Origin of the sequence: Streptomyces sp. NPDC058284 (genome assembly GCF_042881135.1) — a bacterium.
In the GTDB taxonomy this organism is placed as follows: Bacteria; Actinomycetota; Actinomycetes; order Streptomycetales; family Streptomycetaceae; genus Streptomyces.
In genome coordinates, this window is record NZ_JBHVYE010000026.1 from 1 (window position 1) to 56785 (window position 56785).

At 70.5% G+C, this 56785-nt stretch carries 52 protein-coding genes and 2 tRNA genes (1 of these 54 cut by a window edge); 8 read left to right on the forward strand and 46 right to left on the reverse strand.

Annotation, left to right across the window (positions count from 1 at the left end; translation table 11 throughout):
* Positions 1 to 138: 138 nt before the first annotated feature.
* From nusB to ACFVYR_RS29240, 18 genes are all read right to left on the reverse strand, one after another.
* On the reverse strand, positions 139 to 573 hold the full coding sequence (gene nusB, locus ACFVYR_RS29155; RefSeq protein WP_384263661.1) for a transcription antitermination factor NusB: 435 nt from the start codon (positions 571 to 573) through the stop codon (positions 139 to 141).
* Between the two features lie 2 nt (positions 574 to 575).
* A complete protein-coding gene (gene efp, locus ACFVYR_RS29160; protein ID WP_365577681.1) occupies positions 576 to 1142 on the reverse strand; it encodes an elongation factor P in 567 nt (188 codons plus the stop codon).
* Positions 1143 to 1201: 59 nt separating this feature from the next.
* Positions 1202 to 2308, reverse strand: coding sequence for an aminopeptidase P family protein (locus ACFVYR_RS29165; protein WP_384263663.1), 1107 nt, complete (start codon positions 2306 to 2308; stop codon positions 1202 to 1204).
* Between the two features lie 102 nt (positions 2309 to 2410).
* Positions 2411 to 3331: a Pro-rich N-terminal domain-containing protein gene (locus ACFVYR_RS29170; RefSeq protein WP_384263666.1), complete on the reverse strand. Its 921-nt coding sequence runs from the start codon at positions 3329 to 3331 to the stop codon at positions 2411 to 2413.
* A gap of 163 nt (positions 3332 to 3494) precedes the next feature.
* A complete protein-coding gene (gene aroB, locus ACFVYR_RS29175; protein ID WP_384263668.1) occupies positions 3495 to 4592 on the reverse strand; it encodes a 3-dehydroquinate synthase in 1098 nt (365 codons plus the stop codon).
* Positions 4589 to 5104, reverse strand: a complete 516-nt coding sequence (locus tag ACFVYR_RS29180; RefSeq protein WP_384263670.1) for a shikimate kinase — start codon at positions 5102 to 5104, stop codon at positions 4589 to 4591. The genes aroB and ACFVYR_RS29180 overlap by 4 nt, the downstream gene beginning before the upstream one ends.
* A complete protein-coding gene (gene aroC / locus ACFVYR_RS29185) occupies positions 5101 to 6285 on the reverse strand; it encodes a chorismate synthase (protein ID WP_384263673.1) in 1185 nt (394 codons plus the stop codon). Before aroC ends, ACFVYR_RS29180 begins: the two co-directional genes overlap by 4 nt.
* Positions 6286 to 6464: 179 nt before the next feature.
* Positions 6465 to 7295, reverse strand: a complete 831-nt coding sequence (locus tag ACFVYR_RS29190) for a shikimate dehydrogenase (RefSeq protein WP_384263675.1) — start codon at positions 7293 to 7295, stop codon at positions 6465 to 6467.
* Positions 7292 to 9055 (reverse strand): endolytic transglycosylase MltG, encoded by a 1764-nt coding sequence (mltG, locus tag ACFVYR_RS29195; protein WP_384263677.1) that lies wholly within the window; start codon positions 9053 to 9055, stop codon positions 7292 to 7294. Before mltG ends, ACFVYR_RS29190 begins: the two co-directional genes overlap by 4 nt.
* Positions 9056 to 9179: 124 nt before the next feature.
* A complete protein-coding gene (ruvX, locus tag ACFVYR_RS29200; RefSeq protein WP_384263691.1) occupies positions 9180 to 9644 on the reverse strand; it encodes a Holliday junction resolvase RuvX in 465 nt (154 codons plus the stop codon).
* 20 nt (positions 9645 to 9664) lie between these two features.
* Positions 9665 to 12334: an alanine--tRNA ligase gene (gene alaS, locus ACFVYR_RS29205; RefSeq protein ID WP_384263680.1), complete on the reverse strand. Its 2670-nt coding sequence runs from the start codon at positions 12332 to 12334 to the stop codon at positions 9665 to 9667.
* Positions 12334 to 12666, reverse strand: a complete 333-nt coding sequence (locus tag ACFVYR_RS29210) for a DUF6167 family protein (protein WP_384263682.1) — start codon at positions 12664 to 12666, stop codon at positions 12334 to 12336. Before ACFVYR_RS29210 ends, alaS begins: the two co-directional genes overlap by 1 nt.
* A gap of 7 nt (positions 12667 to 12673) precedes the next feature.
* Positions 12674 to 13132: a DUF948 domain-containing protein gene (locus ACFVYR_RS29215; RefSeq protein WP_384263685.1), complete on the reverse strand. Its 459-nt coding sequence runs from the start codon at positions 13130 to 13132 to the stop codon at positions 12674 to 12676.
* Positions 13133 to 13545: 413 nt separating this feature from the next.
* Positions 13546 to 14160: a 30S ribosomal protein S4 gene (rpsD, locus tag ACFVYR_RS29220; RefSeq protein WP_055563995.1), complete on the reverse strand. Its 615-nt coding sequence runs from the start codon at positions 14158 to 14160 to the stop codon at positions 13546 to 13548.
* Between the two features lie 374 nt (positions 14161 to 14534).
* Positions 14535 to 15896 (reverse strand): replication-associated recombination protein A, encoded by a 1362-nt coding sequence (locus tag ACFVYR_RS29225; RefSeq protein ID WP_389613086.1) that lies wholly within the window; start codon positions 15894 to 15896, stop codon positions 14535 to 14537.
* Between the two features lie 47 nt (positions 15897 to 15943).
* Complete coding sequence (locus tag ACFVYR_RS29230; protein ID WP_384262135.1) at positions 15944 to 16573, reverse strand: vitamin K epoxide reductase family protein; 630 nt, start codon at positions 16571 to 16573, stop codon at positions 15944 to 15946.
* Positions 16574 to 16727: 154 nt separating this feature from the next.
* Positions 16728 to 17990, reverse strand: coding sequence for a histidine--tRNA ligase (gene hisS / locus ACFVYR_RS29235; RefSeq protein WP_384262136.1), 1263 nt, complete (start codon positions 17988 to 17990; stop codon positions 16728 to 16730).
* Between the two features lie 11 nt (positions 17991 to 18001).
* Complete coding sequence (locus tag ACFVYR_RS29240) at positions 18002 to 18724, reverse strand: MBL fold metallo-hydrolase (RefSeq protein WP_384262139.1); 723 nt, start codon at positions 18722 to 18724, stop codon at positions 18002 to 18004.
* A 166-nt stretch (positions 18725 to 18890) separates the two neighbouring features.
* Here ACFVYR_RS29240 and ACFVYR_RS29245 point away from each other — a divergent pair, with 166 nt between their 5' ends.
* Both ACFVYR_RS29245 and ACFVYR_RS29250 read left to right on the forward strand, forming a co-directional pair.
* Positions 18891 to 19715, forward strand: coding sequence for a peptidylprolyl isomerase (locus tag ACFVYR_RS29245; protein WP_384262142.1), 825 nt, complete (start codon positions 18891 to 18893; stop codon positions 19713 to 19715).
* Positions 19716 to 19849: 134 nt separating this feature from the next.
* Positions 19850 to 21082 (forward strand): DUF349 domain-containing protein, encoded by a 1233-nt coding sequence (locus ACFVYR_RS29250; protein ID WP_384262146.1) that lies wholly within the window; start codon positions 19850 to 19852, stop codon positions 21080 to 21082.
* A 76-nt stretch (positions 21083 to 21158) separates the two neighbouring features.
* Here the strand turns inward: ACFVYR_RS29250 and ACFVYR_RS29255 are convergent, their stop codons facing one another.
* From ACFVYR_RS29255 to pgsA, 15 genes are all read right to left on the reverse strand, one after another.
* Positions 21159 to 23699 carry a RelA/SpoT family protein gene (locus ACFVYR_RS29255; protein ID WP_384262149.1) on the reverse strand — a complete coding sequence of 847 codons (2541 nt, stop codon included), beginning with the start codon at positions 23697 to 23699 and terminating at the stop codon, positions 21159 to 21161.
* Between the two features lie 295 nt (positions 23700 to 23994).
* Entirely contained in the window at positions 23995 to 24543 is a 549-nt protein-coding gene (locus tag ACFVYR_RS29260) for an adenine phosphoribosyltransferase (RefSeq protein ID WP_384262152.1), read from the reverse strand.
* Positions 24540 to 25664 (reverse strand): protein translocase subunit SecF, encoded by a 1125-nt coding sequence (secF, locus tag ACFVYR_RS29265; RefSeq protein ID WP_384262155.1) that lies wholly within the window; start codon positions 25662 to 25664, stop codon positions 24540 to 24542. The genes ACFVYR_RS29260 and secF overlap by 4 nt, the downstream gene beginning before the upstream one ends.
* A gap of 1 nt (position 25665) precedes the next feature.
* A complete protein-coding gene (gene secD, locus ACFVYR_RS29270) occupies positions 25666 to 27447 on the reverse strand; it encodes a protein translocase subunit SecD (protein ID WP_384262158.1) in 1782 nt (593 codons plus the stop codon).
* 164 nt (positions 27448 to 27611) lie between these two features.
* A complete protein-coding gene (gene yajC, locus ACFVYR_RS29275; RefSeq protein WP_384262161.1) occupies positions 27612 to 28073 on the reverse strand; it encodes a preprotein translocase subunit YajC in 462 nt (153 codons plus the stop codon).
* A 198-nt stretch (positions 28074 to 28271) separates the two neighbouring features.
* Positions 28272 to 29369: a Holliday junction branch migration DNA helicase RuvB gene (gene ruvB / locus ACFVYR_RS29280; RefSeq protein WP_384262163.1), complete on the reverse strand. Its 1098-nt coding sequence runs from the start codon at positions 29367 to 29369 to the stop codon at positions 28272 to 28274.
* Positions 29370 to 29430: 61 nt separating this feature from the next.
* Positions 29431 to 30042, reverse strand: coding sequence for a Holliday junction branch migration protein RuvA (ruvA, locus tag ACFVYR_RS29285; RefSeq protein ID WP_384262165.1), 612 nt, complete (start codon positions 30040 to 30042; stop codon positions 29431 to 29433).
* Entirely contained in the window at positions 30039 to 30614 is a 576-nt protein-coding gene (gene ruvC, locus ACFVYR_RS29290; RefSeq protein WP_384262167.1) for a crossover junction endodeoxyribonuclease RuvC, read from the reverse strand. The genes ruvA and ruvC overlap by 4 nt, the downstream gene beginning before the upstream one ends.
* A gap of 122 nt (positions 30615 to 30736) precedes the next feature.
* Complete coding sequence (locus ACFVYR_RS29295; protein WP_384262170.1) at positions 30737 to 31489, reverse strand: YebC/PmpR family DNA-binding transcriptional regulator; 753 nt, start codon at positions 31487 to 31489, stop codon at positions 30737 to 30739.
* Between the two features lie 83 nt (positions 31490 to 31572).
* Complete coding sequence (pdxT, locus tag ACFVYR_RS29300) at positions 31573 to 32175, reverse strand: pyridoxal 5'-phosphate synthase glutaminase subunit PdxT (RefSeq protein WP_384262173.1); 603 nt, start codon at positions 32173 to 32175, stop codon at positions 31573 to 31575.
* The gene (pdxS, locus tag ACFVYR_RS29305; RefSeq protein ID WP_384262175.1) at positions 32175 to 33089 is read right to left on the reverse strand and encodes a pyridoxal 5'-phosphate synthase lyase subunit PdxS; all 915 of its coding nucleotides are present in this window, start codon (positions 33087 to 33089) and stop codon (positions 32175 to 32177) included. Before pdxS ends, pdxT begins: the two co-directional genes overlap by 1 nt.
* A gap of 145 nt (positions 33090 to 33234) precedes the next feature.
* Positions 33235 to 33780, reverse strand: a complete 546-nt coding sequence (locus ACFVYR_RS29310) for a hypothetical protein (RefSeq protein ID WP_384262176.1) — start codon at positions 33778 to 33780, stop codon at positions 33235 to 33237.
* 211 nt (positions 33781 to 33991) lie between these two features.
* Positions 33992 to 35155, reverse strand: coding sequence for a glycosyltransferase family 4 protein (locus ACFVYR_RS29315; protein WP_384262178.1), 1164 nt, complete (start codon positions 35153 to 35155; stop codon positions 33992 to 33994).
* On the reverse strand, positions 35152 to 36072 hold the full coding sequence (locus ACFVYR_RS29320; RefSeq protein ID WP_384262181.1) for a phosphatidylinositol mannoside acyltransferase: 921 nt from the start codon (positions 36070 to 36072) through the stop codon (positions 35152 to 35154). The genes ACFVYR_RS29315 and ACFVYR_RS29320 overlap by 4 nt, the downstream gene beginning before the upstream one ends.
* Positions 36069 to 36743, reverse strand: a complete 675-nt coding sequence (gene pgsA / locus ACFVYR_RS29325; RefSeq protein WP_384262183.1) for a phosphatidylinositol phosphate synthase — start codon at positions 36741 to 36743, stop codon at positions 36069 to 36071. The genes ACFVYR_RS29320 and pgsA overlap by 4 nt, the downstream gene beginning before the upstream one ends.
* A gap of 260 nt (positions 36744 to 37003) precedes the next feature.
* Here pgsA and ACFVYR_RS29330 point away from each other — a divergent pair, with 260 nt between their 5' ends.
* Both ACFVYR_RS29330 and ACFVYR_RS29335 read left to right on the forward strand, forming a co-directional pair.
* Complete coding sequence (locus tag ACFVYR_RS29330; protein WP_384262185.1) at positions 37004 to 39202, forward strand: elongation factor G-like protein EF-G2; 2199 nt, start codon at positions 37004 to 37006, stop codon at positions 39200 to 39202.
* A 183-nt stretch (positions 39203 to 39385) separates the two neighbouring features.
* Positions 39386 to 41053: a hypothetical protein gene (locus ACFVYR_RS29335; protein ID WP_384262187.1), complete on the forward strand. Its 1668-nt coding sequence runs from the start codon at positions 39386 to 39388 to the stop codon at positions 41051 to 41053.
* Positions 41054 to 41140: 87 nt separating this feature from the next.
* Here ACFVYR_RS29335 and ACFVYR_RS29340 read toward each other — a convergent pair whose 3' ends face one another.
* The 6 genes from ACFVYR_RS29340 to ACFVYR_RS29365 form a co-directional block, all read right to left on the reverse strand.
* Positions 41141 to 44329, reverse strand: coding sequence for a M20/M25/M40 family metallo-hydrolase (locus ACFVYR_RS29340; RefSeq protein WP_384262190.1), 3189 nt, complete (start codon positions 44327 to 44329; stop codon positions 41141 to 41143).
* Positions 44330 to 44560: 231 nt separating this feature from the next.
* Positions 44561 to 45973 (reverse strand): helix-turn-helix domain-containing protein, encoded by a 1413-nt coding sequence (locus ACFVYR_RS29345; RefSeq protein ID WP_384262193.1) that lies wholly within the window; start codon positions 45971 to 45973, stop codon positions 44561 to 44563.
* A gap of 113 nt (positions 45974 to 46086) precedes the next feature.
* Complete coding sequence (locus ACFVYR_RS29350) at positions 46087 to 46650, reverse strand: HIT family protein (RefSeq protein ID WP_384262196.1); 564 nt, start codon at positions 46648 to 46650, stop codon at positions 46087 to 46089.
* Positions 46651 to 46789: 139 nt separating this feature from the next.
* Complete coding sequence (thrS, locus tag ACFVYR_RS29355) at positions 46790 to 48769, reverse strand: threonine--tRNA ligase (RefSeq protein WP_384262199.1); 1980 nt, start codon at positions 48767 to 48769, stop codon at positions 46790 to 46792.
* A gap of 146 nt (positions 48770 to 48915) precedes the next feature.
* Positions 48916 to 50172: a hypothetical protein gene (locus tag ACFVYR_RS29360; RefSeq protein ID WP_384262212.1), complete on the reverse strand. Its 1257-nt coding sequence runs from the start codon at positions 50170 to 50172 to the stop codon at positions 48916 to 48918.
* A complete protein-coding gene (locus ACFVYR_RS29365; protein ID WP_384262202.1) occupies positions 50169 to 50735 on the reverse strand; it encodes a DUF4365 domain-containing protein in 567 nt (188 codons plus the stop codon). Before ACFVYR_RS29365 ends, ACFVYR_RS29360 begins: the two co-directional genes overlap by 4 nt.
* 168 nt (positions 50736 to 50903) lie before the next feature.
* On the opposite strand from ACFVYR_RS29365, the gene ACFVYR_RS29370 reads away from it, so the two are divergent.
* Positions 50904 to 51629 carry a 3'-5' exonuclease gene (locus tag ACFVYR_RS29370; RefSeq protein ID WP_384262205.1) on the forward strand — a complete coding sequence of 242 codons (726 nt, stop codon included), beginning with the start codon at positions 50904 to 50906 and terminating at the stop codon, positions 51627 to 51629.
* 127 nt (positions 51630 to 51756) lie between these two features.
* Here ACFVYR_RS29370 and ACFVYR_RS29375 read toward each other — a convergent pair.
* The 4 genes from ACFVYR_RS29375 to ACFVYR_RS29390 form a co-directional block, all read right to left on the reverse strand.
* Positions 51757 to 51828, reverse strand: a tRNA-Val gene (locus ACFVYR_RS29375).
* Between the two features lie 62 nt (positions 51829 to 51890).
* A complete protein-coding gene (locus ACFVYR_RS29380) occupies positions 51891 to 52337 on the reverse strand; it encodes an SRPBCC family protein (protein ID WP_384262206.1) in 447 nt (148 codons plus the stop codon).
* A gap of 230 nt (positions 52338 to 52567) precedes the next feature.
* Positions 52568 to 52639: transfer RNA gene (locus ACFVYR_RS29385), tRNA-Val, on the reverse strand.
* 66 nt (positions 52640 to 52705) lie between these two features.
* Positions 52706 to 53140 (reverse strand): TIGR02611 family protein, encoded by a 435-nt coding sequence (locus tag ACFVYR_RS29390; RefSeq protein WP_384262209.1) that lies wholly within the window; start codon positions 53138 to 53140, stop codon positions 52706 to 52708.
* 191 nt (positions 53141 to 53331) lie between these two features.
* Here ACFVYR_RS29390 and ACFVYR_RS29395 point away from each other — a divergent pair, with 191 nt between their 5' ends.
* Together ACFVYR_RS29395 and ACFVYR_RS29400 are read left to right on the forward strand one after the other, a co-directional pair.
* Positions 53332 to 53745 carry an SsgA family sporulation/cell division regulator gene (locus tag ACFVYR_RS29395; RefSeq protein ID WP_003959770.1) on the forward strand — a complete coding sequence of 138 codons (414 nt, stop codon included), beginning with the start codon at positions 53332 to 53334 and terminating at the stop codon, positions 53743 to 53745.
* 167 nt (positions 53746 to 53912) lie between these two features.
* Entirely contained in the window at positions 53913 to 54506 is a 594-nt protein-coding gene (locus tag ACFVYR_RS29400; protein ID WP_384262666.1) for a CGNR zinc finger domain-containing protein, read from the forward strand.
* On the opposite strand, the gene ACFVYR_RS29405 is transcribed toward ACFVYR_RS29400, so the two are convergent.
* Both ACFVYR_RS29405 and ACFVYR_RS29410 read right to left on the reverse strand, forming a co-directional pair.
* Positions 54503 to 54772 (reverse strand): hypothetical protein, encoded by a 270-nt coding sequence (locus tag ACFVYR_RS29405; protein WP_389613128.1) that lies wholly within the window; start codon positions 54770 to 54772, stop codon positions 54503 to 54505. The two genes, ACFVYR_RS29400 and ACFVYR_RS29405, sit on opposite strands and share 4 nt — an antisense overlap.
* A gap of 315 nt (positions 54773 to 55087) precedes the next feature.
* Complete coding sequence (locus tag ACFVYR_RS29410) at positions 55088 to 55534, reverse strand: hypothetical protein (protein WP_384262652.1); 447 nt, start codon at positions 55532 to 55534, stop codon at positions 55088 to 55090.
* Between the two features lie 209 nt (positions 55535 to 55743).
* On the opposite strand from ACFVYR_RS29410, the gene ACFVYR_RS29415 reads away from it, so the two are divergent.
* Positions 55744 to 56271, forward strand: a complete 528-nt coding sequence (locus ACFVYR_RS29415; protein WP_384262649.1) for a DsbA family protein — start codon at positions 55744 to 55746, stop codon at positions 56269 to 56271.
* Between the two features lie 21 nt (positions 56272 to 56292).
* On the opposite strand, the gene ACFVYR_RS29420 is transcribed toward ACFVYR_RS29415, so the two are convergent.
* Positions 56293 to 56785, reverse strand: the 3' portion of a protein-coding gene (locus ACFVYR_RS29420; RefSeq protein WP_384262647.1) for a GNAT family N-acetyltransferase. It continues 332 nt past the right edge of the window; the window shows 493 of its 825 coding nt (coding positions 333-825); its start codon lies beyond the right edge, outside the window — the gene reads right to left on this strand; its stop codon occupies positions 56293 to 56295.

The following is a 56785-nucleotide window of genomic DNA, read 5'->3' on the forward strand; positions in this document are numbered from 1 at the left end:
GCCGAAAGGCGCGGCCGCCCCGGCGGTTTTCCGTATGCCCGGGCGCATTCCGGCGCGGAGAAGAATCGGCGGCACCAAGAAAAATCGGAGGGCCCGCAGCTGTTGGCTGCGGGCCCTCCGATGACGTACGACGACGCCTTATGCCTCGTCCCGGCGCAGGGACGGCTTCAGATCCTTGAAGCGTCCGAGCAGACCGTTGACGAAGGCGGGCGAGTCGTCCGTGGAGAACTCCTTGGCGAGCTGGACCGCCTCGTCGAGCACCACGGCGTCCGGCGTCCCGTCGACCCAGACGAGCTCGTAGGCGCCGAGGCGCAGGATGTTCCGGTCGACGACCGGCATGCGGTCCAGGGTCCATCCGACGGCGTACTGCGCGATGAGTTCGTCGATGCGGCGCTCATGCTCCGCGTATCCCTCGACGAGCTCCATCGTGTACTCGCTCACCGGCGGCTGCCGGGTGTCGGACCGCGAGTGGCGCACCCAGTCGGCGAGCACCGTCAGGACATCGGTACCGCGCTGGTCTGCCTCGAAGAGGATCTGGAAGGCGCGCTTGCGGGCCGTGTTACGAGCAGCCACGGTTAGCTGTTCACCCGGCCGAGGTAGCCGCTGTCACGGGTGTCGACCTTGATCTTCTCGCCCGTGGTGATGAAGAGCGGCACCTGGATCTGGTGGCCGGTCTCCAGGGTGGCGGGCTTGGTGCCGCCGGTGGAGCGGTCGCCCTGGACGCCCGGCTCGGTCTCCTGGATGGTCAGCTCGACGGCGGCGGGCAGCTCGACGAAGAGCACCTCGCCCTCGTGCTGCGCGACGGTGGCGGTGAAGCCCTCGATCAGGAAGTTGGCGGCGTCGCCGACGGCCTTGCGGTCGACGTGCAGCTGGTCGTAGGTCTCCATGTCCATGAAGACGAAGTAGTCGCCGTCCATGTAGGAGAACTGCATGTCGCGCTTGTCGATCGTGGCCGTTTCGACCTTGACGCCGGCGTTGAACGTCTTGTCGACGACCTTGCCGGAGAGCACGTTCTTGAGCTTGGTGCGCACGAAGGCCGGGCCCTTGCCGGGCTTTACGTGCTGGAACTCGACGACGGACCAGAGCTGGCCGCCTTCGAGCTTGAGCACCAGGCCGTTCTTGAGGTCGTTCGTGGAAGCCACGGTTGCTTCAATCTCCTGCACTGACTGACTGGTGGACGACCCCGGTTCACGCGCGCACGTCAGAGCGCGAGCAATTCCTTGGTCGTGATGGTGAGTAGCTCGGGTCCGCCGTCCGCCTCGGGGCGCACGACTAGCGTGTCATCGATCCGGACACCGCCCCGGCCCGGGAGGTGAACCCCCGGTTCGACGGTGACCGGCACGCAGGCGTCCAGTTTACCCATGGCCGCGGGCGCCAACTGCGGGTCCTCGTCGATTTCGAGCCCCACACCATGTCCAGTCAGTGGAGCAAGCCCTTCCGTATAGCCGCCGGAGCCCAGTACGTGACGTGCCGCCCGGTCCACATCACGGCAGGCGGCGCCGGGCAGAAGGGCCTCGCGCCCGGCCCGCTGCGCCGCGAAGACCAGGTCGTACAGTTCGATCTGCCAGTCGGCGGGCGACGTGCCGATGACGAAGGTACGCCCGATCTCGCAGCGGTATCCGCGGTAGCTCGCCCCCAGGCACACGGAGAGGAAGTCGCCCTCCTCCACCCGCCGGTCCGAGGGCCGGTGGCCGCCCCTGCCGGAGTTCGGGCCGGTGCCGACCGACGTCGGGAACGCCGCGCCGTCCGCCCCGTGGTCGATGAGCCGCCGCTCCAGCTCCAGCGCCAGGTGCCGCTCCGTGCGCCCCACGAGAATGGATTCGAGCAGCTCGCCCAGTGCCTGGTCGGCGATCTCGGCGGCGATCCGCAGGCAGGAGAGTTCCTCCTCGTCCTTGACCAGGCGCAGCTGCTCGACGGCCGTCCCGAGATCCGTCAGGCGCAGCCCGGGCGCGACCGACGCGAGCGCGCGGTGCCTGCCGACGGTCAGATGGTGCTCCTCGACGGCCAGCACGTCGGCGCCCTGGGCGACCGCCAGACCGGCCCCCGCGACGGCCGGGTCGGCACCCGGCGTGGGCAGCGCCCGCAGCCGCAGCGCCTCGTCGGGCCGCCCTTCGCTCTGCTGGTCGCCGGGCGGGCTCCCGCAGAGCAGTACGTCCTCGTCCTTGCCGACGAGGAGTACGGCTCCGGCGGGAGCGGCACCGGCGAGATAGCGGACGTTGGCGGGCCGGGAGACCAGCGCCGCGGCGCCACCACCGGCGGCACAGCGCTCCCTGACCCGCTCCCTGCGGACCGCGTACACCTCTGACATGGGGCGAGCCTACGAGCGCCGCGCCCGCACGGCCCGGCGGGCGCGTCCGACCGGGCGGCGCCGCTCACCAGTACTGGTGTCAGCCGTGGCCGACGGCCGGGGCTACCACTGCGGGGGGCTCGCGATGGCGTGGGCCAGGACGTCGTCGAGGATGCGGGCCGTGGCGGGGACGTCGAGTTGGGAATTGTCGATGATGGGCAGGCCCGAGCCGTACCAGCCGGCCATGCGGCCGTGGATGCGGGCCACTTCCTCGTCGGTCAGGCGGCGGTTGCCGCTGCGCTCGGCGTTGCGCTCCAGGACGACCTCCAGGCCGGGGAGCAGGACCACCGGCAGCAGGCCGGGGCCCACATGGCGCTTCCAGCCGCCGAGGCCGACGACCGGGCGGTCGGGGAAGACCGCGTCGTCGAGGATGCAGGAGATGCCGTTGGCGAGGAAGTTGCGGGCGGCGAAGCCGCAGGTGCGGCGGGCCAGGCGGTACTGCGCTTCGGAGTGGTCGTTCCAGCCGGTCTGGGGGTCGGCGAACCCGGAGCGCACCCACTCCCGTACGTCATCGAGGCTGATGTGGGCGGTCGGCACGTGCCGGTGCTCCGCCCAGTACTTGGCGACGCTCGTCTTGCCCGCACCCGCGGGGCCGATGAGCAGCACGGCGAGCGTCGTGGCGCCGGTGTCGGTCGGTGCCGTGCCCTGCGGCGGGCTCGGCATCGCGACGGGGCCGCCCGGCGGCAGCTGGACGTGGCCCGTGCTCTCCGGGGGCACGGGCACCGGGCCGAGGCCGTGCGAAGGGGGCTGGGGCGCGGCCGGGGCGTGCGGCATCGGAGTCTGCCCCTGCGCGTGCGTGGCGTGCGGCAGCTGTCCCGGTGGCTGCGGAGCGGGCCCGCCCGTGAAGCCGGGGGCCATCGCTGCGTGGTCCTGCGCTCCGGGAGGCGGAGCGCTCGGGTGGTGTGCGGCCGGCGACCAGCCGGTGGCCGGTCCGTGCCCCGGCTGGTGGGGCGGCGGCAGCGGAGATCCCACTGCGTGCTGCATCCGGTGCCACTCCGTCTCGTGCGACTGACGCTGGTCGGGCGGCGGCCGGGCCGCCCGTTACCGAACGGTACCGCCCCCGGCCGTCGTTGTGTGAACGGCCGGGGAGGCCGTGAAGTGCCCGTGGCCTGATCCGACGGCCGCGTACAGCGGATGCTACTTGGTACTACTGGCCCACTTCGCCGTAGGCGGCGAGCAGTACGGCCGGGTCGGGACCCTCAAGGACGGTCGGCTTGCCCAGGCCGTCGAGGACGATGAAGCGCAGCAGGTCACCGCGGGACTTCTTGTCGACCTTCATGGTCTCGAGCAGCTTGGGCCACTGGTCGTAGCGGTAGGTCAGCGGGAGTCCGACCGATTCCAGGACCGTGCGGTGCCGGTCGGCCGTGGCGTCGTCGAGGCGGCCCGCCAGGCGGCCGAGTTCGGCCGCGAAGTGCATGCCGACGGAGACCGCGGCACCGTGGCGCCACTTGTAGCGCTCGTTCTTCTCGATGGCGTGCGCGAGGGTGTGCCCGTAGTTGAGGATCTCGCGCAGGCCCGCCTCCTTGAGGTCGCCGGAGACGACCTCGGCCTTGACCCTGATGGAGCGCTCGATCAGCTCGGCGGTGTGCGGGCCCTCGGGCGTGCGGGCCGCCTGCGGGTCAGCCTCGATGAGCTCCAGGATCGCCGGGTCGGCGATGAAGCCGGCCTTGATGATCTCCGCGAGTCCGGAGACGTAGTCGTTCACCGGGAGCGAGTCGAGCGCCGCGAGGTCGCAGAGGACGCCGGCCGGCGGGTGGAAGGAGCCGACGAGGTTCTTGCCCTCGGCGGTGTTGATGCCCGTCTTGCCGCCGACGGCCGCGTCGACCATGCCGAGCACCGTGGTCGGTACGGCGATCCACCGCACGCCGCGCAGCCAGGTCGCCGCCACGAACCCGGCGAGGTCCGTGGAGGAGCCGCCGCCCACGCCGACGATGACGTCGCTGCGCGTGAAGCCGGACTGGCCAAGGGCCTTCCAGCAGTACGCGGCGACCTCCGCCGTCTTGGCCTCCTCGGCGTTCGGCACCTGGATGGCGACCGCCTCGTACCCCTGGTCGGCGAGGTCCTGGCGGAGCGCGTCACCGGTCTCGGCGAGCGCCTCGGGGTGGATCACGGCGACCCGCTTGGCCTGGTCGCCGATGAGGCCGGGCAGCTCGCCGAGGAGCTGCCGACCGACCAGGACCTCGTACGGATCCGTGCCGGCGGTGCCCCCGACGTGGATGCGGGTGGGGGTCTGCTCCGTCGTCATGCTTCCTTCAACTCCAGTGCGTCGAGGACCGCTCGGGCGACCTCATCGGTGGTGCGGCCGTCGGTGGCGACGACCGCGCGGGCGACTTCGGCGTACAGCGGACGGCGGGCGTCCATCAGCTCGCGCCACTGCTTGCGGGGGTTGACCGCGAGGAGCGGGCGGGCCTGGTTGAGGCCGGTGCGCTTGACGGCTTCCTCGACGTCCATCGAGAGACAGACGACGGGGTGTTCGCAGAGCAGCGCACGCGTCGACGCGTCGAGCACGGCACCGCCGCCGAGCGCGAGGACACCGTCGTGCTCGGCGAGGGCCGTGGCGACGGCGGCCTTCTCCAGCTCGCGGAAGTACGCCTCACCCTCGTCGACGAAGATGTCGGAGATCTCCCGGCCCTGGGCGGCCACGATGTCGGCGTCGGTGTCCCGGAACGTGATGCCGAGACGGTCGGCGAGCAGCTCTCCGACCGTCGTCTTGCCCACGCCCATGGGGCCGACGAGAACGATCCGCGGGCCGGTCACCGGATGTGCAGGTTGTCGAGGTAGGACCGCACGTTGCGCCGCGTCTCCGGCACGCTGTCACCACCGAACTTCTCCGCCACCGCATCCGCAAGGACCAACGCGACCATCGCCTCGGCGACAATCCCCGCCGCCGGCACCGCACACACATCCGAACGCTGATGATGCGCCCTGGCCGCCTCACCCGTAACCACATCAACCGTCGCCAACGCACGCGGCACCGTCGCAATCGGCTTCATCGCCGCACGCACCCGCAACAACTCACCCGTGGACAGACCACCCTCCGTACCACCGGAACGACCCGACGTCCGCCTGATGCCCTCCTCGGTCGTCACGATCTCGTCGTGCGCCTTCGAACCCGGCACCCGCGCCAGATCGAAACCGTCACCGACCTCGACACCCTTGATCGCCTGAATACCCATCAACGCAGCCGCGAGCCGAGCGTCCAGACGCCGGTCCCAGTGCACATGCGAACCCAGCCCCACCGGCACCCCGTACGCCAGAACCTCAACCACACCACCCAGGGTGTCGCCGTCCTTGTGCGCCTGATCGATCTCCGCGACCATCGCCTTCGACGCATCCGCATCCAGGCACCGCACCGGATCCGCATCAAGCTTCTCCACGTCCGCGGGGGTCGGGTAGACACCGTACGGGGCCTTCGCCGCCGCCAGCTCCGTCACATGCGAGACAATCTCGATCCCGGCCGTCTCCTTCAAGTACGAACGCGCCACCGCACCCAGCGCCACCCGCGCCGCGGTCTCCCGCGCCGACGCACGCTCCAGAATCGGACGCGCCTCATCGAAACCGTACTTCTGCATCCCCGCCAGATCCGCATGCCCCGGACGCGGCCTGGTCAACGGCGCATTACGGGCCAGATCCGCCAGCACCCCCGGATCCACCGGATCCGCCGACATGACCTGCTCCCACTTGGGCCACTCCGTGTTCCCCACCATCACAGCAACCGGCGAACCCATACTCAGCCCATGCCGCACACCACCCAGGAACGTGACCTCATCACGCTCGAACTTCATCCGCGCCCCACGGCCATACCCCAGCCGCCGCCGCGCCAGATGATCCGCCACCATCTCCGTCGTGATCGGCACGCCGGCGGGAAGCCCCTCCAACGTCGCGACAAGCGCGGGTCCGTGCGACTCCCCCGCGGTCAGCCAACGCAACCTGCTCAACGGATGCTCCTCATGCTCGCGCCTCGAACTGCGGTCTTCGACGGCGCGGCCGGGTGCGCGGCCCTGGCCCGCCACCCTGATCCTCCCATGTCCCGGGACGGGAACCCGCGTCCGGTCCATCTGGCGGACGGGCCTCGACCACGGCGCGACCGGGGCGCGGGCCGGGCACGACCACGGGCCTACCGTGCGGCGAGCGCGTGCTCCCCGGCCTTGCGCATCGCGGCAAGCGGCGCGGGAGCGCGTCCCGTCATCTGCTCGACCTGGAGCACCGCCTGGTGCACGAGCAGGTCGAGTCCGCTGACGACCGCTCCGCCGTACGCCGACCAGCGGGCCGCGAGAGCGGTGGGCCACGGGTCGTACAGCACGTCGAAGAGGGTGGCGGGGCGCTCGGGTACGAGGGGCGAAAGGACGTCCGTGGTGCCCGCCGGAGTCGTGGCGATCACCAGCGGCGAGCTCAGCGCCTCGCGCGCGTCCTCCCAGGGCTCGGTCCGCACGTCCACTTCGAGCCGCTCGCCCCACTGCCTCATCTCGGTGGCACGGGCGTCACTGCGTACGTACGCGACGACCTCGCCCGCGCAGATCCGCGCCAGGGCGGCGAGCGCCGACGACGCGGTGGCGCCGGCGCCCAGGATCGCGGCGGACTCGACCTGCTCGATGCCGTGTTCGCGCAGGGCGGCGACCATGCCGGGGACATCGGTGTTGTCGCCGACCTTGCGGCCGTCCTCCGTGAACACCACCGTATTGACGGCCTCGACGGACGCGGCCGTCCCGCTGATCTCGTCGAGCAGCGGAATGATCGCCCGCTTCAACGGCATCGTCAGCGAAAGTCCGGCCCATTCCGGGCCGAGCTCACCGATGAATGCGGGCAGCGCCGCCTCATCGATCTCGAAACGGTCGTAGGACCAGTCACTCAGCCCCAGCTCCTCATATGCCGCGCGATGCAGCACCGGGGAGAGGGAATGGGCGATCGGGGAGCCGAGAACTGCGGCTCGTCGCTTCTGCGCGCTCATTGCCCCTTCAGGTATTTGTCGCGGTTCCGGTTCTGCTCTTCGTTGGTCTCGGCGAAGAGCGTCTTGTCCTCGCTGACGGAGACGAAGTAGTACCAGTTGCCCTTGGCGGGATGCAGCGCCGACTTCAGCGCGACTTCACCCGGGTTTCCGATCGGCCCGGGCGGCAGGCCCTTGATCTTGTAGGTGTTGTACGGGTCGTCGATCCTGCGGAGCGCGTCGACCGTCCCGGTCCCGAGCTTCGACTCGCCACGGAGGTAGTTCACCGTCGAGTCGAAGTCCAACAGACCGTACGTTTCGGTGTTGTTGAGCTTCAGGCGGTTGTAGACGACGGTGGCGACCTTCTCGAAGTCGTGCTTGTACTTGCCTTCGGCCTGGACGAGGCTCGCCACGGTGAGGACCTGCAACGGGTCCTTCAGGTGCAGCTCCTTGGCCTTCGCCTGGAGGCCGAGTTCGTCGTACTTCTCGCCGGCCTGGGCGACCATCTTCTTGAGGACGTCCTCGGGCTTCTGGCCCTTGACGACGGGATAGCTGGAGGGGTAGAGGAATCCCTCCAACGGGTCCTTGATGTCCTTATTGGTATTCGCCCAGGAAGGAAGTCCGAGGCTCTGCCAGTCCTTCTTGGCGACCTTTTCGGTGGTGCCCTTCGCCAGTTTCAGGCGCGTGTCGATCTGTTGGTAGACCCACGCGTTCCGCCTGCCCTCGGGAATGATGAGGTTGTTGCGGCTCTTGGGGCTGAGCATCAATTCGACGGCGCTCACCGCGGACATGTGCTTCTTGAGGGCATAGACGCCCGGCTGAATGGACTGGCCCTTCGGATGCTTGCCCTGGGCGGAGACGAAGGCGTCGACGCTCCTGACGACACCGGCAGCCTTGAGCTTCTGCCCGATCACATAGCCGCCGGCGTCGTTGGGAATGTCGACGGTGACCGACCCGGAACCCTCGCCCGCGTAGTCCGGCGCCGTGCCGAAACGATCCTGATAGAACTGGTAGCCGAAGTAGCCGACCCCGCCGAGGCCACCGGCGAAGACCACCGTGACGACCAGGCAGGCGCAGCCGCTGCGGCGCTTCTTGCCCTTCTTGCCGCTCCGGCCGCCGCGCCGGTCACCGCGGCCACCGGGCCGCCCGGCATCCTCGTCGTGCTCGTCGTCGTCCCCGCCACCCGCGAAGAACGCGTGTTCGCCCTGGTCGGGGCCGGGATCCCAGTCGGTCTTCTCGGAACCGGGCTCGGGCACCGTGACACGGCGGGCCGGCGGCTCCGGCGGGGCGTAGGCGTCGGGGGTCGAGTAGTAGTCGTGGCTCTCCGCGCCGTACCCGGCCTCCTGGCCGCCGTAGGGGTCCATCGGATCACCGCCGTAGGGGACCTGCCCCTGCTGGCCGGCGCCCCAGTCACCCTGATGGCCATGGTCGGGCCCGCCGCCGTACCCATGACCGGGGCTCCCGGCGTACTCCTGGCCGGGGCCGCCGTGGTACTGCTGCCCGGGGTTCCCGTTGTACGCCTGGCCGGGCTCACCGTTGTACTGCTGCTGGCCGCCGTAGGACTGCTGGCCGTAGGACTGCTGCTGACCGGTGCTCCAGTCGCCCCCGTACTGGGACTGGTGCGGCTGCTGATGCTGATGCGGCTGCTCCGGGTGGTACTGCCCCTGGCCGCCGTAGGTGGACGTGCCGCTCGCGGGCGCCTGTCCTCCCCATCCGCTGTCCCCGTACAACGGGTCCTCCGGATGCCACGGTTCGGAGCCTGGGCCCCGGCCATACTCAGTCATCGATCCCCTACATGCCGCGAGGCGGGGCCGCCGTCGGGATGGCCGGGCAACCGTTCCGCCTCTTGATGCTGTGCGGCAGCTGTTCGAACACCGCCGCATCGCGCGGAACGTTACCGTATCGCGATCAGATGACCACTTCGACGCCCTCGCCGGGAGCTTTGCCTGACGCCCGTTCGGACTCCAGAGCCTGTTGGAGAATGATGACCGCAGCAGCCTGATCGATAACAGATCTGCCCTTTTTGGACTTCACGCCCGAGGCGCGCAGGCCCTGACTGGCCGTCACTGTGGTCATCCTCTCGTCCACCAGCCTCACCGAAATGGGGGCGACCATGCGGGCGAGGTCCTGGGTGAACAGGCGGATCTTGGCGGCCGCCGGGCCCTCGCCCCCGTTGAGGGAGCGAGGGAGGCCGACGACGATCTCGATCGGCTCGTACTCCTCGACGAGCTGCTTGAGCCGACGCTGCGCGGCCGGGACGTCACGTCCGGGCACCGTCTCCACCGGCGTGGCGAGGATCCCGTCGGGGTCGCACGAGGCGACCCCGATCCGGGCGTCCCCGACGTCGATCGCGAGGCGTCGGCCCCGGCGCATGCCCTCAGCAGCCTCGGCCATCAGGCCGTCTCGGTGACGAGGCGCTCGACCGCGGCGATGGCGTCCGGCACGGCGGCCGCGTTCTGGCCGCCGCCCTGGGCGACGTCCGGCTTGCCGCCGCCACCGCCGCCGAGCGTCTTGGCGGCGGTGCGGACCAGGTCACCGGCCTTGAGGCCACGCTCACGCGCCGCTTCGTTGGTGGCGATGACCGTCAGTGGACGGCCGTTGCCCACGGCGAAGAGGGCCACGACGGCCGGGCGGTCGCCCTGGATGCGGCCGCGCACGTCGAGGACCAGCTTGCGCAGGTCGTCGGCGCCGGTGCCGTCCGGCACCTGACCGGTGACGAGGGCGACACCGCGGACGTCCTTGGCGGATTCGACGAGACCGGCGGCGGCCTGGAGGACCTTCTCCGCGCGGAACTTCTCGATCTCCTTCTCGGCGTCCTTCAGCTTGGCGAGCATGCCGGAGATCTTCTCGGGCAGCTCCTCGGAGCGGCCCTTGACCAGCTCCTGGAGCTGGGCGACGACCGTGTGCTCCTTGGCGAGGAAGTTGTACGCGTCCACGCCGACCAGCGCCTCGATGCGGCGCACACCGGAGCCGATGGAGGACTCGCCGAGCAGCTTGACCAGGCCGAGCTGGGCGGTGTTGTGGACGTGCGTACCGCCGCACAGCTCCTTGGAGAAGTCGCCGATGGTGACGACGCGCACGCGCTCGCCGTACTTCTCGCCGAACTCGGCGATGGCGCCCTGCTTCTTCGCCTCGTCGATCGACATGACCTCGGCCTGCACGTCCAGCTCGTGGGCGAGGACCTCGTTGATCTTCTGCTCCACGTCCGTCATCACGGCCGTGGGCACGGCGGACGGCGAACCGAAGTCGAAGCGGAAGCGGCCGGGCTGGTTCTCGGAACCGGCCTGGGCGGCCGTCGGGCCGAGCGCGTCGCGCAGCGCCTGGTGCGTGAGGTGCGTCGCGGAGTGGGCGCGGGCGATGGCGCGGCGGCGGTGGGCGTCGATCGAGGCCCACACCGGGGCGCCGACCGTGATCTCGCCGACCTGCACGACGCCCTTGTGGACGTGCACACCGGGGACCGGCTTCTGCACGTCGCGGATCTCGACGATCGCGCCGCTGTCCAGGCGGATGCGTCCGGTGTCGCCGATCTGGCCGCCGCCCTCGGCGTAGAACGGGGTGCGGTCCAGGACGATCTCGACGTCGTCGCCCTCGGTGGCCGCGGGCGAGGGGACGCCGTTGACGAGGAGGCCGACGATCTGTGCCTCGTTCTCCGTGAGGGAGTAGCCGGTGAAGTCGGTGGCGCCGGAGGCGTCGGCGATCTCGCGGTAGGCGTGCAGGTCGGCGTGGCCGGTCTTCTTGGCCTTGGCGTCGGCCTTGGCGCGGTCCCGCTGCTCCTTCATCAGACGGCGGAAACCGTCCTCGTCCACGGTCAGGCCCTGCTCGGCGGCCATCTCCAGGGTGAGGTCGATGGGGAAGCCCCACGTGTCGTGCAGCAGGAACGCCTTGTCACCGGAGAGGACCTTGCCGCCTGCGGCCTTGGTCTCGGTGACGGCGGTGTCGAGGATGTTCGTGCCGCCCTTGAGTGCCTTGAGGAAGGCGGCCTCTTCGGCGAGCGCGACGGTCTCGATGCGCTTGCGGTCGGTGACGAGCTCCGGGTACTGCAGGCCCATCGTGTCGATCACGACGTCGACGAGGTCCTTGACGACCGGTCCGGTGGCGCCCATCAGACGCATGTTGCGGATGGCGCGGCGCATGATGCGGCGCAGGACGTACCCGCGGCCCTCGTTGCCGGGCGTGACGCCGTCGCCGATGAGCATCGTCGACGTACGGATGTGGTCGGCGACGACGCGCAGGGAGACGTCCGAGCCGTGCTCGGCGCCGTAGCGCACGCCGGTCAGCTCGGTGGCCTTGTCCATGACGACGCGCAGGGTGTCCGTCTCGTACATGTTCTGTACGCCCTGCAGGATCATGGCGAGACGCTCGAGGCCGAGGCCCGTGTCGATGTTCTTCGACGGCAGCTCGCCGAGGATCGGGAAGTCCTCCTTGCCGTCGCCCGCGCCGCGCTCGTACTGCATGAAGACCAGGTTCCAGATCTCCACGTAGCGCTCGTCGTTGACGGCGGGGCCGCCCTCCTCGCCGAACTCGGGACCGCGGTCGTAGTTGATCTCGGAGCACGGGCCGCAGGGTCCCGGCACGCCCATGGACCAGAAGTTGTCCTTCTTGCCCAGGCGCTGGATGCGCTCGGCCGGGACGCCGACCTTCTCGCGCCAGATCTGCTCGGCCTCGTCGTCGTCGAGGTAGACCGTGATCCACAGCCGCTCGGGGTCGAGGCCGAAGCCGCCCTTGTCGACCGGGCTGGTCAGCAGCTCCCAGGAGAGCGTGATGGCGCCCTCCTTGAAGTAGTCGCCGAAGGAGAAGTTGCCGCACATCTGGAAGAACGTGCCGTGCCGCGTGGTCTTGCCGACCTCTTCGATGTCGGGCGTGCGCACGCACTTCTGCACGCTGGTGACGCGCGGGGCGGGCGGCTTGACCTCACCCAGGAAGTAGGGCTTGAACGGCACCATGCCGGCGGGAACGAGCAGCAGAGTCGGGTCGTCCGCGATGAGCGACGCCGAAGGGACGACGGTGTGCCCGCGCTCCTCGAAGAAGCTCAGCCAGCGGCGGCGGATTTCAGCCGACTCCATCAGTGGTCCTCATTCCGGTTGTACTGCGTCTTCATGTCGTTCTTGTAGCTGCTGTGGCTCTCGATGACCGCGAAGCGCCGCACCGGGGGCAGTTCGGCGTCGGGGTGGTTCCGCAGACCCAGCGCCTCGTCCAGCTCCGCCTCGCGCTCGGCCATGCCGTCGCGGATGTCGAGCGCGAAATCCTTGAGGCGGTGCCCCGTCTCGATCGCCTTGTTCGCGGCCTGCGCGGCGAGGCTCTCGGGGGTCAGCTGCTTGAGCTTGCGGTTGACCTTGGTGGTGGCCCATACGCCGGCGGCTGCGCCCGCGGTGAACCAGAACGTACGGCGGAACATCGCTGCGTCAGTCCCTCTTACTCCGGTTGGCCCGCTTCGCCCGCCGCGCGGACGGGACGGTGCGACCCACGATCACCGTACGACGGGAGGGCTTGGTGGGCATGTCGCCCGCTTCGGGGCCGGACTTGCGGCCGATCGCCCGGCGCACGCCGTAGCCGAACGCGGCCACCTTCACGAGGGGGCCGCCGAAGGTCGAGGCGACCGTCGTGGACAGCGCCGACGCGTTCGACGTGACCTCCTGGACGTCGGAGGCGATGGCGTCGACCCGGTCGATCTGGGTCTGCGCGGAGCGCACCGCGGTGGAGGCGTCCGCCAGGAGGGGGACCGCCTGCTCGGTCACGTCCGCGACCAGCTTGGTGGTCGCCCTGAGCGTCTGGGCCAGCCTCGCCAGTGCCACCGCGAGGAAGGAGACCAGGATCGCCCAGAAGACGGCCACCAGGATCCCGGCAACCTCTCCACCGGACACTTGGCACCGCTCCCTGAATCTCGTCCGCAGGAATCTCGTCCCGGACTTCGGACTCGAACATCGAAAAAGTCGTCCTCCGACCCTATCGCGCCGGGGGCGCCACTCCGTACCGCATTCCCCTTCGCCGCCACAGGAGTTGTCCGAAGTGATTGTACGGAACGCATACGTCGGAGCACGCTCCGTACCCCATGGGATCATTTCCGTCCGGCAATCTGCCCCTGGGCTGAACGCCTTCGCCGGGCGCGGCACCGAACTCGCCGAGTCGGCCGAGGTGTTGGAGTCCGGGCGCCCACCCGGCGCAAGCCCCTGGAGAACGCGCTGCGCGCGGGCCCCGGAAACGACCGAACCCGCCGCCTGCCCCGCCGGTAAGGGCGGGGAGGCGACGGGCTGAAGCAGGGTGAGCTACGTCCGGGTCAGCGGGCGTAGTACTCGACGACGAGCTGCTCGTCGCAGATCACGGGGATCTCCTTGCGGTTCGGGTCGCGGTCCAGACGGAAGGCCAGGGCCTTCAGGTTCACCTGGAGGTAGCGCGGGGTCTCGCCGTCGGGGGCGAAGCCACCCTCGCGCGCGACCTGGAACAGCGGCTTCTCACGGCTGCGCTCGCGGACCATCACGACGTCGTCGGGACGGACGCGGTACGACGGCTTGTCGACCTTGCCGCCGTTGACCTCGATGTGGCCGTGCACGACCATCTGGCGGGCCTGGTAGATCGTGCGGGCGATGCCCGAACGCAGAACCAGGGCGTCGAGACGACGCTCCAGCTCGATGACCAGGGCCTCACCGGTCTTGAGCTGCGTCTTGGACGCACGCTCGTAGGCACGGACGAGCTGACGCTCGGAGAGGTCGTACTGCGCGCGCAGCCGCTGCTTCTCGAGCAGACGGACCTTGTAGTCCGAGTTCTGCTTGCGCCCACGGCCGTGCTCGCCCGGCGGGTAGGGGCGGGCCTCGAAGTACTTGACGGCCTTCGGGGTCAGCGCGATGCCGAGGGCACGCGACTTCTTGACCTTGGGGCGGGACTGGTTCGGCATGAACCAACCTCTCTGTTCATTGTGAATTCGGCTTCACCAGTGGTTAGGGGAGGTCGCATCCGCAGCCTGGGAAACCTCGTGAGCACGGCCCGTGAGCCGTGGTCCGCAAGGCAGCCGCTCCCTGGTCTGGGCACAATGTGCAGCACGCGAGTGGCCCACCGACCGATTCCCGGAGTACGAGATGGTGGTGGGCTGCCCGCGACACCTTCGACGGTGCGCGACGCTCCTGGATCCCCGGTGCCTCGCGGCGGTGGGGTTCCGGCTGGATGTCCCGTTCTGGTGGCGCCGGTACGAGACCGGTCACGGGACGCAGCACTGCGGACAAGTGTACCGGGTGTGGCGGGGTGCCTCGCCCTGGGCCGCTCAGGGGCCGCTCAGCTCTCGGGCTGCTCGCCCTTGAGGCGGGCGCGGACCCGCTCGACCACGTCGGCGTACCGCGCCTCGGCGCCGTACCTCGTGGGCTGGTAGTACCGCTTGCCCTCGATGGTGTCCGGGGCGTACTGCTGGGCGGCGATACCGCCCGGGACGTCGTGCGGATACACATACCCCTGGGCGTGGCCGAGCTTGGCCGCGCCCTTGTAGTGGCCGTCGCGCAGGTGGGGCGGGACGGGTCCGGCGAGGCCGCCGCGGACGTCGGCCTGGGCCTGCTGGATGGCGATCGTCGCCGCGTTCGACTTCGGGGCCAGGGCGAGGGCGATCGTGGCGTGGCTGAGGGTGAGCGCGGCCTCGGGGAAGCCGATCATGGCGACGGCCTGGGCGGCGGCGACCGCGGTGGGCAGGGCGGTCGGGTCGGCGAGGCCGATGTCCTCGCTGGCGGAGATCATCAGGCGCCGGGCGATGAAGCGCGGGTCCTCACCGGCCTCGATCATGCGGGCCAGGTAGTGCAGGGCCGCGTCGACGTCCGAGCCGCGGATGGACTTGATGAGGGCGCTGGCCACGTCGTAGTGCTGGTCGCCGTCGCGGTCGTACTTCACCGCGGCGCGGTCGACCGACTCCTCCAGGGTCTGGAGGGTGATCTCCTTCTCACCCTTGGCGAGCGCCGATCCCGCGCCCGCCTCAAGGGCGGTGAGCGCGCGCCGGGCGTCGCCGCCCGCGATGCGCAGCAGGTGCTCCTCGCCCTCCGCGGGCAGCTCGACCGCGCCGCCGAGGCCCCGCTCGTCGGTGAGCGCCCGGCGCAGCAGCGCGCGCAGGTCGTCGTCGGTGAGCGGTTCGAGGGTGAGCAGCAGGGAGCGGGAGAGCAGCGGGGAGATGATCGAGAAGTACGGGTTCTCGGTGGTCGCCGCGATCAGCGTCACCCAGCGGTTCTCGACCGCGGGCAGCAGGGAGTCCTGCTGGGCCTTGCTGAAGCGGTGGATCTCGTCGAGGAAGAGGACGGTCTCCTTGCCGTGGCCGCCCATGGCCCTGCGGGCCCCGTCGATGACGGCGCGCACTTCCTTCACTCCCGCGGTGATCGCGGAGAGCTCGACGAAGCGCTTGTTCGTGGCCTTGGAGACGACGTACGCGAGGGTGGTCTTGCCGATGCCGGGCGGGCCCCACAGGAACACCGATGAAGGCCCCGCGGGGCCTCCCTCGCCCTCGCCGACCAGTCGGCGCAGGGGCGAGCCCGGCTTCAGCAGATGCTGCTGGCCGACGACTTCGTCGAGGGTGCGCGGGCGCATCCGGACGGCCAGGGGGCTGCTGGACGGGTCCTTCTCCTGGCGGTCTTCGGCTGCGGCGGTGAACAGGTCGGGCTCCACGTGAAGAACCCTATGTCACGCCACTGACAATCCCATCGGCCCCGTGGTCAGGCCCAGAGGTCGGCGCCCCAGCGCGTGAGGATCAGCATGGCGATGACGCCGATGTGCATGACGGGAAGGGCCCAGGTGAAGTCGGCGAGGAAGCTCCTGGCCCAGCCCGGCGCGGGCAGGAAACCGTGGCGGATGTTGAAGGACGTGACGTACCAGAAGATCAGGAGCGTGGCGACCCAGGCCAGGCAGCACCAGAGGCAGAGCGCGTTGATGTGGTAGAGCGACTGGATCATCAGCCAGGTGCAGAACCCGACGCCGAAGAGCGCGCCCGCGTTGAACGTGAGCCAGTACCAGCGCGGGAAGCGGGCGCCGCCGAGCAGGCTCATGCCGACGCAGATCACGATGCCGTAGGCGACCAGGCCGATCATGGGGTTCGGGAAGCCGAACGCCTCCGCCTGCTCGCTCTTCATGATGCTGCCGCAGGCGACGACGGGGTTGATGCTGCAGCCCGGCTGGAAGTTCGGGTCCTTCAGGAGCTCGAACTTGTCGAGCGTGATGATCCAGGAGGCGAGCAGACCGGCCGCGCCGGTGACCACCAGAAGCAGGGCGAGCGCGCGGCTGCCACCGACGCCACGCGGAGCGTCCGCGCGGTCCAGGTCGTTCAGGGCGTCGTCCTTCGCTGACATCGTTTTGCTCATCACGCCGTTCCGTCGCTTGTGGTGGCCGCGGGCAGGGACATTGTGCCGTACGTACCTGTGTGTCCGTCCCGGGAACGGCAGCGCGGGGTCCGTTTCCGGACCCCGCGCGGAAAAGCCGTGGTAAAGCGCTTCGCTCGTGCCGTTACGCCAGCTTCGCCGTGAGCACCGCGACGATCTCGTCGACCGGGACGGCGCTCTGCTCCCCGGACTCCATGTCCTTGAGCTGGACGACGCCCTCGGCGAGGTCACGCTCACCGGCGACCACGGTGAAGCGCGCGCCGCTGCGGTTCGCGTTCTTCATCGCGCCCTTGAGGCCCTTCCCGCCGTACGAGAAGTCCGCCGCGACCCCGGCCTTGCGCAGCTCCGTCACCTTGGCGAAGAGGATCCGGCGCGCCTCGTCGCCGAGCGGTACCGCGAACACGCTGGTGGCCGCGGGCAGTTCGAGCTCGACGCCCTCCGCCTCCAGGGCCAGCACCGTACGGTCGACGCCGAGCGCCCAGCCGACCGAGGGCAGCGAGGGGCCGCCGATCATCTCGGACAGGCCGTCGTAGCGGCCGCCACCGCCCACCGCGGACTGCGAGCCGAGGCCGTCATGGACGAACTCGAAGGTCGTGCGGGTGTAGTAGTCCAGACCGCGGACCAGCTTCTCGTCGTCCTCGAAGGCGACGCCCGCCGCCGTGATCAGCTCACGGACCTGCTCGTGGTACGTCTTGCACGCGTCGCACAGGTAGTCGCGCAGCGAGGGGGCGCCCACCAGCTGCTTCTGGACGTCGGCCCGCTTGTCGTCGAGGACGCGCAGCGGGTTGATGTCGATACGCCGACGTGTCTCCTCGTCCAGGTCGAGCCCGCGCAGGAAGTCCTGCAGCGCGGCCCGGTAGACGGGACGGCACTCCTTGTCGCCGAGCGAGTTGAGCAGGATGCGGAAGTTCCGCAGGCCGAGGGCGCGGTACGCCTGGTCGGCCAGGATGATCAGCTCGGCGTCGAGCGCCGGGTCCTCGGCTCCGATCGCCTCGGCGCCGACCTGGGAGAAGTGCCTGTAGCGGCCCTTCTGGGGGCGCTCGTAGCGGTAGTACGAGCCCGAGTACCAGAGCTTGACGGGGAGGTTGCCTGCCTTGTGGAGGTTGCCCTCGAGGGCGGCGCGCAGCACGGAGGCGGTGCCTTCGGGGCGCAGCGCGAGCTGGTCGCCGCCCTTGGTGGTGAAGGCGTACATCTCCTTGGTGACGATGTCGGTGGACTCACCGACACCGCGCGCGAACAGCTCGACGCTTTCAAAACCGGGCGTCTCGATGTAGCCGTATCCGGAGTCGCGCAGCGGCGCGGCGATCGCCTCGCGCACCGCGAGGAACTTCGCGGAGTCCGGCGGAAGCAGGTCGTACGTGCCCTTGGGGGCCTTGAAGGTGCTCACGGGTTTTCTCGTCACATTCCTCGTCGCGGCGCGGACGTCTGGTCCGCGCTGTGGCCCTGGGAGGCCGCGGCCACCTGCCGCAGATACGGGTTGGTGGCGCGCTCCTGGCCGATGGTCGTCTGGGGGCCGTGGCCGGACAGCACCACGGTCGAGTCGTCGAGCGGCAGGCACACGCGGCCCAGCGAATCGAGGATCTCGGGGTGGCTGCCGCCGGGCAGGTCGGTGCGTCCGATGGAGCCGGCGAAGAGCAGATCGCCCGAGAAGAAGACCGAGGGGATCTCGGCCGTCTCGGGCATCCGGAAGGTCACCGACCCCTTCGTATGGCCCGGCGCGTGCGCGACGGAGAAGTCGAGGCCCGCCAGCTTCAGGGCGGCGCCGTCGGACAGCTCCCGCAGGTCGTCAGGTTCCCCGACCGTCAGCTCGCCCATCAGCGGCATCCCGATGGAGCGGCCGAGGGCCTTCTCGGGGTCGCTCATCATGTACCGGTCGCAGGGGTGGATCCACGCGGGCACGTCGTGCGCTCCGCAGACCGGGACGACCGAGGCGACATGGTCGATGTGACCGTGGGTGAGGATGACCGCGACGGGCTTGAGCCGATGCTTCGCGAGTGCGTCCTCGACTCCCTGGGCGGCCTGGTGGCCCGGGTCGATGATCACGCACTCCTCGCCTGCGGCGGGGGCGACCACATAGCAGTTGGTGCCCCAGGCCCCGGCGGGGAACCCGGCAATGAGCACGATCGTCCTTCATTCGTCGTCCGACGGCGGATGGCCGCGGTTTCCGGCGGGACAACGCGGCAGATCAGAGCCTACCGGCGCTGCCGATTCCACAGCTAACCCATATACGGTACGGGGCACATTCAGGCGGCCCGGAATGGGTCCCAGGGGAAAGGGGAGAGACCCGGTGGTCAGCAACGAGCAGCGGCGGCGGCAGCTCGCCCGGGAGAAGTTCGCGCGCCAGCAGGAGCGTCGCGAGGCCGCGCGGCGCAGGGCCCGGATGCGTAACGCGGTGCTCGCGGGGGCGCTCGCGGTGGTCGTGGCGGGTGGCGCGGTGTCGTACGCGGCGGGCGCCTTCGACGGCGGCGGATCGACGAAGGACGACGCGGCCGCGCGGCCCAGCAGCACGCCGAAGGACCCGTGCGCGAAGGCGGCGCCCGGCAAGGTCAAGCCCCTGAGCTTCAAGAAGGAGCCGGCGCTCACCATTGACAGGTCCGCCGACTACGCGATGCACCTGAAGACGACGTGCGGCGACATCGACCTCGACCTCGACGCGGCGAAGGCCCCGCACACCGTCAACTCCTTCGACTTCCTGGTGAAGAAGGGCTACCTCGACCACACCAAGTGCCACCGCCTCACCTCCGGCGGCCTCTACGTCCTGCAGTGCGGCGACCCGAAGGGCACCGGCGAGGGCGGCCCCGGCTACTCGATCCCGGACGAGAACCTCAAGGACGAGCGGCTGAAGGGGAACGTGTATCCGGCGGGCACGGTCGCCATGGCGAACAAGTACAACGCGCAGAAGAAGCAGGGCCGCGACAGCGGTGGCAGCCAGTTCTTCCTCGTCTACCAGGACAGTCAGCTGCCGCCCGACTACACACCGTTCGGGACCATTTCCGATTCCGGGATGAAGGTTCTCAAGAAGATCGCCGCCGCCGGCGAGAGCAGCGGTCGGGGCAACGGCGCTCCGAACGCGACGGTCGTCATCGACAAGGCCACCATCACGAAATCCTGAGCCCCGGTGGGCAAACTTCGGGCGCGCGGGGTGCGGACAGCCGCCCCGCCGGTCGCCTATGTTGGCGGTGACGAAACTGTGGACGATGCCGGGGGCTCCAAGGCCCTGCGCAGGCATCATGTGGAGGAGGCGCTGTGAGCAGCGACCCGTGGGGCCGCGTCGACGAGACGGGGACCGTGTACGTGCGTACGGCCGACGGCGGCGAGCGAGTGGTCGGTTCGTGGCAGGCAGGATCTCCTGATGAGGCCCTCGCCTACTTCGAGCGCAAGTACGACGGTCTGGTCGTCGAGATCGGACTTCTCGAGCGCCGGGTGAAGACGACCGACCTGTCCGCCAAGGACGCCATGACCGCCGTCGAGCACCTGCGTCAGCAGGTGGACGAGGCGCATGCCGTCGGCGATCTGGAGGCCCTGGGCAAGCGGCTCGACAAGCTCGTGGAGAGCGTCGAGTCGCGCCGCGAGGAGCGCAAGGTCCAGAAGGCCAAGCAGTCCGACGAGGCGCGGCACGCCAAGGAGGCCCTGGTCACCGAGGCCGAGGAGCTGGCCCAGAGCGAGCAGTGGCGGGCCGCCGGTGAGCGGCTGCGGGCCCTGGTGGACACCTGGAAGGGGCTGCCGCGCCTGGACCGCAAGTCGGACGACGAGCTGTGGCACCGCTTCTCGCACGCCCGCTCGGCGTTCTCCAAGCGGCGCAAGGCGCACTTCGCGTCGCTCGACGCCCAGCGCGAGGAGGCCCGCAAGACCAAGGAGAAGCTGGTCGCCGAGGCCGAGGCGCTGTCGAGCTCGACGGACTGGGGCCCGACCGCCGCGCGCTACCGCGACCTGATGGCCGACTGGAAGGCGGCGGGCCGCGCCCAGCGTGAGCACGAGGACGACCTGTGGAACCGCTTCCGCGGCGCCCAGGACGTCTTCTTCGCCGCGCGCAGCTCGGTCTTCGCCGAGCGCGACGCCGAGCAGGGCGAGAACCTCAAGCTGAAGGAGGAGCTGGCCGACGAGGCCGAGAAGCTCGTCCCGGTGACGGACCTGAAGGCGGCCCGTGTCGCGTTCCGCTCCATCAACGAGCGCTGGGAGGCCATCGGCCACGTCCCGCGTGACGCCCGCCCGAAGGTCGAGGGCCGGATGCACGCCGTGGAGCGGGCGCTGCAGGAGTCCGAGGAGGCCGAGTGGCGCCGGACGAACCCGGAGGCACGGGCTCGGGCCGAAGGCCTGACCGGTCAGCTGCAGGCCGCCGTCGACAAGCTGGTCGGCCAGATCGAGAAGGCGCGTGCGGCGGGCAACAACACCAAGGCCGACAAGCTCCAGAAGGAGCTCGACGGCCGCCAGGCGCTGCTGGACCAGGCGCTGAAGGGTCTGCACGAGTTCGGCGGCTGAGACACGTACCGATCGCGCGAAGGGGCTCCCGTACGGTGGCGTACGGGAGCCCCTTCGCGTGGTGCCGGCGTCTGTCCTACGGCCGCCGCGTCGACGTCACGCGGTACACGTCGTACACGCCCTCCACTCCCCTGACCGCCTTGAGCACGTGCCCCAGGTGCTTGGGGTCGCCCATCTCGAAGGTGAAGCGGGAGGTGGCGACGCGGTCGCGCGAGGTCTGCACGGCCGCCGACAGGATGTTCACGTGCTGGTCCGAGAGGATGCGCGTGACGTCGGAGAGGAGACGCGAGCGGTCCAGGGCCTCGACCTGGATGGCGACGAGGAAGACGGAGGACTGGGTGGGAGCCCACTCGACCTCCAGGATGCGCTCCGGTTCGCGCGAGAGCGAGTCCACGTTCACGCAGTCACTGCGGTGAACCGATACGCCGCTGCCCCGCGTGACGAACCCGATGATGGGGTCGCCGGGGACGGGCGTGCAGCAGCGGGCCAACTTGACCCACACGTCCTCGACGCCCTTGACGACGACGCCCGGGTCCGCGTTGGACCGCCGCTTGCTGCGTCCGCGCGAGGGCGGCGCGCTCTCGGCGATGTCCTCGTTGGCTGCCTCCTCGCCGCCGAGCGCCTGAACGAGCTTCTGCACGACGGACTGTGCGGTGACGTGGCCCTCGCCGATCGCCGCGTAGAGCGAGGAGATGTCGGGGTAGCGCATCTCGTGGGCGAGCGTGACGAGGGAGTCGCCGGTCAGGATGCGCTGGATCGGCAGGTTCTGCTTGCGCATGGCGCGCGCGATGGCGTCCTTGCCCTGCTCGATGGCTTCGTCGCGGCGCTCCTTGGAGAACCAGGCGCGGATCTTGTTGCGCGCCCGCGGCGACTTGACGAAGCCGAGCCAGTCGCGGGACGGGCCCGCGCCCGCGGCCTTGGAGGTGAAGACCTCCACCAGGTCGCCGTTGTCCAGGGTCGATTCGAGCGGTACGAGACGGCCGTTGACCCGCGCCCCTATGGTGCGGTGGCCGACCTCGGTGTGCACCGCGTACGAGAAGTCGACGGGGGTGGCGCCCGCCGGAAGCGCTATGACGTCGCCCTTCGGCGTGAACACGAAGACCTCGTTGCGCGAGAGGTCGAAGCGCAGCGATTCGAGGAACTCGCTGGGGTCCTCGGTCTCCTTCTGCCAGTCGAGCAACTGGCGCAGCCACGCCATGTCGTTGAGGTGGTCGTCCTTGCCGCCGGTCTTCTTCGGTACGTCGCTGCGCACCTTGGAGGCGCCGGCCACGGCCTCCTGCTTGTACTTCCAGTGCGCGGCGATGCCGTACTCGGCGCGGCGGTGCATGTCGAAGGTGCGGATCTGGAGCTCGACGGGCTTGCCGTTGGGCCCGATGACCGTCGTGTGCAGCGACTGGTACATGTTGAACTTGGGCATCGCGATGTAGTCCTTGAACCGGCCGGGGACCGGGTTCCATCGCGCGTGGACGGTGCCGAGGGCGGCGTAGCAGTCGCGGACCGTGTCGACAAGTACACGAATCCCCACCAGGTCGTAGATCTCCGCGAAGTCACGGCCCCGGACGATCATCTTCTGGTAGACGCTGTAGTAGTGCTTCGGGCGTCCGGTGACGGTGGCCTTGATGCGGGCGGCCCGCAGGTCGGCCTGGACCTCGTCGGTCACTATGGCGAGGTACTCGTCGCGCTTGGGGGCGCGCTCGGCGACCAGGCGCACGATCTCGTCGTACATCTTGGGGTAGAGGATCGCGAAGGCGAGGTCCTCCAGCTCCCACTTGATGGTGTTCATGCCCAGGCGGTGGGCGAGCGGCGCGTAGATCTCCAGGGTCTCGCGCGCCTTCTTTTCCTGCTTCTCGCGCTTGAGGTACCGCATGGTGCGCATGTTGTGCAGGCGGTCGGCGAGCTTGATGACCAGGACGCGGGGGTCCTTGGCCATGGCGACGACCATCTTGCGCACGGTCTCGGCCTGCGCGGCCTCGCCGAACTTGACCTTGTCCAGCTTGGTGACGCCGTCGACGAGCAGCGCGACCTGGTCGCCGAAGTCGCGCTTGAGGGTGTCCAGGCCGTACTCGGTGTCCTCGACGGTGTCGTGCAGGAGCCCCGCCATCAGGGTGGCCGGGTCCATGCCCAGCTCGGCGAGGATCGTCGTCACGGCGAGCGGGTGCGTGATGTACGGGTCGCCGCTCTTGCGCTTCTGCCCCCGGTGCCAGCGCTCGGCGACCTGGTAGGCCCGCTCGATCTGGCGCAGCGTCGCCGTCTCGATCTTGGGGTCGTTGCTGCGCACTATCCGCAGCAGGGGCTCCAGGACCGGGTTGTACGGGTTCGAGCGCTGCACGCCGAGGCGCGCGAGGCGGGCCCGTACGCGGTTGGAGGAGCCGGAACGCGAGGGCTGGCCCGTGGCGGGCCGGATCGCGGGAGCCGTCGGGTGGTGGTCCGCGGGCGGCTTCGGGCGGGGCTGCTCGGCCGGTTTGTCGCCCCGGGAGGCCCCTCCCTGGGCGCGCTGCGCGGACGTGCCGCCCTGCGCGCCTTCTGCCTTCTTCACGGGCGCGGCGGAGCCCGCCGAGGCCTGCTGGGCCTTCTGGGCGGCCTTGGCGGCGGTGAGTGGCTGGGACTCGTCTGGCAAGAGCGCTCCCTGTGCGCGATCGGGGTCCCCCGGACAGGCCCCGAAGAACCCATGGTATCGATCCTGGGCCGTCGGTTCGCCTTCGGCCGGTGAGACTCCTCCGTACTGGAGAAACGCGAGGGGCGGTCCGGGGATTCCCTCGCGAGTGCCCCTGCTGTCCCCCGGCCGTCCCGCCGCGGCTCTCGGACCTGCGGAGGTGTCCGGCCCCGGACGCGTCCAGAGCGGGAACCGGCCGAACGACGACGGGCGCCCCGGTGGATACCGGAGCGCCCGTCGTGTCGTACCGCGAGCCGCCTCAGACGGTGATCAGCGCCTCGAGCGGCGCCCCGGCGAGGGCGTGCTCCAGCTTCTGCCGACCGTCGAGGAAGCCGAGCTCCATGAGGACCGCGACACCCGCCACCTCGGCGCCCGAGCGGCGGATCAGGTCCAGCGAGGCCGCCGCGGTGCCACCGGTGGCGAGGACGTCGTCGATGACCATGACGCGGTCGCCCGCGGCCAGGTCCTCGGCGTGCACCTCGATCTCGGCGCTGCCGTACTCCAGGTCGTAGCTCTGCCTGAGCGTCGCCCCGGGGAGCTTGCCCGCCTTGCGTACGGGCACGAAGCCGAGCCCCGCACGGACCGCGACCGGGGCGCCCAGGATGAAGCCGCGGGCCTCCAGGCCGACGATCTTCGTGGCGCCGTACCGGACGCTGAGGTCCGCCAGCGTCTCCGTGAGCGCCGCGAACGCGGTGGGGTCGGCCAGCAGCGGGGTGATGTCCTTGAACATCACGCCCGGCTTTGGATAGTCCGGGACGTCGCGGATGCGGCTGCGCAGCAGCTCCGTGACGCCTGCGAGCTCGGTCATCGGCGCTTGCCCGAGGGACGGCCCTTGCCGCGGCTGCGCGACGCGGGCTGCGAGCGGGGGCCGACGACGGCCGGCGCGGCGTCACCGGCCACGTCGTCCCGCGGCTCCTCGTCGTCCGCGGTGGCGGGCGCCTCCGCCGACTCCCCCTTCGCCGCGGCCGCCGCGCGCTTGGCGAGCACCCGCTTCTTGAGAGCCTTCATCTGCGGCTCGCGCTCCTTGAAGTCGGCGACGAGCGGCGTGGCGATGAAGATCGAGGAGTACGCACCGGCCGCGAGGCCGACGAACAGCGACAGCGAGATGTCGTTGAGCATGCCCGCGCCCAGGACACCGCCGCCGATGAACAGCAGGCCCGCCACCGGGAGCAGCGCGACGACCGTGGTGTTGATGGAGCGCACCAGGGTGCCGTTGATGCTGCGGTTGGCGACCTCGCTGTAGGTGTCCCTGGTCTGCTTGGTGATGCCCTTCGACTGCTCCTTCAAGCTGTCGAAGACCACCACTGTGTCGTAGAGCGAGTATCCGAGAATGGTCAGCAGACCGATCACCGTGCCCGGGGTGACCTCGAAGCCGACCAGTGCGTACACGCCCACGGTGATCGTGATGTCGTGGATCAGCGCGATCAGTGCCGCCAGTGCCATGCGCCATTCGAAGGCGATGGCCAGGTAGATCACCACGAGCACCATGAAGATCGCCAGGCCCTGCCAGGCCTTCTTGGCGATCTGCTCGCCCCAGCTGGGGCCCACCAGATCGGCGCCGATGTTACCGGCCTCGACGTCCAGGTCCTCGGCCAGCGACTTCTTGATCTGGTCGGACTTCTTGATGTCCACGCCCGCGATCTGGATGCGGAGCTTGTCGTCGCCGAGCTTCTGGACGATCGCGTCGTGGCCGGAGGCCTTCTCCGCGGACTCCTCGGCCTTCGAGACCGAGGCGCTGGTCTTCGGGGTGTTGAAGACGGCGCCGCCCTCGAACTCGATGCCCATGTTCAGGCCGCGCACCGCAAGGCCGACGATGGCCGTGATGGTGATCAGTATCGAGATGCCGTACCAGATCTTGCGCTTGCCGACGAAGTCGTAGCCGACCTCACCGCGGTAGAGCCTGGCGCCGAGACTGCCGAGCTTCGACATCTCACGCCTCCTTCGGGTCGACAGGGCCGGCGGGGGGAGCGGCGGCACGGCGTGACCGGCGCAGCGGGGGCTTGGCGCCGAGCCGCTCCGGGTCGAGGCCGGACCACTTGTGGCCGTTCGCGAAGAACTTCTTGCGGGCCATGAGCGTCATCAGCGGCTTGGTGAAGAAGAAGACCACGACGACGTCGAGCAGCGTGGTCAGGCCGAGCGTGAACGCGAAGCCCTGCACCTTGCCGACCGTGACGACGAAGAGCACGGCGGCGGCCAGGAACGACACGAAGTCGGAGACCAGGATGGTGCGCCGGGCGCGCGGCCAGCCCCGCTCGACGGCGGGACGCAGCGTGCGGCCCTCGCGGATCTCGTCACGTACGCGTTCGAAGAACACGATGAACGAGTCCGCCGTGATACCGATCGCGACGATCGCACCACACACCGCGGGCAGGTTGAGCGCGAACTTAATGGTCGGGCCGAGCAGCGTCATGATCGTGTACGTCAGCGCCGCGGAGACCAGGAGGCTCGCGATGGCGATGAGCGAGAGGCCGCGGTAGTAGGCCACCAGGTAGATGATGACGAGCGCGAGGCCAATGGCACCCGCGATGAGACCCGCCTTCAGCTGCTCGCCACCGAGGGCCGGGCTGACCGTGGTGACGCTCTGCTCGTGGAAGGAGAGCGGCAGGGCGCCGTACGAGAGGACGTTCGCCAGGTCCTTCGCGGACTGCTGGTTGAAGCTGCCGGAGATCTCGGCGTTGGCGCTCAGGGTCGAGCTGACGCTCGGAGCCGAGACGACGTCACCGTCGAGGACGATCGCGAACTGATTCTGCGGGGGCTGCTGCTGCGAGAGCTTGCTGGTGACCTCGGCGAACTTCTTCGAGCCGCCCTTGGTGAAGTCCATGTTGACGACCCAGGCGCCCGTTTGCTGCTTGATCATCGCCTGTGCCTTCTTGACGTCCTTGCCGTTCACCTCCGCCGGGGCCAGGATGAACTTGTCCCACGTCTTGCCGTCGGGGCTCTTGCCGCAGGCGATGGTGGGCTCGGAGGGCTTGATGCCCCGGCCGGCCGCGGCGCGCGCCTGCTTGTTGGTGCAGTCGAGCTTGGTGAACTGCTCCTGGAGCTTGGCGGTGGCCGGGTCCGGGGTCGGCTTCTTGTCCTGCTTCTTGCCGTCCTCGCCGTCCTTGGCCTTGTCCGAAGGCGTCGGGTCGTCCTTCAGCGCCTCGCTGACGGCACGGCCCTGGGGGGACTGCTTGTCGGTCGGAGAGGTCGCCTTGCCGGTGGCCTTGTCCGTCGCCTTGTCCGTGGCCTTGCCGGTGGGCTTGCCCTTGTCCTTCTCCTTGTCCGTGCCGGACGAGGGGCTGGCGGACGGGTCGGGTGTGGGCTGGCCGGGGGCCTGCGTGATCACCGGACGGAAGTAGAGCTGAGCGGTCGTACCGACCTGCTCCCGCGCCTGCTTCTCGTTCGAACCCTTGGGGATGTTGACGATGATGTTCTTGTCGCCCTGGGTCTGAACCTCGGCCTCGGAGACACCCAGACCATTGACGCGGTTGTTGATGATGTCAACCGCGGTGTTCATGTTGGTCGGGTTGATCGCGTCCTTCTGGCCCGGCTCGTTCTTGGCCTCGAGCGTGATGCTCGTGCCACCGGCGAGGTCGATGCCCAGACGCGGCGTGGTGTGCCCGGAAAGGAACATTCCCCCCGTGAGCGCCACGAGGGCGATCAGGATGAAGACCAGAGAGCGTCCCGGTTTGCCCGGGGCACTCTGCCTTCGGCCCTTCTTCGGTGCTGCCACCTTCTCGTTCTCCCTGTCCAACCGCCCGGCATCCGGTCATCCCCTTGCGGTACGGGGACGACGTGGGCGGGCGGCCATGAAGTGGTGTCGAGATTCGGCGCGAAATGCACGTGGTCCGGGGCCCGTGGTGCGCGAGCGGTGCACCCCACGGATCCCGGTCGTGACTACTTCGCGTCGGACTCGCCGTCGGTCTTCTTCGGCTCCGCGTCGTCGGCCCCGGCGGGCTCGTCCTTCTTGCCGAGGTCGATGCGCGAGTCGTCGGAAGCGTCGGCGGGCTCGTCGGTCTCGGTCAGGGAGGAGGCGTCGTCGGGCACGACGGGGGCGTCCTCTTTCAGGTCGTCCTCGGTGCCGTGCACGATGCGGTTGTACTCGTCGTCGTCGAGGACGGCGCCGATCGAGTTCTTCGCGTAAACCGCGTGGACACCGGGGGCCACCTCAAGGAGGACGGCTTCGTCGTGAACCTCCTTGACGGTGGCGTACATGCCCCCGATCGTGCGGACGCCGGTGCCGGGCTGCATCTCGTTGCGCATGGACGCGGCAGCCTGCTGCTTCTTCTTCGCAGACCGGGTCATCAGGAACATGGCCCCGATGAGCACGATGAACGGGAGGAGGGTCACGATATTCACGGGACGGAGTTTCCTTCGCACGACCGCGCGGATGGAGCGGCCATTGGGATGGGGGTGGGCACGCCACCCACAAGGGCGGCATCGGCGGAGTCTAAGCGAGTCCGCACCTAACGAACAACGCTCAGCATGGCACCGCAGTTCCTGAGCGGGCGACTATCCGCGCCGTTCCGCTTCGGCCGCGGTCCTGTCTCGTCAATATCACGTCCCGAACAGGTCCTGTTGTCCCTTTCCACCCGTCTGACGCGGGGGAACCAGGCCGAGGTGCGCCCATGCCGCCGGCGTCGCGACCCGGCCGCGCGGGGTGCGGGCGAGCAGTCCCTCCCGTACGAGGAAGGGCTCCGCCACCTCCTCGACCGTCTCGCGCTCCTCCCCCACCGCTACCGCGAGCGTCGACAGGCCGACGGGCCCGCCGCCGAAGAGCTTGAGCAGGGCTTGAAGGACGGCGCGGTCGAGGCGGTCCAGGCCGCGCTCGTCCACCTCGTAGACCGCGAGGGCCGCGTTCGCGATGTCCTTGGAGACCGAGCCGTCGGCCTTGACCTGGGCGTAGTCCCTGACGCGGCGCAGCAGGCGGTTGGCGATACGGGGGGTGCCGCGCGAGCGGCCCGCGATCTCGGCGGCGCCCGCGGTGTCGATCCGCACATCGAGGAGCTGTGCGGAGCGGTGGACCACCCGTTCCAGTTCCACCGGTTCGTAGAACTCCATGTGGGCGGTGAAACCGAAGCGGTCGCGCAGCGGCGGGGGGAGCAGGCCCGCGCGCGTGGTGGCGCCGACGAGGGTGAAGGGCGGCAGTTCGAGGGGGATGGCGGTGGCGCCGGGACCCTTGCCGACGATGACGTCGACGCGGAAGTCCTCCATGGCCATGTAGAGCATCTCCTCGGCGGGCCGCGACATCCGGTGGATCTCGTCGAGGAAGAGGACCTCGCCCTCCTGGAGGGAGGAGAGGATCGCGGCGAGGTCGCCCGCGTGCTGGATGGCGGGGCCGCTGGTGATGCGGATCGGGGCGCCCATCTCGGCAGCGATGATCATCGAGAGGGTGGTCTTGCCGAGGCCGGGGGCGCCGGAGAGCAGCACGTGGTCGGCGGTGGCGCCACGCGCGCGTGCCGCCCGCAGGACGAGGTCGAGCTGCTCGCGGACCTTCTCCTGGCCGATGAACTCGCCCAGGTCCTTGGGGCGCAGGGCGGCCTCGACCGCCTGGTCCTCGCCGCCTGCGGCCGAGTCCACCAGCCGCTCCGCGGCGGGCCCCACGAGCCGCTCGGCCGCGTCGGCCGCTTCGTCGGTCGTGTCGTCCCAGTTCATGCGGTGTGCCTCGCGATGCGGTTCAAGGGTTGGTGGCCGGCGGGTGCGTACGGGGGGGTGGCTAGCGGGTGCGGTTCAGGGTCTGGAGTGCGGCCTTGAGGAGGTGGCCGACCTGCGGGGTGCCCCCGGCCGCCTCGGCCTGCGGGGTGACGGCGGTGACGGCCTCGTCCGCCTCTCTGGTGGCGTACCCGAGGCCGATCAGGGCGGCGTGCAGCTGGTCGCGCCAGCCGGAGGTGACGGCGGTGCCGATGGCGGGTCCGCCGGTGCCGAGCGGCTCGCCGAGGCGGTCCTTGTACTCGAGGAGGAGCTTCTGGGCGCCCTTCTTGCCGATGCCGGGGACGGCGGTGAGCGCCTTCTCGTCGCCGGTGGAGACCGCACGGCGCAGGGCGTCCGGGCTGTGCACGGCGAGCATGGCCAGGGCGAGCCGCGGGCCCACCCCGCTCGCGGTCTGCAGCAGCTCGAAGGTCTGGCGCTCGTCGTCGTCCGCGAAGCCGTACAGGGTGAGGGAGTCCTCCCGGACGACCAGGGAGGTGGCGAGCTTGGCCTGCTGGCCGACGCGGAGCGTGGAGAGCGTGTTCGGCGTGCACTGGACGGCCATGCCGATGCCGCCCACCTCGACCACCGCGGCATCGGGGGCGAGGGCGGCGACGGGGCCGCTGACGAAGGCGATCATGCGGTACGGCCTTTCTGAGCTGCGGAGGTCTTGGCGGCGTGCAGGGCCACGGCCTGCTGGAGCCGGTTCTGGGCGACGGCCTGCTGGAGGCGGTTCTGCGCGGGGGCGCGCCAGATGTGGCAGATGGCGAGGGCCAGGGCGTCCGCCGCGTCGGCGGGCCTGGGTGGCGCGTCGAGCCGCAGGAGGCGGGTGACCATCGCGCCGACCTGGGCCTTGTCGGCGCGGCCGCTGCCGGTCACGGCGGCCTTGACCTCGCTCGGGGTGTGCAGGGCGACGGGGATGCCGCGCCGCGAGGCACACAGCATGGCGACGGCGCTGGCCTGGGCGGTGCCCATCACCGTGCGCACATTGTGCTGGCTGAACACCCGCTCCACGGCGAGGACTTCGGGGCTGTGCTCGTCGAGCCACTGCTCGATGCCCTGCTCGATGGCGACCAGGCGATGGCCCAACTCCGCGTCGGCGGGCGTGCGGACGACACCGACACCGCGCATGGCGAGCGGCCGTCCCGCCACTCCCTCGACGACGCCGACACCACACCGGGTGAGTCCCGGATCGACCCCCAACACGCGCACGTCAGCCCCTCCCATCGCCTTTCCGTGCAGGCTATCGGGTCCCTCTGACAACGCGACGGGCCGACGGGTGTGTCCCGTCGGCCCGTCCGTAACCGTCGTATCCCGAGAGCCGGGTGCGACGCTTACGCGTCGACCTTGGCCATGACCTCGTCGGAGACGTCGAAGTTGGCGAAGACGTTCTGCACGTCGTCGCTGTCCTCAAGGGCGTCGATCAGCTTGAAGATCTTCCGTGCGCCGTCCTCGTCCAGTTCGACCTGCATGGTCGGGACGAAGTTGGCGTCGGCCGAGTCGTACTCGATGCCGGCCTCCTGGAGCGCGGTGCGGACCGCGACCATGTCGGTGGCCTCGCTGAGCACCTCGAAGGTGTCACCGAGGTCGTTGACCTCCTCGGCGCCCGCCTCGAGGACCGCGCCGAGCACGTCGTCCTCGGACAGTTCGCCCTTGGGGACGATCACGACGCCCTTGCGGTTGAAGAGGTACGAGACGGAGCCCGGGTCGGCCATCGAGCCGCCGTTGCGCGTCATGGCGACACGCACGTCGGAGGCGGCGCGGTTGCGGTTGTCGGTGAGGCACTCGATGAGCACCGCGACACCGTTCGGGCCGTAACCCTCGTACATGATCGTCTCGTAGTCGGCGCCACCGGCCTCGAGACCGGCGCCGCGCTTGACCGCGGAGTCGATGTTCTTGTTCGGGACCGAGCTCTTCTTGGCCTTCTGGATGGCGTCGAAGAGGGTCGGGTTACCGGACACGTCGGCGCCGCCCGTGCGGGCCGCGACCTCGATGTTCTTGATCATCTTCGCGAAGAGCTTGCCGCGCTTGGCGTCGATCACGGCCTTCTTGTGCTTCGTCGTAGCCCATTTAGAGTGGCCGGACATCTGCCTGTCTCCTTCGCGTTACCCAACAACCAGTGAGAACTCTCCCAGACCTTAATGCCCTGGGGTGATCCTCGGAGATCCTACTAGGATCCCGCGCGCGGGTTGCCCCTTGCCATCTCCACGAACAGCGCGTGGACGCGATGGTCCCCGGTCAGTTCGGGGTGGAACGACGTGGCGAGCGCGTTGCCCTGGCGCACGGCGACGATGTGCCCCTCGTGCTCGGCGAGCACCTCGACCTCGGCGCCGACCGACTCGACCCAGGGCGCCCGGATGAAGACGCCCTCCACGGGGGCTCCCTCGACGCCCTTGACGTCCACGGCCGCCTCGAACGACTCGTTCTGCCGGCCGAAGGCGTTACGCCGCACGATCATGTCGATGCCGCCCACCGTCTCCTGGCCCGAGCGCGGGTCGAGGATCTTGTCGGCGAGCATGATCATGCCCGCGCAGCTGCCGTAGACGGGCAGGCCGTCACGCACGCGCGCGCGAAGGGGCTCCAGCAGGCCGAAGAGAGTGGCCAGTTTGGAGATGGTGGTGGACTCGCCGCCGGGGATGACCAGGCCGTCGACCTCGGCGAGCTCCTCGGGGCGCCGGACCGGCCTGGCCACGGCGTCCGCCGAGGCCAGGGCGATCAGATGCTCCCGTACGTCCCCCTGAAGGGCGAGGACGCCCACTACGGGAGTGGTCATCACCAGCCTCGGTTCGCGTAGCGCTCGGTCTCCGGCAGGGTGTCGCAGTTGATGCCGACCATGGCCTCGCCGAGGTTGCGGGAGGCGTCCGCGATGATCTTCGGGTCGTCGAAGAAGGTGGTGGCCTTCACGATGGCGGCGGCGCGCGCGGCCGGGTCGCCGGACTTGAAGATGCCGGAGCCGACGAAGACGCCCTCGGCGCCGAGCTGGCGCATCAGGGCGGCGTCGGCCGGGGTGGCGACGCCACCGGCGGAGAAGAGCACGACCGGCAGCTTGCCGAGCTCGGCGGTCTCCTTGACCAGCTCGTACGGGGCGCGGAGCTCCTTGGCCGCGGCGTACAGCTCGTTGTTGTCGAAGCCGCGCAGCTTGGCGATCTCGTTCTTGATCTGGCGCAGGTGGCGGACGGCCTCGACGACGTTGCCGGTCCCGGCCTCGCCCTTGGAGCGGATCATGGCCGCGCCCTCGGCGATGCGGCGCAGGGCCTCGCCGAGGTTGGTGGCGCCACAGACGAACGGGGTCGTGAACGCGAACTTGTCGCTGTGGTTGACCTCGTCGGCCGGGGTGAGGACCTCGGACTCGTCGATGTAGTCGACGCCGAGCGACTGCAGTACCTGGGCCTCGACGAAGTGGCCGATGCGGGACTTGGCCATGACGGGGATGGAGACGGCCTCGATGATCTCTTCGATCATGTTCGGGTCGGACATCCGGGCCACGCCGCCGTCCTTGCGGATGTCGGCGGGCACCCGCTCCAGCGCCATGACGGCGACCGCGCCCGCGTCCTCGGCTATCTTCGCCTGCTCGGCGTTGACGACGTCCATGATCACGCCGCCCTTGAGCTGCTCGGCCATGCCGCGCTTCACGCGGGCGGTGCCGATCTCGGGCGTCTGGGTGCTGCTGGCAGGGGTGCTGGACACGGGGTTGACCTCACTCGAGGGAGACGGCTTCTGCGTCTACGAGGAAACGCCCGGACACCAGGCCACAGCAAGGGCCAATGGGTGACCGGTGGCTCGTTTTCCCGGGACGTGCCTGGTCAGGCCGTGTCACCAGGGCATACGCGCGCTACCCGGTGGCCCGGTCCGCCAGGGCCACCGGCGGCTCGTCGTCCATCTCGAACGCCAACGGGAAGGGCGCGTGCCCGGCCAGCCGGAACCAGCGGACCGTGCGGTGGCGGCGCAGGGCGCGGGCGGCGCGCACGGCGTCGTTGTGGAAGCGCCGGGCCATCGGCACGCGGCGTACGGCGGCGGCCAGCTCGGTGGCCGCCTCGTCGCCGCCGGGGGCCTCGCGCACCGCCTCCACCTGCTGGACCTCACCGAAGATCGCGCGCAGCGCCTGGCTGAGCTCACTCTCGGCGACCTCGCGCTGCTCCTCCTCCGCCTGGCGGGCCGCGTGGGCCGCCTCGTAGAGCACGATCGAGGCGGCGGGATCGAGGACGCCGGAGGTGGCCAGCTCCTGGGCGACCGAGGCGCGGCGCAGCAGTTGTGCGTCCAGGGCGGCGCGGGCCGCGTCGATGCGGGCGTGCAGGCGGTCGAGGCGGCCGGCGGTCCAGCTCAGGTAGAGGCCGATCGCCAGGAGGGCGACGGCGATCCAGATCAGGGTGGAGGTCACGGTGCGCAACGCTACTTGTTTCTGGCGGGGCGCCTTGGGCGGGGGCTGGGCTCGGTTGTGGTTCCGCCGGCGTCCCAGGGGCTCTGCCCCCGGACCCCCTTGTCGCGCTCCGCGCTCGTCCTCAAACGCCGGACGGGCTGGAACCCCGCGCTCGTCCGTAAGCGCCGGGCCGGTTGCAGGCCGCGCGCGCCTGCCGGGCCAGGGGCCGGGCTCAGCCCTTCTGCGCCAGTCCGAACCTCGCCCGCAGCCCCACCCGTTCGTCCTCCGCCACCGATGCCGCGCCGTCCGTCACCGTTTCGTATACCGCGAGGATGTCCGCGCCCACCGTTGACCAGTCGAAGCGGCGTACGTGGGCGCTGCCGCGGTCGCGCAGGCCCTCGCGGCGTTCGGGGTCGGCGAGGAGGCGCACCGCCGACTTGGCGAGGGATTCGGCGTCCTCGTTGGTGAAGAGGTCGCCGGCCGCGCCCTGGTCGAGGACCTGGGTGAAGGCGTCCAGGTCGCTGGCGAGTACGGGGGCGCCCGCGGACATCGCCTCGACGAGGATGATGCCGAAGCTCTCGCCGCCGGTGTTCGGCGCGACGTACAGGTCGACGCTGCGCAGCAGCCGCGCCTTCTCCTCGTTGCTGACCATGCCGAGGAACTCCACCCGGGAGCGCAGATCGGCCGGGAGTGAGGCGACCGCCTCCTCCTCGTCGCCGCGGCCCGCGACGAGCAGGCGGGCGCCGGGGCGCTCGGCGAAGATCTGCGGGAGCGCCTTCATGAGTACCGGCAGGCCCTTGCGGGGCTCGTCGATGCGTCCGATGAAGCCGATCGTCTCCCCCTGCCACTCCGGCTTGGGCTCGGCCTTGGCGAAGAAGTCGACGTCGACGCCGTTCGGGATGACGACCGCGTCGCCGCCGAGGTGTTCGACGAGCGTGCGGCGCGCGTACTCGCTGACCGCGATGCGCGCGCTGATCTTCTCCAGGGCGGGCTGCAGGATCGGGTAGGCGGCGATCATCGCCCGGGAGCGGGGGTTGGAGGTGTGGAACGTCGCGACGATCGGGCCCTGCGCGGCCCAGCAGCTGAGCAGGCCGAGGGAGGGCGAGGCCGGCTCGTGGATGTGGATGACGTCGAAGGTGCCCTCGTGCAGCCAGCGGCGGACCCGCGCGGCCGACAGGAAGCCGAAGTTGAGCCGGGCCACCGAGCCGTTGTACGGGACGGGGACGGCCCGGCCCGCCGACACGACGTACGGCGGGAGGGGGGTCTCGTCGTCGGCCGGGGCGAGGACGGAGACCTCGTGCCCGAGGCGGATGAGGTGCTCCGCCAGATCGCGGATGTGGAACTGGACGCCGCCCGGCACGTCCCAGGAGTAGGGGCAGACGATGCCGATTTTCACGAACGCTCCCCCGCCGGGTCCTCGGCGGTGCGGGGCTCCAGGTCGTCGATCCACAGTCGCTGCAGCATGTGCCAGTCCTCCGGGTGGTCGGCGATGCCGGTGGCGAAGGCGTCGGCCAGCGCCTGCGTCATGACGGACGTCTTCTCGGCCCGGGTACCTGTCTCGGGGACCTCGACGGGCGGGTGGACCCGGCCCTTCATGACGGGTGTTCCGTCATACCAGAGGGTGACGGGCAGCAGGAGCGCCCCGGTCTGCTGGGCGAGCATCGCCGGGCCCGCGGGCATGCGGGCGGTGTCTCCGAAGAACTTCACCTCGACCCCGGAGGCCGACAGGTCGCGGTCCGCGACGAGGCAGACGAGGCCGCCTGCGCGCAGCCGCCTGGCCAGCGTGCCGAAGGCGGAGCCGCCCGTGTGCGGCAGGACCTCCATACCGAGGCTCTCGCGGTAGGCGACGAAGCGGTCGTACAGCGTCTCGGGCTTCAGGCGCTCGGCGACGGTGGTGAAGGGCGTGTCCAGTTCGGTGGTGACCCAGGCGCCCGCGAGGTCCCAGTTGCCCAGGTGCGGCAGTGCGAGGACGACACCCTTGCCCGCGGCGAGGCCGTCGGTGAGGTGGTGGACGTCCCTGACGTCGAAGCCCTTCGCGATGCGGTCCCTGCTCCAGGACGGGAGGCGGAAGGACTCCATCCAGTAGCGCAGGTAGGAGCGCATGCCCGCCCTGGAGAGCTCGGCGAGCCGCCCCGGGCCCGCGTCGGGCACCACGCGCGCGAGGTTGGACTCCAGACGCAGCACGCCCTTGCCGCGGCGCTTCCAGACCGTGTCGGCGATGGTCTTGCCGAGCCGTTCGGCGACCGGCTCGGGGAGCTTCTTGACGGTGCTCCAGCCGAGCCCGTACAGCGCGTCGGTGAGTCGGTCCTTCACTGCGCGGCCTCACTCTCCTGCGCCCCGGGGCCCGCGGCGGCGGCGTCCGCCTCCGCGGACTCGCGGCGCACGGTCACGACACGCTGGACGAGGGTCACCATGCTGCCGGCCGCGACGATCCACAGGGCGATGGGCAGCAGGATCTGAATGCCGGGGACACCGAACTTGTGCAGGCCCGCGAGGCCCGCGGCGACCAGGGAGATCACCAGGCGTTCGGCGCGCTCCACCAGGCCGTTGACGGCGACGGGCAGGCCGATGGCCTCACCGCGTGCCTTCGTGTACGAGACCACCTGGCCGCTCGCCAGACAGAAGATGGAGACGGCGCAGAGGATGTTGTCGTCGCCGGATCCGGCGTACCAGAGGGCGAGGCCCCCGAAGATCGCGCTGTCGGCCACCCGGTCGAGCGTCGAGTCGAGGAAGGCGCCCCAGCGGCTGGAGCGGCCCAGCTGGCGGGCCATGTTGCCGTCGACCAGGTCCGAGAAGACGAACAGCGTGATGACGATCGTTCCCCAGAAGAACTCTCCCCGGGGGAAGAAGACCAGCGCTCCCGCCACCACACCGGCGGTGCCGATGAAGGTGACCGCGTCGGGGCTGACCCCGCGGCGGATGAGAAACGCGGCGAACGGCGTGAGGACACGCGTGAAGAATGCACGCGCGTACTTGTTCAGCATGGCCTTCCCGAGGGTTCGGTGCGCCGCGCGGCCCCGTTGACCACCGGCTGGCCCATCGTAGTCACGCGGTTGACGGACCGGCTCGCCCCCTCACGATCGCGTACGACGTATGGACGCAGAGTGACCCGGGTGGAAAGCTCAAAAGCATGACGGGCGCCGCCGGAGCCGCCCCGCACCGGGCCCCCGCGCGTCCGCGAGCAGCCAGCATCCCCGAGGAGGTCTCAGGCTCCTCACCGTGCACGTAACCGGGAGGCCAAGGCATGGGCGACAAGGCGAACGCACACCCCGGAGCCGCCGGAAGGGCAGCATCGGCCGACCACCCCGCGTCCGTACGGAATGTGGTGCTGGTCGGCCACAGCGGCTCGGGCAAGACGACTCTCGTGGAGGCCCTCGCGCTGACCGCGGGGGCGGTGAACCGGGCGGGCCGGGTGGAGGACGGCACCGCCGTCTCGGACTACGACGAGATCGAGCACCGGCAGCAGCGCTCGGTGCAACTCTCCCTGATTCCCGTCGAATGGGACGGGTTCAAGATCAATCTGTTGGATACCCCCGGCTACGCCGACTTCGTCGGGGAGCTGAGGGCCGGTCTGCGCGCCGCGGACGCGGCCCTCTTCGTCGTCTCGGCGTCGGACGGCGTGGACGGCGCGACCCGCATGGTGTGGGAGGAGTGCGCGGCGGTCGGCATGCCGCGGGCCATCGTGATCACCCACCTGGAGTCGGCCCGCGCCGACTTCACCGAGATGACCCGCACCTGCGCACAGGCCTTCGGCGGCGACGACCCCGATGCCGTCCTGCCGCTGTACCTGCCGCTCCACGGCGAGCAGGGCCCGGACGGCCACGCTCCGGTGACCGGGCTTGTCGGGCTGCTCTCGCAGCGGGTCTTCGACTACGCCTCCGGTGAGCGCAAGGAGTCCGAGCCGGGCGAGGAGCAGCTGCCGCTGATCGCGGAGGCCCGCGCCAAGCTGATCGAGGGGATCATCGCCGAGAGCGAGGACGAGTCCCTCATGGACCGCTATCTCGACGGCGAGGACATCGACTTCAAGACGCTCGTGGACGACCTGGAACGGGCCGTCGCGCGCGGCATCTTCCATCCGGTGCTCGCCGCCGCGCCCGCCGCCGAGGGCGCCCGTCAGGGCATCGGCACGGTCGAGCTCCTGGAGCTGATCACCGGCGGCTTCCCCACCCCGCTGGAACACCCGGCGCCGGCGGTGACCACGCCGGGCGGCGCGGCGCGGCCCGCGCTCACCTGCGACCCGGCGGGGCCGCTCGCCGCCGAGGTGGTGAAGACGGCCTCCGACCCGTACGTGGGCCGGATCTCGCTCGTCCGCGTCTTCTCCGGCACCCTGCGGCCCGACGAGACCGTCCACGTCTCCGGGCACGGCCTGGCCGACCGCGGCCACGAGGACCACGACGTCGACGAACGCGTCGGCGCGCTCTCCTCGCCCTTCGGCAAGCAGCAGCGCACGCTCACCCGGTGCGTCGCGGGCGACCTGGCGTGCGTGGCCAAGCTGAACCGCGCGGAGACCGGCGACACCCTGTCCGCCAAGGACGACCCGCTCCTGATGGCGCCGTGGGACATGCCCGACCCGCTGCTTCCGCTCGCCATCCAGGCCCACAGCAAGGCCGACGAGGACAAGCTCTCCCAGGGGCTCTCGCGGCTCGTCGCCGAGGACCCGACGATGCGGCTCGAACAGAACCAGGACACCCACCAGGTGGTCCTGTGGTGCCTGGGCGAGGCGCACGCCGACGTCGCCTTGGAGCGGCTGCGCAGCCGGTACGGCGTCCAGGTCGACGTGGTCGCGCACAAGGTCTCCCTCCGGGAGACGTTCGCGGGCAGGTCCAGCGGCCGGGGCCGTCATGTGAAGCAGTCCGGGGGCCACGGCCAGTACGCGATCTGCGAGATCGAGGTCGAGCCGCTGCCCGGCGGCAACGGCATCGAGTTCGTCGACAAGGTCGTCGGCGGCGCGGTGCCCCGGCAGTTCATCCCGTCCGTCGAGAAGGGGGTGCGCGCGCAGGCCGCCAAGGGCGTCGCCGCCGGGTACGCGTTGATCGACGTGCGCGTCACGCTGACCGACGGCAAGGCGCACTCGGTGGACTCCTCCGACGCCGCGTTCCAGATGGCGGGCGCGCTCGCGCTGCGCGAGGCCGCGTCCGATGCCCGCATCCATCTGCTCGAACCGGTCGCCGAGGTACGCGTGCTGGTCGGCGACGACCACGTCGGCGCGGTGATGAGCGATCTGTCGGGGCGCCGCGGCCGGGTCGTCGGCACCGAGCAGGCGTCCGGCGGACGGACCTTGGTGAGGGCCGAGGTCCCCGAGATCGAGATCGGCAGGTACGCGGTGGATCTGCGCTCCCTCTCGCAGGGCACCGCGCGGTTCAGCCGTACGTACGCACGTCACGAGCCGATGCCCCCGCAGCTCTCCGAGAAGATCCGCGAACAGGCGCAGGACACCGCGTAGTTGACCGCGCCCCGCACGATCCGCCCGCCCACGGCCTCCCGGGCGGGCGGCATTCGGACACTCCCTCCCGGATGTCGGTGCGCCCGGATACGCTGATGACCTGATCAGCAGATGTGCCGGTCGGCAACAGGTGTGCCGGGCAGGGAAGTCGGGAAGAGCCGCAGCAGCGAAGGCGTCGCGGCGATGGGGGCGGCAGTGGCGGACGATGTATTCGACTTCAGGCCCGGGGCCCAGGTCCCGCTCTCGGGCACCGCTGGACAGACGGCGGCGACACAGGCCCTGGCCTCGGCGGCGTACCGCGACGGCGACGTCGAGGGCATCCTCGCGGCCAACACCGAATGGCACCAGTCGGAGGTGAAGCCCGGCCTCTTCTCGCTCTTCAAGCCGAATCTCGGCGAGGCCTTCGCGCGCACCGTGCAGGTGCGGATGCTGGGCGGCGGCCGCAGCCCGCTCATCCAGTCCTTCGGCATCGAGCCGCAGTCCGTCGTCGAGCACTGCCTCGCGGCGAGCCGCATCCGCAAGGAGCGCGACAGCTGGCTGACCGCAGTGACGGTCCTGTGCGGGGTGCTCTTCCTGCCGGGCATGCTCTTCTGGCTGCTCGTCTTCACCATCAGGCGGCAGGTCGCCAAGAGCGAGGACAAGCGCGCGGGCGCGCTCGCCACGGCCGTCCTGGTCGCGATGGGCGTGCTGGCCGCCCTCGCCCTGCTCAAGCTGCCCTTCGGCGGCTTCTGGGCCTGGTATCTGCGCGCGGCGATCGTGCTGCCCGTGGTGGGCTGGTTCTGGGCCAAGCAGATCGCCGAGCGCACCGCCAGGGACATGCGCGAGCGCTGGTCGAGCCTGCTCGCGGGCGGCGGCATCGGCGCCAAGATCCCCGAGGCGGTGCCGGGCAGTCCCGGCGAGACGGCCGCCGAGCGGCTCCGCCAGAGCCTGGCCAGGCTCTCCGCCGAGCAGCAGAGCAACTCCGTGTTCTACGCCGGGCCCAAGGGCATATTGGGCATGGGCACGCGCTGGGGCAGCTGGCAGCTGGCCGAGGAGCTGGTCCCCGCCGAAGAGGGCAAGGAGATCCACCCCTTCCGCAGCTGGGATGTCATACGTGCGGTGCACGACCAGCTGCGCATGCTGGAGCGTGGTCCGCTACACACCGGCGGCTTCCCCACCCCGGACATAAAGCACTGGATCGTCTCCCCCATCGGGGAGAACGCCAAGGCGGTGGCGCGCCCCACCGGCACGGACGTGGAGGCCTTCCAGGTCCGCGGCCACGAGATACAGCGCATCTGCAACGAGCAGCAGTTCGGCAGCGGCAACCGCCACTACCTGGGCGTGCAGTTCACGCTCTGGGACGGCCAGCTGGTCATCACGATGCTGATCACGGTGACCGTGCTGCACGAGACGCTGCGCATCGAGGTCACGGGCCACGCCCTGGGTCCGGTGCACCCGCTGTTCACCACGAAGCCCTCGCCCAGGACGAAGACGGTCGCCAAGCCGATCAAGTTCTGGGAGACCACCACACGCAACCTGCCGCTGATCGACGCCGACGAGGTGGTGCGCCTCGCGGTCCGGGCCCCCTTCACCTGGTATCCGCCGCTCCTGGACCACCTCGGCGGCCGGCTGGTGCTGCCGGAGCCCTTCGGCCTGCGGCACGCCTGGGCGGACAAGCCGTGGCGGCACCGCTTCATGGCCGACGACGCGCTGCGCGCCGCCACCCCCGTGCTGCGCGTGGTGCACTCGGCCGCGATCAAGGTGCTCGACGAGAACGGCGTGAACACGGAGAAGTTCGGCGCCCGTTCCGGCTTCCTCAGCGGGGCCATCCAGGACCCGATGCCGAGGAAGGCGGACGTGTACGACGCGTGAGGAAGGGGATGGCGGGCCGCACTCGGCCCACCATCCCCCGGTACCTCACCGGTGGCTCCTGCCGGTGCTACCGGCGCGGGCCGACGGTCAGATCGCCTGCCACAGGGCGGGGACGTTCGGCGGCTCCCAGCCCGGGTAGGCGGTGTGGCCCTGGATGCAGCGGTAGCGGACGCCGTCGTAGGTCACCACGTCACCCGCCTTGTAGGTGGCACCGAGCTGCCAGGTGGTCTCGCCGCCGCCCGACACGGTGAGGGTGTAGGTGGTGGTGTGGACGGCCTGCCCGTTGCCCGTGAAGGACAGCGTGTAGGTGCCGGCCGCGGTGCCCGCCGCGACCTCTACGGTGGCCGTCGCGGACTCGCCGGAGAGCACCGAGTCCGGGCTGATGGAGACGCTCACTCCGGCCGGGGCCCCCGAGGCCGAGAGCGCCACCTTCTGCGCCGAGCCACTGGTCGTGGTGGTGGCGAGGGTGACCTTCGCGGAGGAGCCGGGCTGGACGGTGCCCGAGGCCGGGTCGGCGGAGAGGGAGAAGTCGTCCGTCGGGGCGGGCTTGTCACCGGCGGACGTCTTCCAGATCGCGTACGCGACCCCGTCCGAGCTGCGGTCCAGCGAGGTGGGGCTGACGTTGGCTGTGGTGTCGCAGGCGGAGTGGTAGCACGAGTCGTAGGAACGGCCCGCGGTGCCGCCCCACTTCGCCGCCTCGGCCGCGGACTTCGTCGCCGACGCGCCGGTGGCGTAGCCGGAGGTGGGGACGCCGACGCGCTGGAAGGAGGCGTCGTCCGAGCGGCCCTGCCCCTCGACGTTCTCCTGGGGTGCGAGGTTGAGGGAGGTCCAGTAGTCCCGCAGTGGGACAGAGGCCGAGGAGTTCAGGTTGTTGATGAAGTACCCGGCGTTGCTGGAGCCCACCATGTCGAAGTTGTAGTACGCCTTGATCTTGGCGCGTTCCGTGGCCGAGAGCGAGCCGGCGTAGTAGTCCGAGCCGTTCAGGCCCTGCTCCTCGTCGGTCCACCAGGCGAACCGGACCCGGTTCTTCATGGCGGGGTTGTTCTGCGCCAGGGCCAGCGCTGCCTCCAGGATCGCGGCGGATCCGGAGCCGTTGTCGTTGATTCCGGGCCCTGCCGACACTCCGTCGAGGTGCGCGCCGAACATGTAGACGTTGTTGGCGTCGCCCTGCGGCCACTCGGCGATCAGGTTGTTGCCCGCGCCCGCGGTGCAGCCGGAGGCGCAGCTCTGCTCGGTGACCTTGTATCCGGCGCTCTCCAGCTTGCCCTTGACGTACGCGAGGGAGTCCCGGTAACCACCGCCGGTCGACCGGCGGTTGCCGCCGTTCTGCGAGGCGATGGTGTTGAACTGCGTCAGGTGCGCCCGCACCTTCTCCACGTCGATGTCCGGCGGTTGCGTCGGGTTCCCGCCGCCGCCCACGGTCAGCGTGTACTGGGCGGTGTGCGTCTTGGTGCCCGCGGTGCCCGTGACGGTGATCGGATACGTGCCGGGTGTGGTGGACGCCGACGTGGTGATCTTCATGGTGGAGTTGGAGCCGGACGTGACGGTCCCCGGGGTGAACGTGACGCCCACGCCGGTCGGCGCGCCGGCGGCGGTCAGCGAGATCTGCTGGGCGCTGCCGGTGACGGTCGTGGTGTTGACCGTGGCGGTGGTCGAGGCGCCCGCGTCGACCTGCCCCGCGGCCGGGCTGAGCCCGAGGGAGAAGTCGCTCTGCTGCCCTGAGCAGGTCGGGTCACCGCTCTGGGCCGGGATGCTGATGGCGTCCCAGGCGGCCTTGGTGGCGTTGAACAGGTCGCAGCCCGCGTCCAGGTTCTTCGCCGCGGTGAGCGTCGCGGTGCGGTAGCGCTTGTACGTCATGCCGCTGGTCTTGAGCAGCATGGCGCCGTAGAAGATCTTCCCGGCGTTCTTGTTGCCCACGCCGGTCACCTGCTGGTTGTTGCAGGTGGGGCTGGAGGGCTTGCCGCCACCGGGGTTGGACCCCTCGGCGAGGAGGTAGAACCAGTGGTTCAGGGGTCCGGCCGCCTTGTGCTCCTCCGTGTTGGGGATCGAGGCGGAGTAGCAGTTGGGGTCGTTGTTGACCCGGCTCGGGTCGTACATGTTGCGGATCGGTCCGCGCCCCTGGAGGTTGATCATTTCCCCGACGGTGTAGTCGGGGGTGTCGTAGGGGGCGGGTTCGTTGATGTACGCCTCGGTCAGGGCGCCCATGATGTCGCCGGTCGCCTCGCCCAGGCCGCTCTCGTGGTTCGCGCCGCCGGGGGTGTTGGAGTCCAGGCCGTGGCCGAACTCGTGGGCGACGACGTCGACTCCGGCGATCCACTCGTTGGCGCTGTTGTGGCCGATGGTGACGGAGGAGCCGTCCCAGTAGGCGTTGAGCTCGCCCAGCCCCACGCTCACCGGCCAGCTGCCGCCGTTGCCGTTGTGTCCGTTGCGGCCGAACCACTCCTTGAGCATGTTCCACTGCTTCTGCGCGGCGAACATCACGTCGACGCAGCCGGTCTCCCGGCTGGTGGGGTTGCCGGTACCCCAGTCGTCGGTCGCCTTGGTGAACACCCCGCCCTGGTAGCTCGAACACTGCAGGCCGGGACGGGTGGTGTCGCGCAGCACGTAGTTGCTGCCGGACCGTGAGGTGTCGATGGTCAGCGGGTCGGGGCCGTTCCACTTGCTGTGGCCGCTTCCCGCGCGTACGTCGTCGTAGGTGTCGATGACCTTGCCGGTGAGCGCGTTGACGAAGACGTGCAGCCTGCTGGGGTCGCCCGCCCTGCTCCGGCCGGTCAGCTCGGTCTCCCAGGCGAGCGCGGGCGCGTCCTTCCTGACCCGGATCACCAGGCGCTTGGAGTCGACCTTCTTGACCGAGGCCAGCTTCGTACGGCTGGTTCTGACCGCCTCGGCGGCCGTCACCTCGGCCTTGGTGGTGACCGAGATCCTCGCGTCGGTCGCGGACTGGACGGAGCGGACCCTGCCCTTGCCGTCGGCGAGGACCACCGCGTCACCGCCCACGACCGGCAGCCCGCGGTAGGTGCGTTCGTACGCGACCGAGTAGAGGTTCTTGGTCCAGGGGGTGACCTGGTGCCGGTCGTACTGCTCCTCGGGCCCCTTGGCGAGGGAGTCGAGGCCGCTGCGCACCGCCTTGTCGGCGGCGGCGACGGCGTTCGCGAGGGGGTCCGGTTTCCTGGCGGAGGGTGCGGTCTGCGCCGCCGAGGCGAGCGACACCGGGACCGTCACCCCCGCGAGTGCCAGGGCCAGGGTTATCCCGGCCGCTGCGGATCTTCTGAGCATCACGGCTCCTTGTGAGAGGTGTTGAGGCTCGGCTGGGCCAGGGGGAGCACGCGTGCGTCAGGCGGTGCGGTCGTGCCTGTCGTTCCACTTCCGGTCTGGCGGTGACATGACATCCTCATGGCTGGCGGAACCCTCACACCGGCCCGGCCCCCGGTCAATGGATTCCGGGCCTCCGGTACGCCCCGGCAAGAACTGGCAAGCGCGGCGGGACCGGTGGCACCGCACTCCGGCTCACTCCGACACCGCCCGCAGCCGCTCCCGGTACTCCCGGACCTCCGGCAGATCGCCCCAGTGCCCGGCGAGCCGGCCGTGCAGTCCGCGCAACTCGGCAGTGATCATCAGCTCCCGTGCGCACACCGCCTCCTCCAGGACGGGCCGCGCCAGGGCGACCGCCGCGAGGGGATCACCGGCGCACGCCCAGCTGTCCGCGAGGCGCAGGGTGAGCAGCAGGCGCGTGGAACGCATGACGGGCGGCAGCAGTGCGTAGGACCTCGCGGTGGCCTCGATCGCGCGCCGGGCCACCGCCCGGTCCCCCGTCGCCACCGCGAGGTCGCGCAGCGCCCCGCCGATAGCCGACTCGATGCGCAGTACGCCCTCCGCGCCGCAGAGCCAGGGCGCTTCGAGGCGGTCGCGGTCGTCGAGGCGCGCGAACCTGCGCCGCGCCATCGAGATGTGCCGCCGGCACGCCGCTGCGTCGTGGCTCAGCGCGTACGCGCGCGCCTGGTACAGGTCGGCCAGGGTCGTCATCCAGCGCCGCTTGGGGTCCACCGCCCCGATGGCCTCCGCGTACACGAGCATCGACGCGGCGTCCCCGTCGAGCCGGACCAGGGTGGACATGTCACTGAGGAGGGTCGCCCGGGCCTCGGCGTCCTGGGCGGCGTCCGCCCACCGCAGGCCGTGCCCGAACCAGGCCATGGCGACGCCGCTCTGCCCGCGCTCCATCCGCAGCTGCCCTGCGACCTGGGCGTACTGGGCGGCGAGCCGCAGCTGGCCGTACGGCAGCCGGCCCGTGGAGTTGACCGCTTCGGCCCAGCGGGCCACGCCGCGCAGCAGCCGTTCCACGATGTGGGCGCACGCGTCGGTTGCGTGGAGGAACGTCTCACGGATCAGCGAGGCGAGCACGGCGGTCAAGCAGTGCAGCAGCTCCGCCTCCGCGCCGACCGTCTCGCCGGGGCGGTCGTACGGCCTGCTCAGCCCGCTCAGCAGGTCCGTCACCGAACTCCGGTCGGGCGTCGCGCACCCAATCCTGCCGTGCAGCGGGCAGGCCAGGCCCTCGGCGGGCAGCCGCGCCGGCCACGGCTGCGCGGTCAGCGGGGCCTCTTCACCGGGGGTGTCCGCCCCGGGGATCGGGGAGAACAGCGTGGGCGCCGTCAGACGTGGGCCGGGCCCGCACGGCGAAGGAGACCGCGCGGCGACGGCGGCGGCGAGCGATCCGCCGGCCCCCAGGACGGCGTCGAGCCGGTTCACCAGGTCGAAGGGCGGTTCCCGCAGCCCGCCCTCAAGCCTGCTGATGAAGCTGTGGTGGTAGCCCACCCTCCTGCCGAGCTGCAGCTGGGTGAGTCCGGCCCGCCGACGGAGCAGGCGCAACTGCCGCCCGAACTCCGCCCACCCCGGGTCGGCCGCCTGTGACATGCCGACGGACATGGCCCCTCCCTGACCGGGCACTCCGTGAAGCGAGTGTGGCAGGTGGGGCTACTGCTTCCAACTCTCCTTCTGCATAGGGGGGTTGGTGTTATGCAACGGCGTCGCCGCGCCGGTCAGCCGCCCGCGGGCCAGACGTCGGCGAGCATCTTCCGGGTGTCGCCGAGCAGCTGCGGCAGCACCTTGGTGTGCCCCACCACCGGCATGAAGTTCGTGTCGCCGCCCCAGCGCGGGACGATGTGCTGGTGCAGGTGGGCCGCGATGCCCGCGCCGGCCACGGCCCCCTGGTTCATGCCGATGTTGAAGCCGTGCGCGCCGGACGCGGTGCGCAGCGCCGTCATCGCCTGCTTGGTGAGCTCGCCCAGCTCGGCGGTCTCGGCCGCGGTCAGGTCGGTGTAGTCGGCGACGTGCCGGTAGGGCACGACCATCAGGTGGCCGCCGTTGTACGGGTAGAGGTTGAGCACCGCGTACACCTGCTCGCCGCGCGCGATCACCAGGCCGTCCTCGTCGGACTTGGCCGGGATGGAGCAGAACGGGCAGCCGTCGTCGGCCCCTGGGCCCGTGGGCTTGTTCTCGCCCTGGATGTACGCCATCCGGTGGGGCGTCCACAGGCGCTGGAAGGCGTCCTGCGTGCCGACTCCGATCTGCTGCTCCGGCTCACTCGTCATGAGATGCAGCATATGACTTCGCCCGTTCGTACCGTGTCGCCGGGGCGGACACCGGCGCCCACCGCGCCGAGACCCGGCCGATGATCGGCTACCGCCGAGAGGCCCCCGGGGAACACCCCGGGGGCCTCTCGCGCGGCGGTGCGGGAGCCGGTCAGACCTGCGACCGCTCCTCGACGACCTTCGCGATCTTCGCGATGGCCTCGTCGACGGGGATGCCGTTCTCCTGCGAGCCGTCGCGGTAGCGGAAGGACACCGAACCGTTGCTCATGTCCTCGTCGCCCGCGATGACCATGAAGGGCACCTTGGCCTTCTGCTGGTTGCGGATCTTCTTCTGCATCCGGTCGGACGACGCGTCGACCTCGACCCGCAGCCCCTGGGCACGCGCCTTCTCGGCGAACTCCTGGAGGTAGTCCACGTGCCCGTCACCGATCGGGATGCCGACGGCCTGCACCGGCGCGAGCCACGCCGGGAAGGCGCCCGCGTAGTGCTCAAGGAGCACTCCGAAGAACCGCTCGATGGAGCCGAACAGCGCGCGGTGGATCATGACCGGCTGCTGGCGCGAACCGTCCGCGGCCGTGTACTCCAGGTTGAACCGCTTGGGCTGGTTGAAGTCGACCTGGATGGTCGACATCTGCCAGGACCGGCCGATGGCGTCCTTGGCCTGGACGGAGATCTTCGGCCCGTAGTAGGCGGCCCCGCCCGGGTCCGGCACCAGCGGCAGGTTCTGCTTCTCGGCGGCGAGCCGCAGCGCCTCGGTGGCCTCCGCCCAGTCCTCGTCCGTGCCGATGAACTTGTCGGACTCGTCGCGGGTCGACAGCTCCAGCTCGAACTCGGTCAGGCCGTAGTCCCGCAGCAGGTCGAGGACGAAGGTCAGGAGCGTGTCGAGCTCCTGCGGCATCTGGTCCTTGGTGCAGTAGATGTGCGAGTCGTCCTGCGTGAAGCCGCGCGAGCGGGTCAGGCCGTGCACGACGCCGGACTTCTCGTACCGGTACACGGTGCCGAACTCGAAGAGGCGCAGCGGCAGTTCGCGGTAGGAGCGGCCGCGCGACTTGAAGATCAGGTTGTGCATCGGGCAGTTCATCGCCTTGAGGCGGTAGTTCTGCTCGTCGAACTCGATGGGCGGGAACATGCCCTCCGCGTAGTGCGGCAGGTGCCCCGAGATCTCGAAGAGCTTCTCCTTCGAGATGTGCGGGGTGTTCACGAACTCGTAGCCGGAGACCTCGTGACGGCGCCGCGAGTAGTCCTCCATGACCTTGCGGATCACGCCGCCCTTGGGGTGGAAGACCGCGAGACCCGGGCCGAGCTCCTCGGGGAAGGAGAAGAGGTCCAGCTCGGAGCCGAGCTTCCTGTGGTCGCGCTTCTCGGCCTCGGCGAGGAACTCCAGGTGCGCCTTCAGCTCGTCCTTCGAGGGCCACGCGGTGCCGTAGATGCGCTGGAGCTGCGGGTTCTTCTCGCTGCCGCGCCAGTACGCGGCGGCGGAGCGCATCAGCTTGAACGCGGGGATGACGCGGGTGGAGGGCAGGTGCGGGCCTCGGCAGAGGTCCTTCCAGCACAGGTCGCCGGTCTTCGGGTCGAGGTTGTCGTAGATGGTGAGCTCGCCCGCGCCCACCTCCGCGTCGGCGCCGTCGGCGGCCTGCGCGGCGTTGCCCTTGAGGCCGATGAGCTCCAGCTTGTACGGCTCGTCGGCGAGCTCGACGCGGGCGTCCTCGTCGGTGGTGACGCGGCGCGAGAACTTCTGCCCCCGCTTCTGGATCTCCTGCATCTTCTTCTCGACGCGCTTGAGGTCCTCCGGGGTGAAGGGCTCCTTGACGTCGAAGTCGTAGTAGAAGCCGTCCCGGATGGGCGGGCCGATGCCCAGCTTGGCCTCGGGGAACAGCTCCTGCACGGCCTGCGCCATGACGTGCGCGGTCGAGTGGCGCAGGATGTTCAGGCCGTCCTCGGAGGAGATCTCGACGGGCTCGACCTCGTCGCCGTCGGCCACGGCGTACGCCAGGTCCTTCAGCTCGCCGGCCACGCGGGCGGCGACGACGGTGCGCTCACCGGGGAAGAGCTCGGCGGCCGTAGTGCCCGGCGTCACCACGCGCTCTTCCCGCTCGGAATCGCGTTGGATGATCACACGGACGTCTGACACCGGTCTCTCCTACCTGAAAGGGGATGCGGCGCTGTTCCGTCGCGCACGCAAGAGCGATCGTACCGAGCCGGGGGCCCTCGCCGCGAAACGATTGTCCCGGGCCCTCGTACGCGACCCCCGCGACCCGGCGCTCCCCGTGAGCCGGCTCACTCCGCGTCGCACGCCCCCTCGAAGAAGTCGAGGTTCTCCTGGAGCGACTTCATCAGCCGGTCGCGCTCCGCGTCGTCCACCTGCACCGGCACCACGCCGCTCGCCCCGGTGAGCCTGCGGAAGCCGCCCCGGCTCTCCAGTCTGCCGTGCACCCGGATCGGCAGCCCGACCAGGTGCGCGTGGCCCGCGATGCGGTACGCCTCCTCGTCCAGGGTCATCCGCACGTGCGGCACGTCGGCGCCCGCGATCACCCGGATCCGTACGGCACCGTCCCCGCGCGCCGCCGAGCGCCGCATCCGCACCACGGCGCCGGTGATCCGCACCGGCACCGACGGCTCGTCACGCAGGTACCGGGCGCCCGCCTCACGCAGTACGGCCAGGTCGCCCGGCGAGAACTCGACGGGCTCGGCGCGCACCGCGCACCCCTCGGGCACCCCGGCGCCCGGCGCCCACTCCACCGCGACGCGCGCCCCCTCGGTGCCGCGCACCAGCGCGACGAGCGCCTCGGTCAGCTCATGGCTGACGCCCGCCTCGACCGCGCCGTCGAAGGCGTCCATGCCGCCGGTGGCACGCCGGTAGTCGACGGCCTCCCGGGCCGCGTACAGCGCCTGGTGCAGCCGGACCGCGAGCGGGCGGCCGGGCACGACGGGCACGAAGGCGGTGAGGCGTCGGCCACCCGTGGCGGGCCCCACCAGGACGTTCTCCAGCGAGGTGGCGGCGGGGCGGCGGTGCCGTGCGCCGTAGTACCCGGCCCGGCCGCGCGCGGCGAGTGCCCCGGCGAGCAGCATCTGCCGTGCGGCGGAGCGCAGTTGTTCCTCCGCCGGCCAGGTCGCGGTGTCCGCCGGCCCCACCGGTACGTCGCGCCACCAGTGGATCTCGTCGCTGGGCACGGCGAGTCCGACGAGCACGTCGCGTGCGGCGGGCGACACGCTGCGGGAGAGCGCGACGAGGGCCTCGCCGATCAGGTCCTCGCAGTCGGGGAAGGCCCGGCTCTCGGGCACGAGCAGGCTGGTGCCCGCGCCGCCGGGGCCCGGCGGTGTCCACCGGGCGTACCGTCCGGGGGCGCCGCCGCGGCGTTGCCAGCCGTGCCGGGCCAGCAGGGCGCCGAGCACCACGGGGTCGACGAGGGCGGGGTCGACGGGGGTGGGCTCGGGCGTCCGCGGCCACTGGCCGTCGGCCGGGGCAGGGGGCGGGACGGGATGCGGGCGGGGAGCAGGCCGGGGCTCGTCGTGCTCGAAGGAGCGGTGCATCAGGGTCTTCCTCCCGTCCCGACGCGCGTCATGATCTCGCAGAGCGCGCGGTCGTCGAAGATCCGTGAGGTCGGGACGCGCACGGTGGTCCTGCGCCGGCCGGTCACGGGGTGCCCGGCGAGGTTGGTCCAGTAGCAGCAGTGCCGCAGGTCGAGCCGGTCGTGCCCGGCGCGCAGCCAGTCGTCCCGGGAGCGCGGCACGACCATCACGACCAGGATCTTGTGGACCGAGACGGGTGTGCGGGCGAGCTTCACCAGGTGCGCGTTGTCGAGCGTGAAGGAGAAGGCGGGCCCGGCCGGGTTCGGCGGTATCTGATACGTGCACTTGAGCTGGACCTTGATGGTGACCTCGTCGTCGACCGTGTGCCCGGGGGCGCTGTGGCTGACGTGCCAGTCGATGCCGTTGTCCGGGAAGGGCTGGGAGAGCGAGCATCCCGCGGCCGCCGCGACGGCGTGCAGGTAGCCCACCTGAAGGGTCTCCATACAGGCGGTGGTGGCGAGTGTGCCGCGCGGCGGTGCGATCCGCTCGGGCAGCAGCCCACCCTGTTCGGGCTGCGCGAGCGCCATGTCCAACTTGCCTTCCGAACCGGGTAGTTCTGTGCTCGGGGCGTCGGTTGCGAGGTCCCGTACCTCTGTTGTCTCCGGGCTGCGTACAGCGCAAACGGCCCGGGTATCACCAGCGTGGGCAGGGGACCGAACGTCATCTGCCGGAACTGATCGAGGAGTTGCGTCACCATGACGTGCTGGTACGAGGGCCCCTTGGCCGCATTCGACACGGAGACCACGGGCGTCGACGTCGAGACCGACCGCATCGTGTCGGCCGCCGTCGTCGTCCAGCAAGGCGCGGGCACCCGGCCGCGCATCACCCGCTGGCTGGTGAATCCGGGCGTTCCGGTGCCCGAGGCCGCCACCGCGATACACGGACTGACGGAGGATCATCTGCAGCGCACCGGCCGCTGGCCGTCGCCGGTGATGGAGGAGATAGCGCGCGATCTGGCCGAGCAGAGCGCGGCGGGCCGGCCGATCGTGGTGATGAACGCGCCGTTCGACCTGACCATCCTGGACCGGGAGTTGCGCAGGCATCGCAACTCTTCGCTGAGCCGCTACATGGAGGGCTCGCCGCTCTGCGTGATCGACCCCCGCGTCCTGGACAAACATCTGGACCGCTACCGCAAGGGCCGCCGCACCCTCACCGATCTGTGCGCGCAGTACGAGGTGGAGCTCGCGGACGCGCACGACGCGGCGGCGGACGCACAGGCCGCCCTCGACGTGGTCCGCGCGGTGGGAAGGCGTTTCGCGACGCGTCTGGAGCGTCTCTCGCCGGCCGAGCTGCACACGCTGCAGGCGGTCTGGCACGCGGCGCAGGCGCGCGGCCTGCAGGCGTGGTTCGCGAAGAGCGGTGAACCGGAGACGGTGGATCCCGCGTGGCCGCTGCGGCCCGAACTCTCGGCGGCTGCCTGAGCGTCGACGGCACGCGCGCCGGGGTGCGCCGGGGCAGGATGGCGCGGACCGGGGCGGCGAGCCCGCCGCGAGACGATCACGGCATGAAAAAACCGGTCCGTCTGGTGACGGACCGGCATTCTCCGGGTGGGCGATACTGGGTTCGAACCAGTGACCTCTTCGGTGTGAACGAAGCGCTCTCCCACTGAGCTAATCGCCCGGGAACGCATCGAACAATACAGGTCCGGGCGCCCTTCCTTCAAACCGCTTCGGTACGGCCCTTCAAGCCGCCGCGAGACGGCCGGCGAGACCCCGCCGTCCGGCGCGCATCATCAGTGCGTGGTTGAGCAGGAAGAGCGGGCGCCCGGGGACGGCGAGGCGGCGCATCAACCGCCTGCGCACGACGACCTCCTGGTCGTAGCGGGCCCGCGCCCCGCCGGGTGCGGCCCGCACGGTCCAGCGCGCCCACCCCTCCAGATCCCCGCTCATGTCGATCTCGAGGATCCCGGCGGCGGGGTCGCGGCGCCGCTCCCGGGCGGTGACGACGAGGTCGTACGGGAGGAAGGACCGGAAGCGGGCGACGCCACTGACGTCGTCGACCGGTGTCACCTCGCGCACCTGCGGCCACCACAGCGGATAGTCCTCCACGCGCTCCAGGGCGGCGTACACGTCGGCGGGCGCGCCGGGCAGATCCCAGACGCTGCGGAAGCGGTAGTGGCACCAGTCCATGGGGGCAGTCTGCCGGAAGTACGGGATTCGGCCGGGCACCGCCGGGCGGGGTTCAAGGACCGCGCCCCTCACGCCGGTTGCGGAATGCGCTCGACCGAATGCACTGATTCCGGGGCCGGTCGGCCGGACCCGCCATGGGCCCGACATGTGGACCCGTCAATTCCCTAATAGAGCGCGGGAATACGAGAACGGCCCGGAGGCTAAAAAAGCCTCCGGGCCGTAATCCGGGGTGGGCGATACTGGGTTCGAACCAGTGACCTCTTCGGTGTGAACGAAGCGCTCTCCCACTGAGCTAATCGCCCCGGGCGCACGGAGAACATTACCGCATGTCAGCGGGTGCTCCCGACCGCCTGCGAACCACCCGTCGGTCACTCCTTGATCTTCCACGGCATGGTGATGCCGAACTTCCACACGTAGACCGCGACGAGCACCGCGATGATCACGAGGCCGATGGTCGTCAGGATGATGTTCCGGCGCCGCACCTTGGGGTCGAGCGCGCGCTGAGCGGCCTCGGTGACCTTGCGCTTCGTCCAGCGGAGCACCAGCTGGGCCCAGACGAACTCGGTCGCCCATATGGCCATGCCGCCGAAGATCACCAGCCAGCCCGGGCCCGGCAGGGGCAGCATGATGATGCCCGCGACGACGACCGCGAGGCCCACGACGAAGACGCCCACCTGCCAGCTCAGGTGCAGCGCCCGGCGGGCCTGGATGAACTCCGGCGCCCGAGAGCCGAGCGGCTGTTCGGGCTTGACTACGGCGGTCGGATCCGTGACCCCCGCCGGGTCGTTACTCTCCGTATTCATGCGGCCAAACCCTACCGGACGGAAACCCGTCACCGGAATGGGCGCACGGATGGGTGGGACAAGCCGCCATACAGGGCGTCTAAAGACACGCAAAACGCTCAGAGGGGTTTACAACGGCACCGTAGGTGGCATGTCGATTTCGCCGACGTGCGAATCCCCGAGCGCACACTGAGCGAAAGGCCCTGGCGCTTATGAACACCACGGTCAGCTGCGAGCTGCACCTGCGCCTCGTTGTGTCGAGCGAGTCCTCACTGCCTGTACCCGCAGGACTGCGGTATGACACGGCCGATCCCTATGCCGTGCACGCCACCTTCCACACCGGAGCCGAGGAAACCGTCGAGTGGGTGTTCGCCCGCGACCTCCTCGCCGAGGGCCTGCACCGGCCCACCGGTACCGGCGACGTCCGAGTCTGGCCGTCCCGGAGCCACGGTCAGGGCGTTGTCTGCATCGCCCTGAGCTCACCTGAGGGCGAGGCTCTGCTCGAGGCCCCGGCGCGGGCCCTGGAATCATTCCTGAAGCGAACGGACGCAGCCGTGCCACCCGGCACGGAACACCGCCATTTCGATCTCGACACGGAGCTCTCTCACATCCTGGCCGAGAGCTAGCCGCCACAGGACGCGTCGAGAACCGCACCACGCCGTCCGACTCGGGGCGACGGCGCCGGTGCGTCCCGTGGGTAAGCCGCTAGCATCGGCCAGCATCGGCGGGCACCGTTCCCCAAGCTCTCCCTGAGCGGGGAAGGCCCCACTACCTCCAGGCCAGGGAGCGAATCGTGCTGATCACCCACGACACCCGGTGTTCTCTCGACTCCGCGGTCGATCTGGTGAACACCGCACCGGAGACGAACGGCACGGACGGGCTCGCGAACGTGGCGGCACTCGGCGAATTCGTGCGGAACCACGACGTGAGCGATGTCGGGACGCTCACGGACGAGGATCTCGCGGACGTCCACCGCATCCGCGGCCGCTTCGGGGAGGTCTTCGCCCATCCCGAGCCGCGCACCGCCTCCGCGATCCTCAACGAGCTGATCGCGTCGGCGGGCACCACGCCCCGGCTCACCGACCACGACGGCTACGACTGGCACATCCACTACTTCGCGCCCGGCGCGTCCGTCGCGGACCACCTCGCGGCGGACTGCGGGATGGCCCTGGCCTTCTTCGTGGTCGCCGGTGAGCAGGAACGGCTGCGGCGCTGCGAGGCCCCGGACTGCCGACACGCCTTCGTCGACCTCTCGCGCAACCGCTCCCGCCGCTACTGCGACAGCCGCACCTGCGGCAACCGCCTGCACGTCGCCGCCTACCGCGCCCGCCGCCGGGAGGCCGCGGGCCAGGGCAGCCCCCAGGGCGCTCCCCAGGGTGCCCCCTAGAGCAGCAGCAGGTCGTGCAGAGAGGCCAGCAGGATCAGAGTGCCGATCACCGCCAGGAAGATCATCAGGGGTGGCTGGGAAAGGGCGAAGAGACAGCCCTGCCGTTCCTCGTGGCCGGTAGGCCCTCCCGCTTCGCCGGTGGGCCGCTTCGCTTCGCCGTCGGGGCCGTGCCGCTCGGCGTCGGCAGGTCGTTGCTCATGGGCCGGTGCCGCTTGCCTGCCGTCGTCCGGCGGGGCGGCATCGCCCTCTGTGGTGGTGTCCAGCATCTCGCGGTGATGATGACGCAGCATCGCGACCCGTGCGTACCAACACGCCCGGTCAAGGCGGCAGTTCGCCGGATCCCGTGAACAGGCGAAAGTCCAGCGCCCGGGGCGTTCCGCCCATGAGTCACCGGCGCGTCCCCGCAGGACTCGACGGCACCGTCCGCACTCGAACGAGGGAGCCGCTCATGACCATGGAACGCAGCCCCTGTTGACGACGGCGCTCGGCGCCGCCTCTCTCGCGGCGGTCCCGTCGGATGCCGTGCTTCTTCAGATGCCGTGCTTCTTCAGATGCCGTGCTTCTTCAGATGCCGTGCTTCTTCAGATGCCGTGCTTCTTCAATATCGCCTCGATGTCGCTGAAGTCCTCCGCGGGGGCGGCCTGCCGCGGTTGCGCCGCGGGGCGGCCTGCGGCCTGCCGGGTGCTCGCGCCGAGTGAGGGCGCCGACGCCGCGGGGGCCACCGCCTCGCGCTGCGCGGCCTTGGCGGCCCTGCGCTCCTTGCGGGTGCCGCCCGTACGGCGCTCGATCGCGCGCGTGCCCAGGAACATGAGCCAGGCCACGCCGAGCACGCCGAAGCCGACCCACGCCTTGAGGCTGAACGCCGTATCGGCGGCCCAGCCGACCACGCCCGTCATCACCAGGCCCACCGGCACCAGGGAGTACGCGGCGAGGCGGGCCGCGGCGAGGAAGCGCTTGCGATAGGCCGTGACCGCGGCAATGCCCAGCCCGGCCGCGGATACGGCGGAACAGACGGTCTCGGCAATCATCCGGTCCTCCAGGCATGCAGGCGTACGTCGGGAAATGACGCTGTCGTCCCTTCCATCCTGCACCGGGTGGGCACCGCGGAGCCATGTCCCGGCGGGACCTCAGGGACATTTCCGGGTCTTCTCGGGGTCGGGCCTCCTCCCCAGGTGCCGGTCGCGCCGGCGGCCCGTCCCGGTTGGGATGCGGGTCAGGTGGCTGAAAGACTGTGCCCATGACCGACTCCTCCGCCGACCGCCCCGCCCGCCCCGTCGTCCTCGACGTCTGGTGCGAGCTGCAGTGCCCCGACTGCCGTACCGCCCTCGACGACGTGCGCGCCCTGCGCGCCCGCTACGGCGACCGTGTCGAGCTGCGCCTGCGGCACTTCCCCCTCGAGAAGCACAAGCACTCCTTCGCCGCCGCCCAGGCCGCCGAGGAGGCCTTCGAGCAGGGCGAGGGGTGGCCCTACGTCGAGGCGGTGCTCGCCAGGGTCGAGGAGCTTGACCGCGCGGGTGAGCCCCATCTGGTGGACACCGCCCGCGAACTCGGCCTCGACGCCGAGGAGTTCGACACCGCCCTGATCGACGGGCGGCACATCCTGATCGTCGACGCCGACCAGGCCGAGGGCAAGGCGATCGGCGTCACCGGCACCCCGACGTACGTCGTCGACGGCGAGCGGCTGGACGGCGGCAAGAGCCAGGACGGGCTGCGCGAGCGCGTCGAGGAGATCATCGACCGGCTGCTGGCGGCGGACGCGGGCTAGCCCGACCCGCCCAGACCCGCCCTAGTGCAGCGGCTTGCAGAGGAAGTGCGTCGCCGGTTCGTACCCCAGTGACTCGTACAGGCGCAGGGCCGGGGCGTTGTCCGCGAAGACGTTGAGGGCCATGCGGTCCCGGCCGGCCGCGCGGGCCTGCTCCTGCGCGACGAGCATCAGGGAACGGCCGTGCCCGTGTCCGCGGTGCTCCGCGCCGACCTCGACGTCGTAGACGTACGCCTCGCCGTCGGCCACGGAGAGCCACAGCGTGCCCACTTCGTCGCCGTGGTGGGTGAGGACGCTGAGCCGGACGTCGGGCGTGGCGGGGCCGCGCGGGAGTTTGCGGGCGTGGTCGGCATCGGACTCGGCGTACGCCTCGGCCTCGGGGACCCCACGGTCCATCCAGGCGCGCGCGTGCCGCTCCTTGGTGCGCGTCAACCACCTCTCGTACTCGGCGTCGGTCATCGGCCGCCGGCCGGTGCCCTCGGGCAGCGCGGGAGCCTCGTCGCCGAGCGCCTTCGAC

Excerpts from the sequence above, each read along its gene's own strand:
- ACFVYR_RS29165 (WP_384263663.1), bottom strand. The coding sequence starts at position 2,308 with ATGTCAGAGGTGTACGCGGTCCGCAGGGAGCGGGTCAGGGAGCGCTGT.
- ACFVYR_RS29170 (WP_384263666.1), bottom strand. The coding sequence starts at position 3,331 with ATGCAGCACGCAGTGGGATCTCCGCTGCCGCCGCCCCACCAGCCGGGG.
- aroB (WP_384263668.1), bottom strand. The coding sequence starts at position 4,592 with ATGACGACGGAGCAGACCCCCACCCGCATCCACGTCGGGGGCACCGCC.
- ACFVYR_RS29190 (WP_384263675.1), bottom strand. The coding sequence starts at position 7,295 with ATGAGCGCGCAGAAGCGACGAGCCGCAGTTCTCGGCTCCCCGATCGCC.
- mltG (WP_384263677.1), bottom strand. The coding sequence starts at position 9,055 with ATGACTGAGTATGGCCGGGGCCCAGGCTCCGAACCGTGGCATCCGGAG.
- ruvX (WP_384263691.1), bottom strand. The coding sequence starts at position 9,644 with ATGCGCCGGGGCCGACGCCTCGCGATCGACGTCGGGGACGCCCGGATC.
- alaS (WP_384263680.1), bottom strand. The coding sequence starts at position 12,334 with ATGGAGTCGGCTGAAATCCGCCGCCGCTGGCTGAGCTTCTTCGAGGAG.
- ACFVYR_RS29210 (WP_384263682.1), bottom strand. The coding sequence starts at position 12,666 with ATGTTCCGCCGTACGTTCTGGTTCACCGCGGGCGCAGCCGCCGGCGTA.
- rpsD (WP_055563995.1), bottom strand. The coding sequence starts at position 14,160 with ATGCCGAACCAGTCCCGCCCCAAGGTCAAGAAGTCGCGTGCCCTCGGC.
- ACFVYR_RS29230 (WP_384262135.1), bottom strand. The coding sequence starts at position 16,573 with ATGTCAGCGAAGGACGACGCCCTGAACGACCTGGACCGCGCGGACGCT.
- ACFVYR_RS29260 (WP_384262152.1), bottom strand. The coding sequence starts at position 24,543 with ATGACCGAGCTCGCAGGCGTCACGGAGCTGCTGCGCAGCCGCATCCGC.
- secF (WP_384262155.1), bottom strand. The coding sequence starts at position 25,664 with ATGTCGAAGCTCGGCAGTCTCGGCGCCAGGCTCTACCGCGGTGAGGTC.
- ruvB (WP_384262163.1), bottom strand. The coding sequence starts at position 29,369 with ATGAACTGGGACGACACGACCGACGAAGCGGCCGACGCGGCCGAGCGG.
- ruvA (WP_384262165.1), bottom strand. The coding sequence starts at position 30,042 with ATGATCGCCTTCGTCAGCGGCCCCGTCGCCGCCCTCGCCCCCGATGCC.
- ACFVYR_RS29295 (WP_384262170.1), bottom strand. The coding sequence starts at position 31,489 with ATGTCCGGCCACTCTAAATGGGCTACGACGAAGCACAAGAAGGCCGTG.
- pdxT (WP_384262173.1), bottom strand. The coding sequence starts at position 32,175 with ATGACCACTCCCGTAGTGGGCGTCCTCGCCCTTCAGGGGGACGTACGG.
- pgsA (WP_384262183.1), bottom strand. The coding sequence starts at position 36,743 with ATGCTGAACAAGTACGCGCGTGCATTCTTCACGCGTGTCCTCACGCCG.
- ACFVYR_RS29330 (WP_384262185.1), top strand. The coding sequence starts at position 37,004 with ATGGGCGACAAGGCGAACGCACACCCCGGAGCCGCCGGAAGGGCAGCA.
- ACFVYR_RS29335 (WP_384262187.1), top strand. The coding sequence starts at position 39,386 with ATGGGGGCGGCAGTGGCGGACGATGTATTCGACTTCAGGCCCGGGGCC.
- ACFVYR_RS29340 (WP_384262190.1), bottom strand. The coding sequence starts at position 44,329 with ATGCTCAGAAGATCCGCAGCGGCCGGGATAACCCTGGCCCTGGCACTC.
- ACFVYR_RS29345 (WP_384262193.1), bottom strand. The coding sequence starts at position 45,973 with ATGTCCGTCGGCATGTCACAGGCGGCCGACCCGGGGTGGGCGGAGTTC.
- ACFVYR_RS29350 (WP_384262196.1), bottom strand. The coding sequence starts at position 46,650 with ATGCTGCATCTCATGACGAGTGAGCCGGAGCAGCAGATCGGAGTCGGC.
- ACFVYR_RS29365 (WP_384262202.1), bottom strand. The coding sequence starts at position 50,735 with ATGGCGCTCGCGCAGCCCGAACAGGGTGGGCTGCTGCCCGAGCGGATC.
- ACFVYR_RS29370 (WP_384262205.1), top strand. The coding sequence starts at position 50,904 with ATGACGTGCTGGTACGAGGGCCCCTTGGCCGCATTCGACACGGAGACC.
- ACFVYR_RS29380 (WP_384262206.1), bottom strand. The coding sequence starts at position 52,337 with ATGGACTGGTGCCACTACCGCTTCCGCAGCGTCTGGGATCTGCCCGGC.
- ACFVYR_RS29390 (WP_384262209.1), bottom strand. The coding sequence starts at position 53,140 with ATGAATACGGAGAGTAACGACCCGGCGGGGGTCACGGATCCGACCGCC.
- ACFVYR_RS29395 (WP_003959770.1), top strand. The coding sequence starts at position 53,332 with ATGAACACCACGGTCAGCTGCGAGCTGCACCTGCGCCTCGTTGTGTCG.
- ACFVYR_RS29405 (WP_389613128.1), bottom strand. The coding sequence starts at position 54,772 with ATGCTGGACACCACCACAGAGGGCGATGCCGCCCCGCCGGACGACGGC.
- ACFVYR_RS29410 (WP_384262652.1), bottom strand. The coding sequence starts at position 55,534 with ATGATTGCCGAGACCGTCTGTTCCGCCGTATCCGCGGCCGGGCTGGGC.
- ACFVYR_RS29415 (WP_384262649.1), top strand. The coding sequence starts at position 55,744 with ATGACCGACTCCTCCGCCGACCGCCCCGCCCGCCCCGTCGTCCTCGAC.